This window comes from Streptomyces sp. NPDC127595 (genome assembly GCF_042671685.1).
Classification (GTDB): Bacteria; Actinomycetota; Actinomycetes; order Streptomycetales; family Streptomycetaceae; genus Streptomyces.
Genome location: NZ_JBHXWK010000012.1, coordinates 1 through 56675, shown reverse-complemented (window position 1 = coordinate 56675; position 56675 = coordinate 1). Strand labels below are relative to the sequence as shown.

The window sequence follows — 56675 nt, the reverse complement described above, 5'->3', positions numbered from 1 at the left end:
CGCTCTGCTGACCGGCGGTTCCTACCGGGCTGTGGAGGCCGGGACGGTCTCCCTGGTGGCCCGGGGAACGCTTGTTTTGCGGCCGGAGGAGAACACCGACAGCTGGGCGAGTTCCCCCTCGCCCCTGTTGAGGGCCGAGGGGCCCGCTCCGGAGAACCCCACGGAGGTGGAGACCGGAATCCTGGAGGCTGTCGGCGACGCGGGTCTGCACGCAGGGGGTCTCTACCCTTATGTGCTGCGTTTCATGGACCTGGACGCGATCGCCCGGTGTCTGGTCGACGAGGGGTATCTGTATCCCGCCATGCCCGCGGCCGCCCGGCGGCGCCACCCGTGGGGGTGGGCCGCTGCGGCCTTGTCCGTACCCCTCGCTGTGGCGATGGTGTTCACCGGCAGCGGCTGGGCGCCTGTGGTGTCCACCCTCGTCCTGGGCCTGCTCGCGTGGTTCGCTTCCGGGTTCGGTCCCGTGGTCACCTTGCCGGCCACCACCGGCAAGGGCGAGATGGCGATCCGGCAGGCGAGGGAGCGGCATGAGCGTCTGGACCCGACGCGGGAAGGGCTGCATCCCGCCGGCGTCATCGAACGGCCTCCGTACGTATTGGACGATGTGGGTCTGGCCGTTGCCCTCTTCGGTGACAAGGCGTTCAGAATGGCCGACCACTATCTGATGGGGGAGATGCGGACGACGCCCGACCTGGGCCAGAGGTACCTGGACGGTCCCGGGGACTGACGCGAGTGCGTCAACCATGCGGCGGGCCTCCGCCGGGGAAGCGTCCGATCCGACTGCTGGGCCGCTGAGGCAGTTCACCATCGCCAACTCGAACCACCCCAACCACACCGTGGAGACCGGGCCCCGCACGACTGCCTCCGCCGCGCAACGCCAACGCCCGCCACCGCGATGTCCTGGCCGCCGAGCGCAAGGAACGCGCCCGCATCCGCAGCGAGAAACGCACCCGCTGGGGCGGTCGGCCCCTCACCACGGCGGCCTGAACGCAACCCGGCAAACCTATGCGTTCACAGCACTAGCGACGACCAGTGTCACTTGAGGACTGCTGCGCATGGGTGGCCCAGTCCAGTCACATACCTCGCTCGCCACCTCACCCGGTGTAAAGCATCAACCGAGACACGACAAGCCCCACGCGTCCCACGCGTCCGACTGAGTTACAACTTTCTCTACGGGTTCAAGGCGGCTCGCTCCGCTCCCCGCGCGCGGCACGGCCCCCGGCCGGGCCTGCGCTCCTGTCTCCGCCCCGCTCCAGCCCGGCCAGCGCCCGCGCCGCGCGCACAGCAATCAGCCGCCTGACGTCACAAAAGGGAACCGTCGTGGCTGGGGCGGTCGGCTCCGCAATTTTAGGCAGCCACTTTGGCGCGAGCCTCGAAGATCATGGCCCCAACGTCGTGCTTTAACGGGCAGGTCCACAGACTGCCCGACTCGCCGGAAGCTTACGGGGCCAAGATCACTCGCCCCAAAGCAGCTCCAGCCCAAAGCCGCTCCGCCGACCTGCGAGATTTCATGCGGAAAGATCGACAGCACCGGCAATGAGCACCTTCTGTGCCAGAAACCGCATGAGCACATTCTCGGCACGGAGAGACTCGGCTTCGGGCGAGAAGGGCATCAGCAGTGAGTCAACCTGGCCTCCACCATCTTCCTTCGTGTGAACCACTCGACACCTAATCTCATAGATTCTCTCGCAAAGCAAGTCGGCCAGGTCCCCCTTTTTCCGCTTCGGGTCTACTGGCTCTAGGCCTGCGATTGCTTGCTTTTTAGCGCTGAAGTGTCCAAGGACTTCCGGATTCGCCGAGAAAAAATCCGAAATTGCATCTTCGGAAACGGAGTATCTGACCGTTGCCTTCAGCTGGCTACGCTCATCCCCGTATCCTCTTCCAGGTTGACGTGTGATTCGCAGGATGCGCGACAACTGACGTTCATCATCCGCTCTAAAGTTCGGATCACGCAACTCGTTGCGCAGCTTATCGAGAAGATCTCGCTGACTGTAGCGAGAGAAGTAGTATTCGAGTACCTGATAGTAGGCAAGGAACTCAAGCAGAGGCATTCCCACGGCTGACCGGGCGTACCGGTAGAGACTCAGCGGCTCAGCGGCGTACTGAAGCTTAGGTAGCGTAGGAGCGCTTGCGTTTTGGTGGTTCCGCCGACCGAATCTCATTGGGCCCACCGGTCGCATGCGCCGGAAGGTGAATGAAAGGCCATATTTCAGATCGAGCTCGAAGAGGATGGCATTGCCCGCACTTTCAAGAAATGCCAAAGCCTCTGGATAAGTTCTGAGCTGTCGCCCCTTAAGTTTGAGAGTGACGGGCCCAAAGCTGCAGAAAACAGAGAATCTCTTAGACGGTGAACTGATCTCTGCAGACCAGTCCTCACCCCTAGTGCCGGTTATCGTAACGGATCCTTGCGCTTTGGTGCGTAGATTCTCTTCCGGATCTGCAGTTACCCATCCAGGGATACGCTCCACTAGGCGGTGAGTTGGCCCATTGGTGGCTGCCAGGGCAACTTCGATACTGGGATTTTCCTCCAATGCATCAAAGGCTTCATACTCCCCGAGGGCGCGAATTTTCGCGAAATCCATTTCCAGGCATGTGGGTACATCTTCTTCGGAAAACAGTACAGCGCGAGAGCTCCTGCCGGACGCAATGCCGATCTGCAGTAGTGCCGATTCGTCCCACGATGTCGTCCATTCGCAGGAGATGCCTGCGGCCTGGATTTTTTTCTCCAGGGCAAGCAATGGGGAATTCGGCTTCAGGGAACCCGCAGGGTTGTTATCGACAGTCATCGTTCTTCCGGTGATTACGTGGATTCTGGGGAAGTGATGATCCCACAGTGCGTGGTGTCGTGTCCTGCATTATGTTCCACCGTCGTGACGTATCACGATTCGGTGTAGTCAACGCCTCGGAAGATTCTGGCGGACGGCTGCGGTCGACCACTTGGAGAGCTGTACAGCCATGCTGGCCGCGGGAGGTCGCCATCAGTTCACGTCCTTGGGCCGTCCCTGGGCCGTCCGAGGCCGACCAACGCTGACAGTCGGCACCCACGGGCGACCACCCCCACCCCCTTCTGGCTAGGCTCCCCGAGTTGATCTGCGACACCGGAAGGGTTATGCCGAAGCCCGGAGAACTGAGCTGACGTTCGCTGGTCCCGCACACAGGGTGTCGTCAGTCGGAACGTGCCACAGCCGTGCCACATCGTGCGGTCAACCACGGTCAACGACGGCCCTCCACGGCCGAGATGCGCCGTTCACCTGGGCTGCCGCCACAGCCGTAGTGACCTGGAAGGACATGCCGCCGGCCACGTCCGCCCTTACAACGCAGTAGTCGCCGACTCCTCGGCGGGTCATGATCTGGTTATGGACGAGTACAACTGGCCAACGCGCCGCCCCGACGTGCGGGGGCAGTCGCCGGAGGAGGTCTGGACGGCGACGCTTGCAGCTCTCCCTCTGGGAGCTGCCGTCGCAGGAGAAGTGATCGCACGTCAGCCCTTCGGCGTCTTCATCCGCGTCGATGGAGTTCCGAACGCCATGGCGCTTGCCGAGATCATTGCCATGCCCGAGGGGATGGGATTGCCCGCTCTCGGGGTACGCATCCGCGGTGAGGTCATCGACCACGTTGAGCACAACCACCAGGTGAGAGTTCGGCTGCACTGATCAGGACCGGCGCTTGAGTGGTACTCGGTAGTGTGCGGCGCATGGCCAGCGACGTTCCACCCTGCCCCGAATGCAGGCAGCCCCTGAAGTCTGGTGGCGTCGTACTCTCCAAGGGCAACGACGACGGCCGGCGGACCTGCCGATCGCTCTGGCGGTGTGCCAGTCGGCACGTCTGGTGGAACTGGGCGGATCGGCCGAACGAGCCCTTGGAGGTCTGCCCCGTGCCGGAGTTGTTCCGCTGACATCCAACGCTGACAGCAACGCCCACGGGCCGCTGCGGCATTGGGCGGCTACAGACGACACGTGCGGGCGGCTGGGCCATGCCAAGCACGAGTTGGAGCGAACTGACAAGGCGGATGACATGCCACCTTGCCCTGGTTGGCGAGCACACCTCGGTACCGTGGCTAAGGCCTGTGGGGGTGCAGCGAGGCACACGCGCGCCTGCTCGGTCGGCGCGCCCACCGTCGTGGCTGGCTGTCGTGGGCTGAGGTGCAGGCCGACCCGAGCGCACCTCTTAGTAGATGTGCCCGGTTACCCGCCTGCGGCCGGCACTTTGACGATGTGCATCCTGGGCAGCATGACGAACCCTGATGGTCCGTACGTGAAGGTCCACTTCCGGCTTGAGGTCAAAGACGACTGGCCCCCGGCGTCGGTGGAGAGCCTGTGGGCCGTCGAGCAGGGGGACGGCACTGTGCGGCTCGACAACATCCCCTGGTTCGTGCGAGGTATCGCCTGCGGGGACATCGTGGTGGTCGAGCCCGACGAGGAGGGCGTGCGATGGGTCGGCGAGGTGGTTCGTCGTTCGGAGAACTGCACGATTCGCCTCATCGTGTTGCGTGATGGCGGCTCGGGAGCCGCACGGCAGAGCGTGATCAACATGTTTCAGCAGCTCGGCGTCGACGGCGAGGGCATTGAGCAGTTCCGCATGGTTGCCCTGGACGTGCCACCCACCGCCGATCTCGCCCAGGTGCAACGGCTGCTGAACCACGGCGTTGCCAAGGAGTGGTGGCACATGGAGGAAGGGTGCATCACCACGGAGTGGCGGGCCGCTTCCGGCGACTGACGCAGCCCATGTACTCCATTGCTGGGCCGTCCCTGGGCCGTCCGAGGCTGTTCGACAGGGACCAACGACGACCAATGACGACAGCTCGGCCGCCCACTGCACCCACCCTGAGCTGCGAAATCCCAGCTCACCAAGATCCCCGACAAGACCCAGGGCAAGTAGACACATGCAGGGAGGCGAGGAGCCTCGGCGAGTGATGGCAGGTCACAGAGGCCTCGGGGCCCGGGTGGTCGGCGTGTGCGTGCGGACAGGTGACGTGCGGGACAACTCCGACCTACGCGAGTTCCTCTTCGGTGGAGTAGATCTCCGGCATCGGATGTCCCACGCCTTTGCGCCACATGTGCCGCTGGGCGTTGTCCTCCACGTCGGCCTGGAAGGGATCGCCGCCGCGAGAGTGAGCGCCGCACTCACAGCGCCAGTGCCAGAGCATCCGAGTGCTCGGGCCGCCGCTCGCGCTGCCCGACCGGGCCGCTGCCCCCTGGAGCACGCGCCCAATGATCAATGCCCCACCCACGGCCACCGCTGTCACGCCACGGACGGCCCATCTTCGGATCTTCATGCGCGGCACCGTAGCGTCGGCCGATGGCTCGTGCACCCATTTAGCCCGGTTCGCCATATGGGCTCGCCGCCTGCCACGCCCATGAACGCAGGTGAACGGCCCTATTCGAAGCGGTCCATCGGTACCGCTTCCAAGCCGATGGGGCCCCTTCTTGTTGTCACTGAGTGCGACTCGCTGTAGTGGCCCGTGTCCGGGCCGACGTCATCAAGCCGGTACCCGAGCTCCGTACTGAAGCAGGCCGCACCACTGGTGCACCAGATAGAGGGGGAAACAGCGGGGAGTCACGGTGAATGCGGCCAAGGCAGATGAGTCCCGTCCCAGGCATTCGCCCAGCTCAGCGGCTGAACTCGCCGCAAATGCCCCCAGCTTCCCAAGCTGATGGCCCACTGCCGGCCTTGACCCCATCGGCATGCCCTGATCGGCTGAGCCCATGGCCACGGACCCCAGCGAGTACGACAAGGCAATGCCGATCGTGGCAGCGCACCTCGCGAAGATCGAGCGAGCGGTTGACCGGACGCGTGCCTCACACGCCGGACAACCGTATGCGGCAGTCCACCAAGCACTTGTCGAAGCGCTGCAAGACGAGGACGCTCAGCGTGTGGTGCCCCAAGTCGTCGAGGAACTGGCGCGCCAAATCTCTGGGACAGCGACCCTGCAGTGAGGGGCGGCGGGGCGAGTGTCTAACTGCGTGACAACGCCGACGCACACCAGCGGACAAACACGGACGTCTGCGGACCGTCAGCACAGGTGAGAGGCACACAAGCCCAAGGCCGCGCCCCCACCCAAGTTGCTTCGGGACGAAGAGGTCGTGGGTTCAAATCCCGCCACCCCGACAGCTAAGCACCAGGGCAGGGCCACCTATTCGAGTAATAGGTGGCCCTGATTCCGTGGTGCGTGAGTAACTGCATGTCCATCGCTTCGGACCGGTGCCGAAGTTGGCGTCCATGGCGATCGCGCGGACTGGATCACCGGGCGGATCTACTTCCGCTGAACCTCTCCCGTGGCGGCTGTACTGGAGTGACAGAGCAGACGGCAGGTTGATCGCGTCTGCGATGGATGCCTACCTGGCGCCCGACGACATGGCCACCGGAGACCAGCCCTGTCGCGCGTGGCCGCGCCCGATCCGCTAACGTCGCGTCAGTTCTCGTAGTGGTAGCGGCACTGCGCGATCAGGACGCAGTCCTCGGTGGCCTTGTAGATCAGCCGTTGTTCGTCGCTGATGCGGCGTGACCAGTAGCCCTGGAAGCCGTGCTTGAGCGGTTCCGGTTTGCCGATCCCCTCGTTGCCGTTCCGGGCAATGTCAGCGATGAGCGTGTTGATGCGCTTCAGGATCTTGCGGTCCTGAAGCTGCCACCACAGACAGTCCTCCCAGGCGCGAGAGGAGAAGGTGATCTTCATTCGCGGCCCTTGTCAGTCGGTCGTCAGCTCGCGTACGGTCCCGCCGCCGTTTTCGAGCTCGTCGATGGACGCGAGCAGGCGCCGGGCATTCGCAGGGCTGCGCAACAGGTACGCCGTCTCCTTCAGGGACTCATAGTCCTCCAGGGAGACGATGACGACCGGTTCATGTCCGGCCCGGGTGATGACGACCTCTTCGCGGTCGTCGGTAACGGCATTGAGCACCTCGGCATACCGCGCGCGAGACTCCGAATACGTCATGGTCTTCACGAACAGCCCTCCACCTATCGACGTACAAGAAATTGTACGTCGCTGTTGGTGGTGCAGCAGGTGCCTGACCGGCGACCCCACGGACGGTGGACCGACCCCCTAACCGGAAGCGGTCCCTCATGAAGATGTGACGCAGTAAACACGGACAGGAGGGATGCCCGCCCTGAACAGGGCTTTCGGACGTGTGTTTGAGCGATTTGAGACACCTTCCCCCACTCCAACGTTCATGAGAAAGGCCTAAGATCATCGAACCTAGGTATCATATTAATCGAACCTGGGTTCCCAGGCTCGAAAGGGGGAGGGCCATGCCCGAAAACAATCTCAACTACTCCAGCACTGTCCCGCGCAACCTGGTGCACCGGGCATCAGTGGGTGAAGTGTTCCTGACAGACCACCAACCGCATCAGCAGGGCGCACTCATCGCCGCGTATCTGCCCCGTACCCACGCCTACTACAGCGACCACACGATCAGCCCGGCTCACTACGACCCGCTGCTGATCATGGAGGTGCTGCGGCAGTGCGGCATCCTGGCCGCGCACGCCTATGTGGGCGCGCCCGAGGGCGCGAGCTTTGTCTTCGACTCCGCGAGCCTGGCCGTTCTGGACATGGCCGCGCTGCGCATCGGCCCGGAATCCGCGCGCGCGGTCATCGACTTCCAGGTGGTCGAGACCAAGACCCGTGGCGGGCGTGTCACCGGAGCCGTGTACGAGGGCCTGGTCCGTATCGACGGACGGGACGCGGTCAGCTCCCGTATCGAGTGCCGCTGGATGCCGAGCCGAACCTGGCAGGCGCTGCGTGAGCGTTCCCGCAGCGGTCTTGACCTGACCCCGCGCGCCCATCTGACGGGCCTGCGTCTACCGACGTACCTGGTGGGGAGGCGGTCGGCGCAGAACGTCGTGCTGGCCGACGCCGTGATGTCCGGCAACGATGTCACCGGGCACATTGTGGTCGATCAGGGGCATCCCGGCCTGTTCGACCATCCGCTGGACCACATACCTGGCGCCCTGATGTTCGAAGCCTTCCGTCAGACCGCGCTCTACGCCGCGAGCGAGGTCCACGGGTTCGCGCCGCGTGGACTGGCGCTGGAATCGCTGCAGACCACGTTCGCACTGGTCGGGGAGTTCGAACTGCCCACCGACTGCAGGGCGACGGTGGGTGCGGCCACCAACGGCGGGGTGGATGTCGATCTCGTGCTGGCGCAAGAGGATCGCACCGTCGCCACCGCCCAGCTGCGCTGGGGGCGCACTCTCTGCCCGGCCAGCCCGTCCCAGGACGCCCAGCTGGTGTCCGCATGACCTCGCAGGAGCAGCAGGAGAGGGCCGAGCGCCACTCGGCCCTGACCGTGTGGTTCGACTTCGGGGGAGTCCTCTCTCCTCCGCTCGCGGAGCTCTTCCGCTCCTTCGAGAAGAAGACCGGCATCGGCCCTGAGCAGATGTATGCCGCGATGTCCGACGTCGGGCGGGAGCTCGGCGTATCCGCGCTGGCCCCCATCGAGTTGGGTGAGATGCCGGAGAAGGAGTGGGCCGCCCTGCTTTCCGGGGCGCTGCTCCAGCGCTGGCCCGACCTCGACCAGTCACGGGCCGAGTGGCAGGAGTTCGGGAGGCAGTGGTTCGAGGGCGTCACCGTGACCGAGCCCGTCGCGGAAGCCGCGCGGCAGCTTCGGAACGAGGGTTTCGGCGTATCCGTGCTATCGAACAACGTTCGAGAGTGGGCTCCCTATTGGAAGCGCATCATCGAACCGGCCGGTCCTTTCGACCACATCGTGGACTCCTGCGAACTCGGCGTGCGCAAGCCCCAGCCGGAGATCTTCGCCCTGGCCGAACGTACCGCTGCCGTGCCCGGCGAAGAGTGTGTTCTCGTCGACGACCTTGAGGAGAACTGCCGGGCGGCCGAGCGCGCGGGCTGGACCGCCGTGCACTTCCGCGACTCCCAGCAGGCGCTGCGTGAACTCAGCGCGATCACCGGTGTACGTCTGTGCCCGCTTCCCTGAGCGATCCGTCTCTCCAGCACTTTCCCCGTCGCGCCCCTCTGGAGTACCCATGACCACATCGACCTCAGCCCTGGCCGACATCGAGGGCATACCTCACCTCAACCCGGTGCCCGCGTTCGTGCCCGCCCCCGAACGCAGCCGCGGTGGTATACCTCAGCTCACCCTGCCCAGTGGGCACAGGGCGCTCCACCTCACCCGGTACCAGGACGTACATCGCGTACTCACCGACCCGACGTTCGGCCGTACCGCGACCAACGTCGAGGGCGGGCCCAGCTTCCTTCCGACCATCATGCCGAAGGAGCTGCTGCTCAACCTCGACGTGCCCGACCACGCCCGGATGCGGGGTTTCGTCAACGCCGACTACAGCGCCGCAGGGGTCGAGGCACTTCGCCCCGCGGTGCGGGAGATCCTGGCGGCGAAGGTCGGACAGCTCCGCAGCGCCAAGACCCCCGATCTCTACGCCCACGTCCTCGACACGCTGCCGGCGGAAGTCAACGGCCGTTTCCTCGGTATTCCGGACAGCGACATCGCCTTCTACCGACCGCTCGGCCACACCGTGCAGATCGCCTCTGACGAAGACGTCCCTGGCCTGGTCGAGGAATTCACCGCCCTCTACATCTACCTGACCGAACTCGTCACCGGCGCCCGCCCTCGTATCGAAGGTGGCCTGATCGACCGGTTCGTCGCGGCACGGGACACCGTGGAACCGCCGCTCGGCGATGCCGAGTTGGTCGGCATCCTGCTCGGATCCCTCCTCGGCGCGGACCAGAACATCCTCTCGGTCTCCGCCAAGATCCTATACGTGCTGCTGTGCCGCCCGGTGCTCTGGCAGCAGATCGCCGAGGACCCCGAAATCACCGGAGCCCTGGTGGAGGAGCTGATCCGGCTCATACCGCTGGGCAACATCTCGGCCTTTCCCCGCATCGCCACGCAGCGCGTCGAGGCGACCGATGGGGTGATCGAGGAAGGGGACATCGTCTACCCGGACGCCTTCCAGGCCAATCGGGACCCGGACGTCTTCCCCGATCCTCTGCTGATCGATCCGCACCGGAAGGGGAAGCGGCACCTGCAGTTCGGGTACGGCATGCATCACTGCATGGGAGCCGCGCTGGCCCGGATGGAGATCGTGGAGACGGTCTCCCTCCTCGCCCGGGAGTTCCCGGCTCTGACCCTCGATGCCGATCCGGCCACTCTGCCCTGGGACAGCGGTGTCGTTCTGCGGCGGCCGACCGCGCTGCCGGTGCGCTGGTAGCTCGTACACGCCGAGAGGCCCTCATCACGTCGCGCCCGCACACTCGGGGATTCCCGGTGTGCGGGCGCGGCACTTCAGCCTGCCAGCAGGTCGTGCCGGCCGGGGAGTGCGGCGTTGTCCGCGACCAGGCGGAGCAGGCCGGGGAACCGCTGCTCGATGTCCTGGCGGCGGAGCTGGGCGCCGCGGCTGTTGCCGCGGTCGACCTGCTGGACCAGACCGGCCTCACGCAGGATCCGGAAGTGGTGGGTGCGGGTCGACTTCGACACCGGCAGCCCGAAGGACGTGCAGGTGCGTTCGGTGCCCTCCGGCTCCCGGGCGAGCGTGGCGATCACCTGATAGCGCAAGGGGTCCGACAACGCCCTCAGAACGGTCTGGAAATCGATCTCCTGGAGATCGGGGTGGCCTTCGGCATCCGGCATGGCGCGGCTCCTCACCTTCCATCGCGGGTGCCGCCTCGTCGCGACACCCCTCCAAGGTACTACTTGCATCAAACCTACGATCCATGCGAGCCTGAGGTTCGATAAATTACGTACCTAAGATGAGGGACGGGTTCGCGCTCTGGACCGCTGCCTCCCGTCCCTCATCTGCGGTGCCCTTCGTCCCCCTCGACGCCCGAAGGTGTCCCGACAGATTCCGGAGTCCCCCGTGGCCTCGCAGACCACTGACCCAGCCATCCCCGCACCTACCGCGCCACCCGGGACGGACACGACGCCGAAGCAGCCCGGCGGCGGCGGTCTGACCCTGTTCGCCGTACTGCTCGCCGTATTCGTCGTGCCGACCTCGATCTCCGGAACAGCGGTCGCACTGCCCGCTATCGGCCTCGACACCGGGGCCGGGTCCGCCCCGCTGCAGTGGGTGGTCAACGGCTTCAACGTGGCCTTCGCCTGCTTCACCTTGGTATGGGGCTCGCTCGCCGACCTGATCGGGCGTATCCGCGCCTTCGCGATCGGCGCCGCGGTCTTCGCCGTCGCCTCGGTCGGCTGCGCCGTCGCGCCCAACGTGTACGTACTCGACGGGGCACGTGTCCTGGCCGGTATCGGCGGTGCGGCGATCTTCGCCTGCGGCAGCGCGATCATCTCCTCCGCCTTCGAAGGTCCGGCCCGGGCCAAGGCGTTCGCCCTGTTCGGCGCCGTCGCCGGGATCGGCGTCGCGCTCGGCCCGACGGTCTCCGGTCCCGCGGTGGACTCCCTCGGCTGGCGCTGGATCTTCGGGCTCCAGGCGATCGTTCTCGCCGTGGTCCTGGCCTGCGTGCCGGCCATCGCGAAGAAGGTGAACGAACAGCCCGCGCAAGGTGGCCGGCTGGACGTACGTGGCGCGGTCGTCTTCGTTCTCGCCATGGCCTCCCTCACGTACGCGATCGTGCAGGGGTCGGAGTGGGGCTGGGCTTCGGCCGGCACACTCGGCCTGCTCGTCGTCGCCGCGGTCCTGCTCGCGGTGTTCGGCTGGCTCTCCAAGAACACCGAGGCACCGCTGCTCGACCTGTCCGTGGTCCGCAACCGCCGCTTCCTCGCCTACACCCTGGTTCCGGTCGCGGCCTCCTTCGGCTTCGTCACCCAGCTCACCTACCTGCCCTCGTACCTCTCGGCCGTCGCCGGATACAGCGCGTCAGCCGCCGGTACGACCATGCTGCTGCTGACCGTTCCCGTCCTCGCCCTGCCCCTGGTCGGCGCCAAGCTCGTCGAACGCGGCACCTCCCCGCTCGCCGTCGTTCTCGCCTCGCTGCTCTGCCTGGTCGTCGGCGACCTGGCGCTGCTGCTGCTCGGCCCGGACACCTCCGTGTTCGCGATGGCTCCCGCGATGCTGGTCACCGGCGCGGGCATGGGCCTGTCCGCGGGACTGGTCGACGGCCAGGCTCTGGCCATGGTCGAGGAGGAGAAGGCGGGTATGGCCGCAGGTTTCCTCAACACCCTGCGCCTGGGCAGTGAGGCGATCGCGGTCGCCGTCTTCGGCTCCGCCCTCACCTCCATGGTCACCACCGACGGCAGCGCGGCCGAACATGCGGCGTCGTACGACAGCGCCTTCCACAACCTGCTGTGGGCGATGGCCGCCGTCAGTCTCGTCCTCGGCCTGCTCGTCGTCGTCCTCGCCCGTCGCGGCGCCGACTCCACGAGGTGAGCCGGCGATGACCTCCTCCCCGCCCGCACCCCAGCGCCGTACCCAGGTCGCCGTCGTCGGCGGCGGTCCGGTCGGCATGCTCGTAGCCGCCGAACTCGCCCACTACGGCGTCCAGGTCACCGTGGTGGAACAGAACTCCACCACGCTCGACGTCCCCAAGGCCGGAACCCTGCACGCCCGCACCGCGCAGTCGCTACGGCGCCGGGGCTATCTGCCCGGCCCGGACGCCACCGTGGAACTGCTCGGACAGGAGCGGTCCCAGCCGTTCCACTTCGCCGGGCTCCCCGGGCTGGACATCACCGGCCCCGCGGTGGAGGGCGAGCCGATCGTGGGCCGCGCTCAGAGCGAGCTGGAGCGGACCTTCGAGCGCATCGCCCGCCAACGCGGAGCCACCGTGCTGCGCGGATGCGCGGTCAGCGCGGTGCGGGCGCGGGAGGAGGAAGCCGACGTCGTCTTCGAGGACGGCCACGGCACGGTGACCCTGACCGCCGACTGGGTGGTCGGAACGGACGGCGCTCGCAGCCTGGTCCGTGAGCAGGCCGGCTTCACCAGCGAGGAGCACCTCCCGCAGACGCGGGCCGTACTCGGGCTCGTCGAACTGGACGCGCCCTATGAGGCTCCGGCCGGCTGGAACCTCACGGAGCGCGGCTGGACCGTCATCGGCCCCAATCCGTTCGGCCCCAGCCGGGTCGCCGCCTTCGACTTCGACGGCCCCCACACCGACCGGCGCGTCCCCCTCACCCTGGATGAACTCCGGTCCACCGTCTCGCGGATCGCCGGCCATGACATCCCCATGCGGAACGCGTACTTCCTTGATCGTTTCAGCGACTACGCCCGCCTCGTCCACAGCTACCGCGAGGGCCGTGTCCTGCTCGCCGGGGACGCCGCCCATGTCCACTTCCCCGTGGGCGGCCAGGGCCTCAACCTCGGCCTCCAGGACGCGCTCAACCTCTCCTGGAAGCTCGCCCACCACCTGAACGGCTGGCCAAGTCCGTTCCTCCTCGACAGCTACACGGCTGAACGGCGTCCGCCCGCCGCCCGCACCATCGCCAACACCCAGGCCCAGCTGTCTCTGATGCGCCCCGGCGCCACGCACGATCCGCTGCGTGCGCTCTTCACCGAGCTGCTGCAGAACCCCGCGGTCAGCCGCCAGCTCGGCGACATGATCAGCGACCAGGACGTCACCCTGCCGACGCGCCCTTCCGCCTCGTCGTGGTCCGGAACCTTCTTCCCCAACCTGCCGCTCACTGTCCGGGGGAAGCAGACCGACGTGGCGCGCCTGCTGCACACCGGCCGACTCCAGCTGGTCCTGCTCGGCTCCGAAAACGAATCCGACCTGCGCAAGGCCGCCGCCCCCTGGGAGGAGGCACTGGACATCACCAGCGCCGGCACCGAGGTGCCGCTCAAGGTGAACGCACTGCTGCTCCGCCCGGACGGCTATCTGGCCTGGGCCGACGGCGGCACGGGACCTCAGAGCGGACCCGTCGGCCTGGAGAACGCCCTCGACGAACTTCTCGGCCGCCAGGTCCCCCGTACGTAACCTCGTCCCTCCGAACCTTCCGGAGTCACCGCCATGACCGGTAGCCGTATCACCGCCCTCGGCCACTATCAGCCCTCCCGGGTCCTCACCAACGACGACCTCGCCGAGATCATCGACACCAACGACGCATGGATACGCAGCCGCGTCGGAATCCGGACCCGGCACATCGCAGCCGACGACGAGACCGTCGACTCCATGGCCGCGGAGGCGGCTCTCAAGGCCCTCGCACAGTCCGGGCTGGTTCCCGCCGACATCGATCTCGTACTGGTCGCCACCTGCACCGCCGAGCACCGGGCCCCCAATATGGCCAGCCGCACGGCGGCCCGCCTCGGCATCCCCGGTCCGGCAGCCATCGACGTCAACACGGCCTGCTCGGGGTTCAGTCACGCCCTCGCCCTCGCGGACCAGGCGATACGCGCCGGCTCCGCCACCCGGGCACTGGTGATCGCGTCGGAGAAGTTCACCTCCGTCGCCGACTGGACCGACCGCACCACCTGCATCCTCGTCGGTGACGCCGCCGCCTGTGCCGTGGTCGAAGCCTCGGAGGTCTCCGGCATCAGCCCGGTCGTCTGGGGCTCCTTCCCCGACAAGGGCGCAGCGGTACGCATCGAGGGCACCCCGCCCCGGTTCGCCCAGGAAGGCCAGTCCGTCTTCCGCTGGGCCACCACCGAACTCCCCGCTCTCACCCGCACCGTCTGTGAACGTGCGGGCATCGAGCCGGAGGAACTGGCCGCCGTCGTCCTCCACCAGGCCAATCTGCGCATCATCGAACCCCTCGCGGCCAAGCTCGGCGCGGTGAACGCCGTGGTGGCCACCGATGTCACCGACTCCGGCAACACCTCGGCCGCCAGCGTCCCGCTGGCCCTGTCCAAGCTCCTCGACCAGGGCCGGGTTCCGGCCGGAGCCCCCGTCCTCCTGTTCGGCTTCGGCGGCGGACTCGCCTACGCGGGGCAGGTCGTCCATGTCCCGGCCTGACGCTGCCCCGCAGGACGCCGCCCTGGCCGGGACGCCCTCCCCCGAAACGCCGCCCCTGCCTCAGAGTGCCCCGCCGCCTCTTCCCCACCTGGGAGAGATCTGGCAGCAGATCTTCTCCCAAATGCTTCCCGCCAGGCTGGTCCCGGCATATGAAGTACCGGAGGAGTAGGCACTCATGGTGGCCGAGATGGCACAGCGGGCGGAGGACCGCGCGGGGCCGCCTCCCACGGAGGCCCTCCTGGGAGCCATTTGTGGATTCACATCCCGCCCCCCGACACCGGTCAGAGGCCCATTCGCTTGATCGCGGATGGGCCTCTGCCGTGCTCAGGTACATGCCGCACCGTTCGGTACCGGTCCCTCCCCACGTGGGGACCGGTACCGAACGGTGCGGGCGGGATCGATCCGTGCCGGGTTGCCGTGATGGCGGCCGGCGCGGATCGAGGAGTGGGGCGGGCCCGTGGTCGGCGCGAGGGCGGTCGCGAGTTTTTCGGGCCACGCGACGAGGCGGTGTCCGCCGTCTCGTCAGTCCAAGGGAAGTTGACCGAAAACATGCAGCGTCATGAGGTGCTCTCCGAGCGCTGTGCTGGTGGCCTGTCCGGGCGGTGCGAGGTGTTTTCGTCGGTGCGTCGCGATCCTGCCAGTTGTGGCCGCCGACGAGGAGGTTCCGGTACCGGAGCGATTACGTAACCGCAGGTCAGCCATATAAGGTGAGTTTTCCGGTCCGGATGTTCAGGTGCGGGGGAAGTAAGGGGTGGTGGCCTTGAGTTCCGACTCAGGGGCACGCACGGCCTTCGCGGAGCGTCTCGCGCTGCTGTACAGGGAAGCCGGCAATCCGCCCCTCAACCGCGTGGCCGAGGCGGTCGTACGGCTTCAGCGCGTCGACGAAAAGGGGCGGCCCGTACGGGTGTCCGCGCAGCGCATCAGTGACTGGCGCCGGGCCAAGAACGTGCCGGCCCAGTTCACCGCCCTCGCGGCGGTGCTGCAGATCCTGATCCCTGAAGCGCGGCGCTCGCGGACCGCGCCGGTGTCCCCGGGACTGTACGACCTGGTCCAGTGGCAGCGGCTGTGGGAGCAGGCCGTCGCCGGCCCCGTAGGCGACCGCGCCTCGGCGACCGCGGCATCGGCGGCATCCGCGGACGAGGACGGTCAGTCCGGCCTCGACGCCCCGGCCGGCGCCGGCGTGTGCCCGTACCGGGGACTGGCTTCGTACCGTCAGGAAGACGCGCGGTGGTTCTTCGGCCGCGAGCGGAGTACGGACGCCCTCATCGCCCAGCTCGACGCGGCGGAGGACACGGGCGGCCTGGTCATGCTCGTGGGGGCCTCGGGGGCGGGCAAGTCCTCCCTGCTGAACGCCGGGCTGGTGCCCGCACTGCGGAATGGCGCGCGCGGCGACGACGGCGGCAGCCACCCGGCCAGGGTGGTTCTGCAACTCGTGCCGGGCGGCGATCCCCTCGCGGAGCTGACCGGCCGGATCCCCGAGCTCGCGCGGGTCGTCGCCGATAAGGAGGGACCCGCGGCCGCCGACCCCTCCAAGGACCTCCGTACCCGGGCCTTCGCGCACGGAGTACGCGAGGCCGTCACCGCGTGGGCCCGACGCGAGGCGGCCTGCGAGGACGGCCGGCCGGGCGCGGCCAGTGGGGACGGGCGCCCGGTCGCGGCCTGCGGAGACGGCCCGCCGGTCACGACCTCCGCCGGCTGTCGGCCGGTCACGACCGCCGACGACAGTCGACCGATCGCTGCCTCCGGCGACAGCAGACCGGTCCTCATCGTGGACCAGTTCGAGGAGGCCTTCACCCTCTGCTCGGACGAGGCGCAGCGGCGCGCCTTCGTCCAGGTCCTGCATGCCGCCTGCTCGCCCGCCGGCCCTGGTGATCCGGCCCCGGTGCTCGTGGTCCTGGGCATACGCGCCGACTTCTACGAGCAGTGCCTCAGGTATCCCGAACTGGCCGACGCGCTGCAGCACCGCCACATGGTTCTCGGGCCACTGGCCACCGCGGAGCTGCGCGAGGCGGTGACCGGCCCGGCCAAGGCCGTCGGGCTGGAACTCGAGCCGGGGCTCGCGGAGTTGATCGTCCGGGAGCTGAGCGCCGACGGTCCTCGCGGGACGCACGACGCCGGGGTGCTGCCGCTGCTCTCGCACGCCCTGCTCGCCACCTGGCAGCGCCGGAAGGCGGGGAGGCTCACGCTGGCCGGTTACCGCGCGGCGGGCGGCATTCAGGGAGCGGTGGCGGCGACCGCCGAGCGGGCCTGGTCCGGTCTCGACCCGGCGGCACGCACGGCCGCGCGGCTGCTCCTGCTGCGGCTGGTCCGGCTGGGCGAGGACACGCAGGCCACCCGGAGGCGGGGCACGCGGCGCCAACTGGCGGCGGAGTCGACGGATCCCGGCAAGACGGAGGAGTCGCTCGAAGCGCTGGTCCGGGCGCGGCTGGTGACGCTTGACGCGGAGACCGTGGAGATCACCCATGAGGCGTTGCTGCACGCCTGGCCGCGCCTGCGCGACTGGATCGACGAGGACAAGAACAGCAACCTGCTGCGTCAGCGGCTGGAGGAGGACGGCAGGGCCTGGGAGGGTTCGAGCCGCGACACCGCACTGCTCTACCGGGGCTCGCGTCTCGAACAGGCCCGTGCCTGGGCGAAGTCCGCCGGGGACACCTTCCTCACGCGGAGCGCGGTGGAGTTCCTGGCCGCATCCGTCAGGCTGCGCAAGCGCACGGTCTGGATCGGCCGCGGCGCGGTGTCGGCGCTGGTCGTCCTGGCGATGCTGGCCGTCGGTTCGGCGGTGGTCGCGTGGCAGCAGCGCAACGACGCGGTGTTCGAGCAGGTGGTCGCCGAAGCCGACCGCGTCCAGTACACGGACCCGTCGCTGTCCGCTCAACTCGACCTGGTGGCCCACCGTTTGCGCCCCGACGACGAGGGTGCCAACAACCGGCTGATCTCGATCGTCAACGCTCCGCTGGCCACACCGCTGCTCGGCCACACCGGCGCGGTCTACCTCACCTCGTTCAGTCCGAACGGGCGGATCCTCGCCACCGCCAGCTACGACAGGACCGTACGGCTGTGGGACGTATCGGATCCGGCGCGGCCCAGGCAACTGGGCAAACCCCTTACCGGCCATACGAGTTGGGTGAGCAGCGCGGTCTTCAGCCCGGACGGCGGCACCCTCGCCAGCGCCTCCGACGACGGCACGATCCGGCTGTGGAACGTGCGGGATCCCGGCCACCCGCGCCCGCTCGGAGCACCGCTGACCGGCCGCGGCGGCACGATCTACCTGCTCGCGTTCAGCCCGGACGGACAGACACTGGCCTCCGCCAACGAGGATCACGTCGTACGGCTGTGGGACATGCACGAACCGGGGCACGCGAAGGAACTCGGTGAGCTGACCGGTGCCACGGCCGCCGTACGCTCCGTCGCTTTCAGTCCCGACGGACGGACGCTGGCGGCCGGCGGCGACGATGACGCGGTCCGGCTGTGGGACGTGGCCGATCCGCGTCGGGCGAGGCGGATCGGCAAGGTGCTGACCGGGCACACGGACCTGGTGCACTCCGTTGCGTTCAGCCCCGACGGCCGCACGCTCGCCAGTGGCAGCGCGGACAACACCGTCCGGCTGTGGGACGTGGCCGACCCCCGCCACGCCGCGCAACTCGGCTCGCCCCTCACCGGCCACACCGGTCCCGTCTGGTCGGTGGCCTTTAGCCCCGACGGAACGATGATCGCCGCCGCGAGCGCGGACAGTACGGCGAGCCTGTGGAACGTCAGCGACCCGGCCTACCCCTCGCAGGTCGGCGAGCCCCTCGCGGGGAGCAGCGGCGAGATGTACGCCCTGGGCTTCAGCCCCGACGGCCGTACGCTCGCCACCGGGAGCGGTGACAGCAAGGTCCGCCTGTGGTCGATCCCGGCGTCGGACATGATCGGCCGCATCGGCGCCTTCCGCCCGGACGGTCAGGTGCTGGCCACGGCCGCACGCGACGGCCGGGTCCGGCTGTGGAACGTGGCCTCCCCCGGCCGGCCCGCGGCACTGGGCGACGCGCTCACTCCCGCCGAGACCGAGGTACGTTCCCTGGCGTTCTCCCCCGACGGCCGCACCCTCGCGGTGCTGACGGCAGGCGCCGTACAGCTGTGGGACGTCACCGACCCGGCCAGGCCCGTCGCGTACGAGCCCGTCGAGCTGCGGACACGGTTCGCGGGCCCCGACACGCTGGCCTTCAGCCCGGACGGACGCACGCTGGCAACCGCCTACGAGGACCGCACCATCCAGCTCTGGGACGCCGCCGACCCGTCCCGCCTCCTCCCGCTCGGCGAGCCGCTCGCCGGCCACAAGGGCTACGTCAACTCCCTCGTCTTCAGCCCGGACAGCAGCACCCTCGCCAGTGGCAGCGCGGACGACACGATCCGGCTCTGGAACGTGGCCGACCCCCGCCACGCCACCCAGCTGGGCGCACCGCTCACCGGACATCCGGGGCCCATCAACGCGCTCTCCTACAGCCCGGACGGCCATACGCTGGCCAGCGGCAGCGACGACGACACGGTCCGGCTCTGGAACATCACCGACCCCCTCAGGGCGACCCCGCTGGGATCGCCGCTCACCGGTCACACCGAAGCCGTCGTGTCACTGACGTTCAGCCAGGACGGCCGCACCCTGGCGAGCGGCGGCAACGACAACACGGTCCGGCTCTGGAACGTCACCGACCCGTCCGACGCCTCTCCCATCGGCCAATCGATGAGCCCCAACGCCAAGACGGGCAATTTCTTGTCGTTCAGTCCCAAAAGCCACATGCTCGGGGTATCGAGCGGCGCCGATACCGTCCGGCTGTGGAACCTCGACGTCGACGACGCAATTCACCGTATTTGCTCGACCACTCGAGGTGTTCTGACATCGGTGAAATGGCACGAGTATCTGCCGCGCCTCTCCTACGATCCCCCGTGCGACCAGTAGCGGAGCCGCACCGTCCGGTGCCCTGGGAGACCGCCGCGCCACGTGATCCCGATCACAAGTCCTCGTAAGAGCTGGCCAGTCGGCTCCCGCTGGCCAATCAGCCTTGTTAGGCTTGGGCTCGGCCCGATCGCTGGTGCATCCCCCGTCTCCAGCGGTCGGGTTCTTTCATGCCGGCTTCTTTCATGTCGGCCATGTGCCGACGATGTGCCGATCATCGGGTCGACCATCACATCAACCATCGCGTCGACCATGAATTTCGATACCGGCCGGCCCATCGCTGTTCGATACCTGTCGCCGCCGTCTCTGTCCTTGATCGAGCATGTCACCGATCAATTTCAGAACGAATCTCCGAAAGAATTCGGCCTCTGCGTGAATTTTCTTCTCATCAGGACCTCCTGAGGAAGTCATAGGCTGAGGTCCGAGTCGGAGCCGCTCTTCACCACTCCCCCGGAAAGGTGGTGACCGCTGCCGTGAGCCGGCGCATCATCATCGTCACCGCCGTGCATGGGCCCTCGGCCCACTTCTTGCCGGAGGCCTACAAGTCGCTGCGCGAACAGGTGCTCCCGGACGGCTGGGAGTGGCACTGGGTGATCCAGGAGGACGGAAGGACGGACGCCGTCGCCCCGCACGTGCCCGAGGACGAGCGCGTGACCTTCCGCCAGGGCCGCCAAGGCCGTCCCGGCGGCCCCGGCGTCGCCCGGACGCTCGCCCTCGCCCATGCCGACGGCGAGTACGTCAAGGTCCTGGACGCCGACGACCGGCTCACTCCGGGCGCGCTCGCCCGCGACCTGGCCGCCCTCGAAGGGGACCGCACCCTCGGGTGGGCGACCTCCCGGACCCTGGACGTCCTTCCCGACGGCTCCACCGTCGGCTTTCCGGGCGACCCCGGCAACGGGGCCATCGAGCGCGGTGCCGTGCTCGACTTCTGGAAGTCGAACGGGTTCCACGCGCAGGTGCACCCGGCCTCGCTCTTCGTACGGCGTGATCTGGTGCTCGCGCTCGGTGGGTGGATGGCGTTGCCGGCATCCGAGGACACCGGCCTGCTCCTCGCGCTGAACTCCGTCAGCCGGGGGTGGTTCTCGGCGGAGGTCGGACTCCTCTACCGGAAGTGGGAGGGGCAGGTGACGGGGCAGGCCTCGCATGTCGATCCCGCCGAACGGGACGCTCGTATGGGTGTGGTGGAGGCCAGGGCCAGGGCGCTGGCCTCGTTTGGCTGGCGCTTTCCGGTCTCCGGGTGAGGGGTGTTTTTTCGCCCCCTCCGCCCCAGACCCCGCTCCTCAAACGCCGGAGGGGCTGGAGATTTTCAGCCCGTCCGGCGTTTGAGGATGAGCGCGTTCAGCGCGACAGCGGGGGTCTGGGGGCGGCAGCCCCCAGGACCAAGGGACGGGTAGGGGCGGAGGGGGCGAAAAACCCCGCCCCTCAACCCAGCACCTCGGCATCCCGCCTGGAGAAGATCAAGTCGCTCTCGCCGGGCAACGGCCCTCGCCACCGCACCGGAACACGCGGCGCACCGCTCAGCGCACGCGGGTAGCTCTGCGGGGCGTAGTCGTTCTCCATCCGGTAGACGTGGAAGCCGGCGCCGGCCATCGTCTTCATCAACTCATCAGCGGAGTCGCCGAGTTGGGCCATCCGGTCGGGAGTGACCTCGACCGAGATCTCCGCGTCCGGCCGGAGCTTGTCCAGGATGGGCTCCAGACCGCGGACTACCTTTCCTTCCGCGCCCTCCACGTCGATCTTGATCACCCGGGCCCTGGCGATCTCCGAGGGATCGAGCAGCTCGGGCAGCGGACGTGCCTCGATCTCGAACGAGGATTCCGCCGGGCCGTCGTAGGGAACGATGCTGTTCGCCCCCATGTTGCGCGAGCTCGCCAGCACGAACGTCAGCGTCTGGCGGCTGTCCGAGACTCCGGCGTTGACCGCGCGAAGGTTGCCGCACTCATTGAGCCTGGCCTCCTGCAACAGCCTTTGGTGGAACACCGGCGAGGCCTCGATCGCGACCACCTGGCCCTCCTCACCGACGAGTTGCGAGGCCAGCACGCTGAACACACCGATGTTGGCCCCGACATCGATGAAACCGTCCCCCGGCTTCAGCCGGCTCCGGAGCCAGTTCGTCATGTGCGGCTCCCACACCCCGAACAGATACAGGTACCGCTGGATCAGGTCCTGGGTGTCGACGGCGAACCGGGCACCGGAGCGCGTCTCGACGACCCGGCGGCGCGGGTGCTCCCTCAGGTGGGGATTGAGGAGACGCGCGGCGAGGAGCGCCTTGCCGAACGAGCCGGGAGCCCCACGCACATACCCGCGACCGAGGGTGACCAAGGCCTCCGAAATGGGGTTGCTCATCCGCTCGCCTCTCCGCGGGTCCGGCGGAAACCGTAGCTCGTGACTCCTGCCGGGTACGGCTGGAGCCCGGCACCCCGGTCACTACTCAGTGATGACGATGGCCTGGGACGGACACCAGTCGGCCGCCTCCCGGACCTGTGGATCGTCGCCGCTGTCCTCCCGTCCCGGCAGCACGGAGCCGTATCCGGGGTCCACCAGGGCGAAGACGGAGGGGACGCGGTGGGCGCAGTCGCCGGAGCCGTAGCAGACGTCGCGGTCGACGGAGACCTTCATTCGCACTCCAGTTGCCAGTGGGCGCCGTCCCCGGGAGCGGGCCGACGAGCCGGTCGGAAGACAGCAGACTTCCGGCTTCCCCCCTTGACTGCCCGCCGGGCAATTGGCTGAATCGGCCGGGCAGTCAACTCGATCGACGACGCCCCGAGGTCTACTTGCCCTGGTCAAAGGGGAGTTGCAGCATCCGGATCGCGTTCCCCCGCAACAGCTTGTACGTCACGTCCGCGGAGAGCCCGGCCACATGGTCCGCCGCCACCTCCTTCGTGTGCGGCCAGGTCGAGTCGACGTGCGGATAGTCCGTCTCGAAGGTCGCGTTGTCCACGCCCACGGTCTCGATCGACGCGATGCCGTGCTTGTCGCGGAAGAAGCAGCAGAAGATCTGCCGGTAGTAGTACGTCGAGGGAGGCTCCGGGATCAGATCCTTCACGCCGCCCCATGCCCGGTGTTCCTCCCACACGTCGTCGGCGCGCTCCAGGGCGTACGGGATCCAGCCCATCTGGCCCTCGCTGTACGCGAGTTTGAGGCGGGGGAACTTCACCAGGACCCCGGAGAAGAGGAAGTCCATCATCGACGCCATGGCGTTGTTGAAGCTCAGCGAGGCCTGGACGGCCGGCGGTGCGTCCGGCGAGGCGGCCGGCATCTGCGACGACGAGCCGATGTGCATGTTGACCACGGTCCCGGTCTCCTCGCACACCGCGAAGAAGGGGTCCCAGTAGCCGGAGTGGATCGACGGCAGCCCCAGGTACGTCGGGATCTCGCTGAAGGTCACCGCCCGCACCCCACGGGCCGCGTTGCGCCTGATCTCCGCGACGGCGAGGTCGATGTCCCACAGCGGGATGAGGCACAGCGGGATCAGCCGCCCTCCGCTGTCGCCGCACCACTCCTCGACCATCCAGTCGTTGTAGGCGCGGACGCAGGCGAGCGCGACCTCCTTGTCCTTGGCCTCCGCGAAGGTCTGCCCGCAGAACCGCGGGAAGGTGGGGAAGCAGAGCGAGGCCTCCACGTGGTTGAGGTCCATGTCCTCCAGACGCGCCTTCGGGTCCCAGCAGCCGCGCCGCATCTGCTCGCGCGTGATGCCGTCGAGAGTCATCTCGTCCCGCGAGAAGCCCACGGCCGCGATGATGCGCTTGTACGGGAAGACCTCGCCCTCGTACCTCCACCAGTCGGTGATCTGGCCCTTCGGATCCGTGGTGAACCGGTACTTCCCGCCGATGTACCGGAGGTCACCGATACCGGCGGTGAAGGGCTGCGGCCCCAGGTCGCGGTACTTGCCCGGGAGCCATGTCCCGAAGAGGTGCGCGGGCTCGATCACGTGGTCGTCCACGCTGATGACCCTTGGCAGATCGCTGGTGCCACTGCCCCTGGGCAGATCGCTGGTGCCACTACCGGTGCTGACCACGCCTTACCCCCTGCTGCCTGCCGATTTCCCCAACCCGTATCTGACGGTCCATCAGATTCACCGATTCAGGCTAGGCGACCACTCCCCCGACAGCAAGAGCGAGCACCCCTTCCATCCCTTGCGATCTCCACCGCCCATTGAATAGACGCGACGACTAGTCTAATCTCCATGATTAGACGCAACGCTTAGTCTCGTCTAGATCTGTAGTCCCGCGTCCCGCCGTTCCACCTGCAACCGCACTCACGAGAGGCCACTTCAGTGGGGAACTCGACCGTCCGCGCCGATCCGACCGGCGCGCCAACAAAGGCCCGGGGCAGCCGCCTCGCCGTGGTCAGCGTGGCTTTCGCCTTCTGGATCACCATGGCGGGGACGACAGCGCCCACGCCGCTCTATCCCCTGTACGGCGAGGCGTTCGGCTTCACGCCGTTCACCGTCACCGTGGTCTTCGCCGTCTACGCCCTCGGTGTTGTGGTCGGACTGCTGGCCTTCGGGCGGCTGTCGGACCAGGTGGGCCGCCGTCCCGTACTGATCGCCGCGACCCTGCTGTCCGTGCTCGCCGCCGTCATCTTCCTGCTCACCCAGAACGTCGCCGGGATGCTCGTCGCGCGGGTCGTCTCCGGCCTCTCCGCCGCGCTCGTCACCGGCGCCGCCACCGCCTCACTGACCGAACGGCTCGGGCAGAACAGCCGCATCAAGCCGGCCACCCTCGCACTGTTCGCCAACATGGGCGGCCTCGCGTGCGGCACCTTGCTGGCGGGCATCCTGGCGGACCTCGCGCCGTCTCCACTCCGTACGCCCTGGGTGGTCATGCTGGTCCTCGCCGCCATCGGCACGGTCGGGGTCCTGGTGAACGGCGAGAGCTCCAACCACCGGTCCGGCTTCTCCTTCCAGTTCCAGCCCCTGCACGTGCCCAGCGAGATCCGGTCGGACTTCCTGCGCTCAGCCATGGCGGCAGGCGCCGGCTTCGCCGTGCTCGGCGTGCTGACCGCCGTGACGGGCCTGTTCCTGGGAACCGTGCTGAACCAGTCCAGCCATACGCTGACCGGCCTCGTGGTCTTCGTCGCCTTCGCGTGCACCGCCCTCGGTCAGCTCCTGGTACGCGTCCTCAAGCCCGGCACCGCGTTGCCCGTGGCGTGCATCGGACTGATCGGCGCTGCCGCCCTGATCGCGCTGGCCATGGCCACCAGCACCCTGGCCCCCCTGCTCATCGGTGCCGCGGTGAACGGGCTGGCGACGGGAATCGCCGTCGGGCACGGCATCGGCAGCATCACCACCCGCAGCGCCCCGCAGCACCGCGGTGCGACGGTGTCCACCTTCTTCGCCATCCTGTACTCGATGCTCGCCGTGCCCGCCATCGGCGTCGGCGTCCTGATCCGCGAGACCAGCCTGCGCCCGGCGGGCGAGACATTCAGTGCCGTAGTGGCCGCGCTCGCTTTCTGCGTACTGCTCAGCCTGATCCGCACCACCCGGAAGACCGCCTGATCCTGTCCGCACGTACCGCTTGCCGGTGGTCTCGGCTGTGCCAGAATCACGGAAACGTACGAGTCGAAGGGTTGAAGGAACCATCAGCGCCACGCGGAAGACACCATCGCCCTGCGAACAGACTCCCGTCGTCAGCCGAACCGGTCCCCGACGCAGCGAGAGTGTCCGGCTCGCGGTGCTCCATGCCGCGGACGACCTCCTGGTCGAGAGGGGGTTCGCCGCCCTGACCATTGAGGGCATCGCCCAGCGCGCGGGAGTGGCCAAGCAGACGATCTACCGCTGGTGGAAATCGAAGGTCGGCATCCTTCTCGACACGCTCACCGACGACGCTCGCGAGGCTTTGGAGTGGCGTCCGGGAGAGGGCAGCCCCGAGGACGAACTCAAGAACCATCTGCAGCGTGTGGCCGACTTCTTCGAGGAGCCGGCCGGCCAGGTGATGCAGGCGCTCCTCGGTCATGCCCAGCTGGACAAGGAAACCGCCGCTTCACTGCGCGGCGGTTTCCTGCTGGAACAGCGCGAGCGCGATATCGCCGGTCTGCGCACGCTCCTCGCGCGCACCCACGGCCTCAGTGTCGACAACCGGACCGCCGATCACCTCGTGGATCTGCTGCTCGGCCCGCTCTACTACCGGGTGCTGGTCTTCGGCAAGCCGATCGACAAGGAGCTCGTGGACACCACGTCCCGGCTCGTGATCACGTTGGCAAGAGAGTCCGTTCTCTGAATTCACCCGCCTCCGGCGAACCTTCCTGCCGAGGGCTGACGGTGTATGTGTGACCGTTTACACGTGTGGCCCCGGGCAGTCACGCCGGGGGCCACACGTATACAACCGTCAGTGCAGGCTTATGCACCCGTTCCGAATCCCTGCGATGACGGCCTCGGTGCGTGAAGCGGCGCCCAGCTTGATGAAAATTGAATGCAGATGAACCTTGACAGTCCGCTCAGAAATCCCGAGGACCCGTCCCACCATCCTGTTGGAATAACCTTCTTTGATTCCATTCAGGACTTGACGCTCTCGCGGCGTGAGAGTGGAGACGGGACGCTCCGCTTCCCGGCCGGAGTCCTCATTGTCGAGGCCCAGCACGGGAACTACCTCTTCGGAAGCCGTACGGGATAAACGAAACTCCCCAAGAGACATGTGCTTCCCCCTAATCATGCAACGAAAATTGTTCACCAAGGGCATGCGCGCGAGCTCCATTGCTCCCACTGCCGCTTCGCCAACGATTACACCCTGTGGAATCATTGTATAGGCTGAAATCAAACGAGTCGATTAAAAGTGGGTTACGTCACGCGCAATAGTTGCGCTTTGAATCTCCTGCGGGGATCCAGAATGAATTCGCCACCATGATTTACATCGTGAAAGAGTTTCGAGAAATCGAGGGGGGGCAATACTAAAGCACTTTCCGATTGCCAAGCGGAATCCACTTCCCCCATTTGGTAAATTGACCAAATTTCCTCTTGACATCTCTGACGCTTCTCAGGAGGAGTGGAAATTGACTGTAATTGGTATCGGCGACCCGGACCATGGGGACAGGACCGATGAAATGTCCGCTCTGTCCGCGGTCCATGTGGATGTACGTCTGCTGCCGGCTCTGGACGCTCTGCTACAGGAAGGCAGCGTCACGGGTGCGGCCGAGCGGCTGGCGGTCTCCGCACCCGCAATGAGCCGTGCGCTGTCCAAGATCCGGCATGCTCTCGGAGATCCCGTACTGGTCCGAGCCGGCCGCGGTCTGGTGCCCACCCCCAGGGCACTGGAGCTTCGGCCCAAGGTCCGTGCGCTGATGCGCGCGGCCGAGGACATCCTCACGCCGCGCTGTCGGGAGGACGTCGCACAGATCAGCCGGATGCTCACCATTGTCGCGGACGAGGCCTTCGCCGCGGTGCTCGCTCCGGCTCTGCTGTGCCGGGCGAGCGTGGACGTGCCTCTCGCCCGCTTCACGTTCACCGTCGAGAGCACTCACGGCAGCGCGCCGCTGCGGGAAGGCACGGTGGACATCGAGGTCGGCATCATCGACGAGGCCTCCCCGGAACTGTGCATCGAGCCGCTTTTCACCGACAGGTTCGTGGGGGTGGCCCGGACCGGTCATCCGCTGCGCGAACGCGCCGTGACCGCGCAGGCGTTCGCCGCAGCACGGCACGTCAGCGTGTCGCGCAAGGGCCGTATGACCGGACCGATCGACGTCGCCCTGCACGAACTCGGACTGCGCCGGGAGGTCGTCGCCTCCGTGCCCAACTACGGCGAAGCGCTCCTGATGCTCCCCTCGACCGACTTCGTCACCGCGATGCCCCGTTCCCTCGCCGCCAGCGCGCAGAAATCCCTGGGCATCGAGGTGTTCGACCTTCCGGTCAGGACGGACCCCATCAGCATCTGTCAGGCCTGGCATCCAAGGCACGAGACCGAACCCATGCACGTGTGGCTCAGACAGGCCATACGGTCCGCGTTCACGCGGCCCTCGTCTCCCGTATGACGCCCTCCGGCCGGTGTGTCACGGCGCCTCCCGCGGGCGCCAGCCCCTCGAACAGTACGTCGATCGCCGAGGGCGAGAGTGAACTCCGCTCTTCTGGAGGGCAGTTGGGACCGACGACGGCCCCGAGAAGTAGCCTGGCGGCGAGCCGGGGCGCGATGTCGTCCCGTACGTCGTCCTCGTCGATCGCCTGCTCCAGCAGTTCCACCAGCCGCCAGTACACCAGCTCACGGCATACGGCATCGCGGTCGTCCTCGTCTGTCACGCTGCCCGTTCCCCACAGGAGGGCATGTCCGGGCGGATCGGCCTCCGCCACCGCGACCAGCCCGCGCAGCAGCCCGGCGAGCCTGTGGACGCTCCGCTCGCCAGACGCCGCGCCGGCGCCCAGCAGGGAGAGCAGGGCTGCCCGCATCGGCCCGGTGGCGGCATGGAGCAACTGTGACTTGCTCTTCACGTGGTGGTATACGGAGGCCTTGGCCATACCGAGATGATCGGCGATGTCGCTCATGCTCGTGGCGTCGTAGCCCCGTTCGCAGAACAAGGCCGTCGCGGCCGCGAGGACGTCCTCACGACCGCGACGGAGACGGGACGAGGACCGTGGCGTCCTCAGTGGCGGGCTCATTGCGGGGCCCGTCCCCGGCACATTTCGAGCACGGCCTCCGCGACCCCGCTCCCGCCCTCCCCGAGGTTGTCCGCGTACCGGCCACGAATCGACTGCTCACGCCCGGAGTCCACGCGCGAGCCGCCCTCGCCGGTGCGCAGTCGCTGGATCTCCCGGGACGCCTCCAACCGCTCCCGAAGCATGCCGAGGAGTGACTGGTCCAAGGCGTCGATCTGTTCCCTCAGCCGACTGATGTCCGCGCGCGTGGGCGCTACGGAGGCGTCGGCTCCGGTGGTGGACTCGGTCTGCATGGGCTTGCTCCGTTCGTACGGGAGAACCTCTGACAGGGACAGCGGGAGCCGCGCGGCGGCGGCCGAGACGTACGACCCCATCGATCTCAGCCCCGGCAGGCGCAGTTGGAGGAGGCCGACGGCGCGAACGGTCCCGGGACGAGCCGTACTGCCCGGGCAGTCGACGAAGAGGACGGAGCCGTCCGTGCCGTGCGGTACGACGTGCAGGGACACGTCTCGCAGGAAGGGGTGGCCGCTCAACTCGTCCAGTGTTTCGCCGAACAGCTCCGGTCGGCCGTCGAAGCGCCCGATCAGCGACGTGCGGTCGGCGCCAAGCGACGTGCGGCCGGCGCCGTCGGCATCCGGGGCACTCGCTCTGCCGTGCCGCGCACAGAGCAGGAACCGTGTGGCGGCACCTGAGGTGTCCTGTATCCCGGTGACGGAGGCTTCCAGGCCGTAGGGCGCGGCGGCGAACTCTCCGGCCACCGCGGCGTCGCACTCTCCGTCCCTGACTCTGCGGGCTCCCTCGGCGTTGGACGGAGCCGGAGTCCAACGCGCGTGTGGTGCATGGGTCTTGAGCCACCCGATGACCTGTCTCCCCGCGTGCGGATGACCGCTCACCGTACGGACACGCGAGAGCGGCGTCCCCGGGCGTACCAGCAGGGCGAACTCGACACGGAGCACGACCTCCCTCAGCACCTTCGGTGACGGTGCTGCCACCAGCGCGCGCAATGTGTCCGGGACCATTCCGGCCACCGTGTTGTGCACGGGCAGCATGGCGGCATCGGCGAGTCCCCCACTCACATACGCCAGTGCCTCCGCCGCCGTGGCAGCCGGCAACAGCCGGGATCCCTCGGCCTCCGGGACCGATCTCAGGGCCTGCTCGGTGAAGGTTCCCTTCGGCCCCAAATAGGCCAATCTCCGCTCCATGCTCTGGAGTTGGGCCATGTTCGGCGACTCCTTCGTGTCCTGTGCCCGCGGAGGCATATCAGGCAGACGGCAGAGCCGCGTCCACCGTGCTCGCCACGGCGCTCTTGGCCCTCCGCAGCTCCTTCTCCTCCAGGAGACCGGGGGCGAAGGCCGCCGCGTCGATGGTGACACCGGCGGCGGGCCGCCCCGCCTGCACCACTTCCACCGTCGTCCGGACCGTGAGCCGGCTGGGCTCCGACACGTCCGACTCGTCCACCTTCAGCCGCAGTGTGGCGCTCACCGGGAAGAGGAAGTTCGAGAACGTGGTGTTCATCGAGTTGAGGACGATGTAGTAGCGCTGCTGGGGCCAGCGGGCGGTGAAGTAGCGCTCGATCACCGCGAGGAACATCTGCCGGGCGGCCTCGATCGCCACCATGCCCTGGACATGCACCCGATCCTGCACGTCGACCAGGAGTTCGTTGTGGTCGTGCAGCCGCAGCTGGGCTTCGTACGTGGTGTCATCGACCTGCGTGAGTCCCGCGACCAGGACGTTGTCCTCCCGGGCCTTGTGCAGCTCCTGACGGCGGGCGGGCTGTCCGGTGGTGTGCACCAGGACGATGCGGTCGTCCAGCTGCCGGCGGGTGATGGCGTCACGGAGGTAGGAGATCTCGAACTCGCCGAGGCCCTGACCCGTGACCACATGTACCGGGCCCTGGAGGGCATCCAGGTCGCCCGCGTCCAGTGAGCGGGTCAGGCCCGAGAAGGTCTCGGCGCCGACGGCCTCGGCGAAGTCCCGGAACCGGTCGCCGACGACGAGTCGGGAGGTGGCTGCAGTGCTCATGGACATCCTCCTGGCTGGGGGCCGCGGCCATGCGGAGTCGCGGCTGGTCCGTTCAGCGTGGTGTGCCCGAAGTGCCGTCGGTAGTCGCCAGTTGGAAGTAGAGCCCTGCGCCTAGTCCCAGGGGCCTAGCCCCGGTGGTCCCTGGGTTTCCGGCTCCGGCCCGATGGCCCGATGGCCCGATGGCCCGACGGCTCGGCGGCCCCCGCGCCCCCACGGCTCTGCGGCTCTGCGGCTCTGCGGCTCTGCGGCTCTGCGGCTCTGCGGCTCTGCGGGCGGTGGGGCGGCGGTTCTTCGGGGCGGTGGGGCGGTGGGGCGGCGGCTCTTCGGGTGGCGGTTGGGCGGCCTGGCGGGGCGGGGAAATCCGGGGGTTAGAGCCGAGGTACTAGCCGTATCGGCCGACTGCCGTCACTTCCCTCCACCACGAATGCTGGGGCGGGGACGTCGGCTCCCGGCCACTGGCATGCGCTCACAGGCGTGTACTCAGGCGCCGGCGGCCCCACTCACCCGGTTGAAGGAGCCTCATCCACATGACAGTTCTTGATCCGCCAGATGTCGGCGAGGACGTGACGGCCATGCTGCCTTCCTCGGAACCCCTGAGCCTCATCGGCGACGTGTCCGGAACCGAGTTCATGGACACCGCTGTCCTGCTCGACCTGTACCGGCAACTGGTCCGGGGCCGCCGCTACAACGTGCAGGCGACCGCACTGACCAAGCAGGGCAGGCTGGCGGTCTATCCGTCCACCACGGGGCAGGAAGCCTGCGAGGTGGGCGCCGTGCTGGCTCTCGACCGGCAGGACTGGATCTTCCCGACCTACCGGGACACATTGGCCCTGCTGGTACGGGGTGTCGACCCCGTCGAGGTGCTGACGCTTCTGCGGGGTGACTGGCACAGCGGTTACGACCCTCGCGCGCACCGCGTCGCACCTCTGAGCACCCCTTTGGCGACGCAGACCCTGCACGCGGTGGGGCTGGCTCACGCCGCCGCCTTGCGCGGGGACGACCTGGTCGTGCTCGCGATGATCGGCGACGGAGGCACCAGCGAGGGCGACTTCCACGAGGCGATGAACTTCGCCGCCGTCTACCGGGCCCCCGTCGTCTTCCTGGTGCAGAACAACGGCTACGCGATCTCCGTCCCGCTCAGCAAGCAGTCCGCCGCTCCCACGCTCGCCCACAAGGCGATCGGTTACGGCATGCCGGGTGTGCTGGTCGACGGAAACGACGCGGCGGCCGTCCATCACGAGGTGCGGAAGGCTACGGAGCACGCCCGCGGTGGCGGCGGACCGACCCTCATCGAGGCGGTGACGTACCGGATCGACGCACACACCAACGCCGATGACGCCACCCGCTACCGCGACGCGGCCGAGGTCGAGTTCTGGCGTCGGCGGGACCCGGTCGAGCGCATGGAACGGCACCTTCGGGACCGAGGGATCCTGGACGACGCCGAAGTGGACCGGATCCGGCAGGAGGCGGAGGACATGGCGCGGGATCTGCGCGGTCAACTCTCCACGGACCCGTCCCCCGAGGCGCTGGACCTGTTCGAGCACGTCTACGCCCGGCGCACCCCCCAGCTCGACGAACAACGCTCCCTGCTGGCCGAAGAGCTGCGGGCTGCGCGGAGCGTGGACAACAACAACGGCACCGAGGAGGCCCGCCAGTGACCGCCATCGTGGACATCGCCGCCACGCCGCCCGTCGACACCGCCCCGGCCACCGAGCAGATGACCATGTCCAGGGCGCTCAACCGGGCACTCCACGACGCCTTGGCCGCCGACGACCGCGTTCATCTGACGGGCGAGGACATCGGCACTCTGGGCGGTGTGTTCCGGGTCACCGACGGCCTGGCCGCGACGTTCGGCGACAGCCGGGTCTCCGACACACCGCTCGCCGAGGCGGGCATCCTGGGAACCGCCGTCGGGATGGCCATGTACGGTCTGCGTCCCGTCGTGGAGATGCAGTTCGACGCCTTCGCGTATCCCGCCTTCGAGCAACTGGTCAGTCACGTCGCCAAGATGCGCAACCGCACCCGTGGCGCTCTGCCGATGCCGCTGACCATCCGCATCCCCTATGGCGGCGGCATCGGCGGCGTGGAACATCACAGTGACGCCTCGGAGGCGTACTACACGCACACGCCGGGTCTCCACGTGATCGCGCCGGCGACTGTCACCGACGCGTACGGCCTGCTGCGCGCGGCCATCGCCTCGGACGATCCCGTCATCTTCCTGGAGCCCAAGCGGCTGTACTGGTCCAAGGGCGAGGTGGACCGCTCGGCGGATCCGCCCGTCCTGGGCGAGGCGGCCGTACGCCGGGCCGGATCGTCGGCCACCCTCATCACCTACGGTCCCTCACTGCCGGTGTGCCTGGACGCCGCGGAGGCCGCGCGTGCCGAGGGGTGGGACCTGGAGGTGGTGGATCTGCGCAGTCTGGTGCCCTTCGACGACGAAACGGTGTGCGCCAGTGTCAGGCGCACCGGTCGCGCCGTCGTCGTGCACGAAGCCCAGGGGTTCGCCGGGTTCGGCGCCGAGATCGCCGCCCGCGTCTCCGAACGCTGCTTCCACTATTTGGAGGCTCCGGTGCTACGGGTCACCGGATTCGACATCCCGTACCCGCCCCCGATGCTGGAGCGCTACCACCTGCCCGATGTCGACCGCATTCTGGACGCCGTCGCACGCCTGCAGTGGCGTGACAGCGCCCAGGGGGAGGACGTATGACCCGCGGGGAGCGGGAGTTCGCGCTGCCTGACCTCGGCGAAGGCCTCACGGACGCGGAGATCGTGCGGTGGCTGGTCGGGGTCGGGGACTCCGTGTCCGTCGACCAGCCCGTGGTGGAGGTCGAGACGGCGAAGGCAGTGGTGGAGGTGCCGTGCCCGTTCGCCGGTGTCGTCACCCGTCTGTGGGGTCGGGAGGGCGAAAGCCTGGATGTCGGGAGGCCGCTGCTGTCGATCGGCGAGAAGCGGACAGCGGCCACCGGGGGTGCGCCGCCTGCCGATGCCGCGGCACCCGCCAGAGGCGCGGCATCGGAGGACTCGGGAAACGTGCTGGTCGGTTACGGCACATCCGCGCCCTCGGCCCGTCGGCGGCGGGTGCTCGTCCCCTCTCCCCGGGCAGCGACTGCCGCGCCGGTGGGGCCGAAGACTCCCTCCGCCGGACCGGTCCGCGTGATCTCTCCGCTGGTGCGGAGACTCGCCAGAGAGCACGATGTAGATCTGCGCTCGGTGCACGGAAGCGGACCGGGAGGGCTCATCGTCCGCAAGGACATCGAGCGGCACGACCGGTCGCCCCAGACGTCACCCGCGGCGCGACCGCAGCCTTCGCCCGCTCCGTCCGGGGGGCCGGCCGCAAACCCGGTACAGGAAGCCGTACGCATCCCCTTGCGTGGGATCCGGCGCACCGTCGCGGACAAACTGGCACGGAGCCGACGGGAAATCCCCGATGCGACGACGTGGGTCGACGTGGACGCCACCCGGCTCCTGGACACGAAACAGCAGCTGGCGGCTTCGGACGGTACCAGGATCTCGCTCTTCGCCCTCCTCGCCCGGATCTGCGTCGCGGGCCTCGCCCGGTACCCGGAGCTCAACTCGACCGTGGACACCGACAACAGGGAGATCGTCCAACTCCCCTCGGTCCACCTGGGATTCGCCGCGCAGACGGAACGGGGTCTGGTCGTACCCGTGGTCAGGGAGGCGCAGCGGATGCGGCTTCCGGAGCTGTCCGCAGAGATCACCCGCCTCACCACCAGCGCGCGTGAGGGCACGCTGACTCCCGCGGACCTGTCCGGAGGCACCTTCACACTGAACAACTACGGGGTCTTCGGCGTCGACGGGTCCACCCCGATCATCAACCATCCGGAAGCGGGGATGCTCGGCGTGGGGCGCATCCTGCCCCGCCCATGGGTCGTCGACGGCGAGCTCGCGATCCGTCAGGTGTGCCAGCTGTCGTTCACCTTCGACCATCGTGTGTGCGACGGCGGGGCGGCCGGCGGGTTCCTGCGGCACGTCGCGGATCTGATCGAGCGGCCGGTGTCCCTGCTCCGGGTGCTGTGAGAACCAGGGGCTTTGGGCGCTGGCCGTCCGGTCCCGCTCGTGAAGTTCACGGGCGGGGCCGGACGTTTTCCCTCAGCGCCGCCCTCATGGCGTCGACCGTTGCGCCGTCGCGCCGGGTGGTCATCAACTCGACCTGGGCAACGGCTTGGTGGAGCAGCATGGACAGACCACTGACGATGGTGCCGCCGTGCGCGGCCACCATGGCGGCGCAGCGCGTCGGCCAGGTGGCGTACACCACGTCGAACAGGGCACGGCAGCGCAGCGCGGTGGCGTAGTCGTCCGCAGCGCCGGGCGGCAGAGTGCTGAGCACCAACTCTTCCTCAGCCAGGGCAGGTTGGGCGGGCGAGAGAGTTCGTACGGTGATGTCGACGCCGAGCCGTTCGGCCGCCGCCTCGGTCCGGCCGGCCCGCGACCGGTCCCGTACGAGTAACGTCGCCCTTGCCAGGCCGAGTTCACGCAGTGCGGCCAGCGCGGAGCCCGCGGTGGCACCGCCGCCCAGAACAGTGGCCGAAGCGGGGGCCGTGACTCCGGCCTCACGGAGCGCGGTGGCAATGCCGTGAACGTCGGTGTTGTCGGCGTGGCGCAGGCCGTCGCGCAGGACCAGCGTGTTGGCTCCGCCCACGGCCCGGGCCACGTCGGTCGCCGTGTCCGCCAGGGTGAGCGCCACCCGCTTGAGCGGCATGGTGAGCGAGAGTCCCACCCAGGACTGGTCCAACTGGTCGAGGAAGAAGGGAAGTTCGGCCTCGGTGCGCTCGATCGCGGTGTAGGACCAGTCGAGGCCCAGCGCGCGGTACGCGGCTCGGTGCAGTGCGGGGGAGAGGGAGTGGGCGACGGGCTTGCCGAGGACCGCCGCGTGGCGTGTCACGGCCGCCCCTTCTTCTCGTGGCCCGGCACCGGCATCAGACAGCCTTCCGGTACGCGGCGAGGAGGACGGCCGGGTCGGGTCCCTCCAGGACGGTCGGTTTGGCGAGGCCGTCCAGGACGATGAAGCGGAGCAGGTTGCCGCGGGACTTCTTGTCGACCTTCATGTTCTCCAGGAGCTTGGGCCACTGGTCGTAGCGGTAGCTCAGCGGGAGACCGACGGACTGAAGGATCGTGCGGTGCCGGTCGGCGGTCGCATCATCCAGCCGGCCCGCGAGACGGCCCAGTTCGGCGGCGAAGTGCATCCCCACGGAAACAGCCTCGCCGTGCCGCCACTTGTAGCGCTCGTTCTTCTCGATCGCGTGCGCCAGGGTGTGCCCGTAGTTGAGGATCTCGCGCAGCCCGGACTCCTTCAGGTCGCCGGAGACGACCTCCGCCTTGACCCTGATGGACCGCTCGATCAGCTCGGCCGTGTGCGGGCCGGCCGGCGTGCGGGCCGCCTCGGGGTCCTCCTCGATGAGCTCCAGGATCACCGGGTCGGCGATGAATCCGGCCTTGATGACCTCCGCGAGCCCGGACACGAAGTCGTTGACCGGCAGCGAGTCCAGCGCGGCCAGGTCGCACAGCACACCGGCCGGCGGATGGAAGGCGCCGACGAGGTTCTTGCCCTCGGCGGTGTTGATGCCGGTCTTGCCGCCGACCGCCGCGTCCACCATGGCCAGCACCGTGGTCGGGACCACGATCCAGCGCACCCCGCGCAGCCAGGTCGCCGCCACGAACCCGGCCAGGTCGGTGGTGGCGCCGCCGCCGACACCCACGATGACGTCACTGCGGGTGAAGCCGGACTGCCCCAGCGCCTTCCAGCAGTACGCGGCGACCTCGGCGGTCTTGGCCTCCTCGGCGTTGGGCACCTGGATGGCGACGGCCTCGTAGCCCTGCTCGGCCAGATCGGCACGGAGAACCTCACCGGTGCCGGCGAGCGACTCGGGGTGGATGACCGCGACCCGCCGGGCCCTGTCTCCGATCAACCCGCCGAGCTCACCGAGGAGTTGACGGCCCACCAGGACCTCGTAGGGCTCGGTGCCCGCGGTTCCGCCGACCTGGATACGGGTCACTGCCTCGCTCATGCTTCCTTCAACTCCACTGCGTCGAGGACCGCTTGGGTGACCTCTTCGGGGGTGCGGTCGTCGGTTGCCACGACTGCCAGGGCTACTTCGGTGTACAGGTCTTGGCGCGCGTCCATCAGCTCGCGCCACTGCCGGCGCGGGTTGACGGCCAGCAGCGGCCTCGCCGTGTTGAGGCCGGTGCGCCTGACCGCTTCCTCGACGTCCATCGACAGGTAGACGACCTGGTGCCCGGCGAGCAGCGCGCGTGTCTCCTCGTCCAGGATCGCGCCGCCGCCGAGCGCCAGCACACCGTCGTGCTCGGCCAGCGCCCGCTTCACGGCCTGCTTCTCGATCGCGCGGAAGACCGGCTCACCCTCGTCGACGAAGATGTCGGCGATGGTGCGGCGCTGCTCGCTCACGATGTCGTCGTCGGTGTCCCGGTAGACACAGCCGAGCCGCTCGGCGACCAGCGCACCGACCGTGGACTTGCCCACGCCCATCGGGCCGACGAGGACGATCCGCGGACCCGTCACCGCACGACCAGGTTCTCGAGGTAGGACCGCACATTGCGGCGCGTCTCGGGGACGCTGTCCCCGCCGAACTTCTCCGCCACCGCGTCCGCCACCACCAGCGCCACCATCGCCTCCGCGACGATCCCGGCAGCCGGAACCGCGCACACGTCCGAGCGCTGGTGGTGCGCCCTGGCCGCCTCGCCGGTCGCCACATCGATGGTCGCCAGCGCACGCGGCACCGTCGCGATCGGCTTCATCGCCGCCCGGACACGCAGCAGCTCACCCGTGGTCAGACCGCCCTCGGTGCCGCCGGAGCGCCCCGACGTGCGCCGGATGCCGTCCCCGGTGCGGACGATCTCGTCGTGCGCCTGCGAGCCCGGCACCCGGGCCAGCTCGAAACCGTCACCGACCTCGACACCCTTGATCGCCTGGATCCCCATCAGCGCGGCCGCCAGCCGGGCATCCAGCCGCCGGTCCCAGTGCACATGCGAGCCCAGACCCACCGGCACCCCGTACGCCAGCACCTCGACCACGCCACCGAGCGTGTCGCCGTCCTTGTGCGCCTGGTCGATCTCCGCGACCATCGCCTTCGAGGCGTCACCGTCCAGGCAGCGCACCGGATCGGCGTCGAGCCGCTCCACATCCGAGGGCTGGGGGTAGACGCCGTACGGGGCCTTCGCCGCCGCCAGTTCGACGACGTGCGAGACGATCTCGATCCCCGCCGTCTCCTTCAGGTACGAACGGGCCACCGCACCCAGCGCCACCCGCGCCGCGGTCTCCCGCGCGCTCGCCCGCTCCAGGATCGGCCTGGCCTCGTCGAACCCGTACTTCTGCATGCCCGCGAGGTCGGCGTGACCGGGCCGGGGCCGGGTCAGCGGGGCGTTGCGGGCCACCTCCGCGAGGACCTCCGGATCGATGGGGTCGGCCGCCATGACCTGCTCCCACTTGGGCCACTCGGTGTTGCCGACCATGACGGCCACCGGCGAACCGAGAGTGAGCCCATGACGTACACCGCCCAGAAAGGTGACCTCGTCGCGCTCGAACTTCATCCGGGCACCGCGCCCATAACCGAGCCGCCGCCGGGCCAGATGGTCCGCCACCATCTCCGTGGTGATCGGCACGCCGGCGGGAAGTCCCTCCAGCGTCGCGACAAGTGCGGGACCGTGGGATTCCCCCGCGGTCAGCCAGCGCAACCTGCTCAACGGTGCTCCTTCGTCAATGTGCCGGATTCCAGGGGAAGTTCGTATCCCGGAAACAGGCGCCGCATCTCGGCATGGAACCCAGGAAAGGTCTTCGCCACGCAGTCCGGGTCATCCAGGGAGATCGTTCCCGGCACCACGAGCCCGAGCACAGAGAAGGCCATCGCGATCCGATGGTCCCGGTGGCAGGCGATCCGCGCGGCACGCGGAACCCCGGGGCGAATGGTGATCCAGTCCCTGCCTTCCGCGGTCTCGATACCGCAGGCACGCAGGTTGGCCGCGACGGCGGCGATACGGTCGGACTCCTTGAGCCGCGCGTGTCCGATGCCGCGGATGGTGAGGGGAGCGTCGGCGAGCGGTGCCAGGGCGGCGAGCGTCATGAACGTGTCCGAGATCTCGCCCATGTCCACGGTGAATCCGCCGCGCAGCCGCCCGGTCCCGGCCACCGTCGTCCCTGCACGGTCGACCTGGACTCGCGCACCCGCTCTCGCCAGCACCTCCACGAACCGCACGTCGCCCTGGAGGCTTCCCTCGGTCAAGCCGGGCACCGTGACGGTCTGTCCGGTAGCGGCAGCGGCGGCGAAGACATAGGAGGCCGTGGAGGCATCGGGCTCGACGACCGGATGGGCGGCGGTGTATCCGCCGGGCTCGACCTCGAAGGAACCGTCCTGGCACTCGGTGACGTGCGCGCCGAAGCGCCGCATCAGGGCCACGGTCATGTCGACGTACGGACGGCTGACCAAGCCCCGGAACCGGACCGTCAGTCCACGGCGCATCAGGGGGGCCGCCATCAGCAGACCGCTGAGGTACTGGCTGCTCATCGAGGAGTCCACGGTGATCTCCCCGCCGTCTAGACCCCTCGTGCGGATCACCAGGGGCAACGCACCGCCCGGGGCCGCCTCGATGTCCGCGCCGAGACGCAGGAGCGCGTCGAACAGCGGCCGTTGCGGACGGGCCCGCAACTGCTGAGAGCCGTCGAAGACGAAGGAACCCGTCCCGGTGGCCGCGAACGGCGGGAGGAAACGCGCGGCGGTACCCGCGTCCGCGCACCACACCCGCGCCTGCCCCTGCGGACCGCGTCCTGTTCCAGTCACATCCCAGTACTCGTCCAGCGGGCTGGACTCCACCCGGACGCCCAGCTCCGTGAGGGCTTTCCGGAAGGCCACGGTGTCTTCGCTGACCAATGGCGCCTGTACACGGCTGGTGCCCGCCGCTGCGGCGGCCAGCAGCAGGACCCTGTTCGTCAGGCTCTTCGAGCCCGGTATCCGAGCGGTCAGCCCGGCCCGGCCGCTTTCGGCGGCGTTCACGACTGTGTTGTCTGTGGTGGTCGGCTTGGTGCTCACCCTGAGTCAGGGCTCCTCTCCCCGCCCGGGCATCGCGCCCTAGGCGTCGAAGTCGACGACGATGTGCCGCCCGACCGGCTCCGCCTGGCAGGTCAGCACGAACCCGGACTCGGTCTCGCTCTCCTCCAGCGCGAAGTTCCGCCGCATTCGCGCCTCCCCCTCCACGACGCGGGCGCGGCATGTACCGCACACCCCGCCCCGGCACGAGAACGGGAGGTCGGGCAGGGCGCCCTGCGCGGCGTCCAGAATGGTCGCGCCGCGCGGCACGGAGACGTCCGTACGCCGGCCGTCGAGAATGACCGTAGCGGCGGACACCGGCGACGTTCCCGCCCGCGGAGGAGCGGCGGACGGCGGGTTCGCCGCGTCCGCATCGGCGTAGAACAGCTCCTGATGAATGCGGTTCGCGGAAATGGCCAGGTCCTCGATCAGGAACGTACGGACGCGCCGCACCAGTTGCTGCGGGCCGCAGAGCCACCAGTGGTCCACAGCGGCCGGTTCCGTCTGGATCGCGAGCAGCTCCCTCAGCCGCCTCTCGTCCATCCGGCCGCTCAGCAGCTCCGCCGGACGGCCCTCCCGGGACAGCAGATGGGTCAGTGAGAACCGAGTGCCGTGACGGTCCTTCACATCGGCCAGTTCGTCCGTGAACATTGCGCTGCCGCTGCTGCGGTTGCCGTAGAACAGCGTCACGCTGGAGTGCGGTTGGCGCAGCGCCGTGGCCGCCAGGGACAGCATGGGAGTGATGCCCGAACCGGCCGCCACCATGACGTGCGTGGCCGGACGGGTGAGGTCGGCGGTGAACCCACCGCTCGGCGGCTGCACCTCGATCCGGTCTCCCGGCTGCAGTTCGTCCACGAGCCACCCGGACACCAGACCGCCTTCGACCTTGCGCACACCGATCCGCAGGGGTGTGCCCTCCGGCGTGCAGATCGAGTAACTCCGCCGCTCCTCCTGTCCGTTGACGGTGTGCCGCAGGGTCAGGGCCTGTCCTGCCCGGAATGTGAAGAGTCCGGCGAGGCGGTCAGGGACCTCGAACGAGATCACGACGGCGCCCGGGCACGAGCGGTCGATTCCGGTCACCGACAGCGGGTGAAACGCCCGGCGTTCACGGCGGCCGGGCAGCGGAGCGGCCGGGGGTTCCGCGGGGGCCGACGCCACAGGCGTGACCATCAGATCTCCTTGAAGTGCTCGAAGGGCTCACGGCACGACCCGCAGCGCCACAGGGACTTGCACGCGGTGGCGCCGAACCTCGATATCTCCGCCGTGTCGGTGCTGTCGCAGCGCGTGCACGGCGGGCTGTACCGCGCCGTGGGGAGGGACAGCCAGACCGTTCCCGTCCTTCCCGCGGGGACGGGGCCCGGCGGGGAGATGCCGTGCTCGCGCAGCTTCCTGCGTCCCGAGTCCGTGATCCACTGCGAGGACCACGGCGGATCCAGCAGCGTGCGGACCTCGACGTCGGTGAACCCCTCCGCGCGGATACGCCGTGCCAGGTCGTTTCTCATGGTCTCGATCGCGGGGCACCCCGTGTAGGTGGGCGTGATGTCCACTCGTACCCGCCCCGACGGCAGCACCGCCACCTCGCGGAGGACACCGAGTTCCGCCAGGGTCAGCATGGGGAGTTCGGGGTCGGTGACGCTCTCAGCCACCCGGCGGCACGCCTCCGTAGCGGTCCGCCACCGGGTCTGCGACTGCGTCTGTGCCTGCCCTTGAGTCTGCGTCTGCCCGAGACTGTCCACGCTCACCAGACAGCTCCAGGGTAGGCACGTGCCACGCTCTGCATCTCGGTGAGCAGGGCCGGCAACGCCTCGCTGTGGCTGCCGTCGCGCCCGCCCGCGCGGGTGACGGGCGGCGGGTTCGCAGAGTCGTACAACTCGATGCCCGCGGCGGCGAGCACCGCGTCGAGCGCCTGCTCGACATCCGCCCGGACGTCCGCGGCCGGTACGGCGCAGCCCGCCACGGCCAACCGGCGTTCCACGTCGTGCGTGACGAACAACTCCGGAAGCAGGGGCCGCAGTCGCTGCCAGGCCCGCTGGGTACGGGCCCGCGAGTGTGCCGTGCCGTCGCCGAGTCGCACGGCCCAGTGCGCCGCGAAATCCCGGTGGTAGGCGATTTCCCGCACGCCTCTGACCGCGACCGCGGCCAGCGTGGGGTCCGTGGACGAGGCGAGGCTCGACAGAAGCGCCCCTCTCCAGGTGGAGAACACCAGCAGCCTCAGCACGCAGTCCGCGAAGTCCTCGTGCGCGTCCTCGACGAACAGCACATTGCGGAAGGCGTCCGGGTCGCGCAGGAATGCCAAGGAGTCCTCGTCCCGGCCGGCCCGCTCGACATGGCCCGCCCTGCCGAGCAGGAGTCGTGCCTGCCCCAGCAGATCGAGCCCGAAGTTCGCGAGCGCCACCTCGACTTCGAGCTCCGGGGCCCGGGTGCACCACTCGATGAGCCGCTGGGTGAAGACCAGAGCGTCGTCGCCGAGCATCAGGCAGTAGGAGAACAGGTCCTGTGCGTCGACCCCCCGCGGGATGTCCGCCTCCAGTTCGGGAGCGGAGGTGTCGAAGCCGGTGCCGAAGGTCCCGTCCGCTTCCAGTTCCGCGATGTCGGTGTCCTGCGACAAATGATCATTCATCGTGATTCTCGCGTTCTGCCGCGCCGTGTACCGGCGTCCGCTGGGGCCGTTCCGTTCCCAAGGCGCCTCAGATGTGGGGTACGTCATCGGGGATCACATAGAAGGTCGGATTCCGGTACGCCTTGTCCTGGCTGGGCGTGAAGAAGGGGTCCTTCTCGTCCGGACTGCTGGCGGCCAGTGCGTCGGTGGGGACCACCCAGATGCTCACTCCTTCGTTGCGCCGGGTATAGAGATCCCGGGCACTGCGCAGCGCCATCTGCTTGTCCGCGGCACGCAGCGAGCCGACATGGGTATGACTCAGCCCCCGCCTCGGGCGGACGAAAACCTCGAAAAGCGGCCAGGAATTCACGGATCCCGCGCTGTCGGTCCGGTCGGTGGTGTCGCTCATCGCGTCCCGCCTTCCGACGGCGCCGGGTGCGCCGGGTGCGCCGTCGGCCCGTTGTGCTCGTTGCGTTCCTTGTGCTCCTTCTTCCGCTGCTTCGCCGCGTGTGCGGCCGCTGCCTCGCGCACCCAGACGCCGTCGTCATGCGCGGCTTTCCTGCGGGCGATACGTTCCGCGTTGCAGGGGCCGTCGCCCTGCACCACCCGTTCGAAATGGGCCCAGTCAGGCGCTCCGAACGCGTAGCCGCCCTGTTCCTCGTCCCAGCGGATCTCGGGGTCGGGAAGAGTGACCCCAAGGGCCTGGGCCTGGGGAACGGCCATGTCCACGAAGCGCTGCCGCAGCTGGTCGTTGGTGTGCCGCTTGATGCGCCATGCCATGGACCGGGCGGTATTGCGCGAGCGTGCGTCGGGCGGCCCGAACATCATCAGCGCCGGCCACCACCAGCGGTTCGTCGCCTCCTGTACGGCCTCGCGCTGCTGTTCGGTGCCGTGCATCATCGTCGCGAGGAGCTCGTACCCCTGGCGCTGGTGGAAGGACTCCTCCTTGCAGATCCTCACCATCGCCCGGCCGTAGGGGCCGTAGGACGTGCGGCACAGGGGGACCTGGTTGCAGATGGCGGCGCCGTCGACCAGCCAGCCGATCACTCCGACGTCGGCGTAGTCCGTCGTCTCGTAGTTGAACACCGAGGAGTATTTCTGGCTGCCGTCGATGAGGCGTTGGGTCAGGTCCTCCCGGTCGGCACCGAGCGTCTCGGCCGCGGAGTACAGATACAGGCCGTGCCCGGCCTCGTCCTGGACCTTGGCCAGCAGGATCGCCTTGCGGCGCAGGCTGGGGGCGCCGGCCAGCCACGTCGCCTCCGGCTGCATACCGATGATCTCGGAGTGGGCGTGCTGGGCGATCTGCCGGATCAGGGTCGCGCGATAGGGCTCGGGCATCCAGTCCCGAGGCTCGATGCGTCCGTCCTCGGCGATCGTCCGGTCGAAGTGCCTTTGGAGCGGCCCGGCCTCCTCGGCCACGGACACGGTCATCTCTCTTCACCTGCCTCTCTTGCTGTCCCGGCCTCAGCGGACCCGGAATTCGTGCAGAGTGACGTGCTCGGGTTCGGCGGGGCGCGCGTTGTCGGCGGCGTCCGGCTCGGTGAGGGCCTGCGCCGGGTGAAGGCCGGCGAGGCAGCGTTGCGCCAGCTTCTGGTACTGAGCGGTTCCGTTGCCCTTCCAGGCGATCTCGTCCGCTGTGAGCTCGCGCAGCACCTTGGCGGGGCTTCCCGCCACAAGGTGCCGCTCCGGTACGTGGAAGCCGGACTTGACGAAGCTGCTCGCGCCGACGAACGCCTGTGGTCCGACGACCACGCCGTCCATAAGTACGGCCTTCATGCCGATGAGGCTGTCGCGGCCAACCCTGCAGCCGTGCAGCACACTGCCGTGCCCCACATGGCCGTCCTCCTCGACGACCGTGTCGGCTCCGGGGAAGCAGTGCAGGACACAGCAGTCCTGCACATTGGAGCCCGCTCGCAGTTCGACACTGCCGAAGTCGCCCCGAAGGCTCGCGAGGGGACCGACATAGCACCCGGGCCCGACGACGACCGAGCCGATCAGTACGGCGTCGGGGTGGACGAAGGCCGTGGGGTGGACGACGGGGACGTTTCCTTCGAAGGCGTAGATCCTTGCCATGGTCCTTCTCACCATTCGTCGGCTGTCAGACAGAAGCCGGGGCCGAGGGCGACCGCAGCTCCCCGAGGGCGTCGTGCCCGTGGATCCAGGCGAGGTCCTCGGGCAGGCCGGTCAACCGGATGTTGCGCGCCTCCGCTTCGGGCCCGTCGGGCAGCTGGAAGCAGGCGGCGTTCTTGCGCGAGCCGGTCTGCAGCAGACGGGTGCGCGGCCGCCGCAGCTGCTCGTAGGTACGCAGGGCCCCCTCGACCCCGTCGGCGTCCGCGCCGCCGAGGACGTGCGCGAGGACCACGGCGTCCTCCAGTGCCTGGTTCGCGCCCTGCCCGTGGTGCGGCAGCATCGCGTGGGCGGCGTCGCCGAGCAGTGTCACCGGGCCCGAACTCCAAGTCCGCTGCGGTTCACGGTCGTACAGGGCCCAGCGTCCGGGGCGCTCGCAGGCGCCGAGGATCTCGGTGACGAACGGATGCCAGCCGTCGAAGGCGGCCAGCAGCTCGGCGGTCTCGCCCTCCGTCGACCACGACTCGATGGTCCATTCGCGGTCGGGGACGACGGCCAGGAAGTTCAGGGCGCTGCCGCCGGCCACCGGATAGGCGATGAAGTGCCTGCCGGGACCCAGCCACAACCACAGCACCGACTCCACGAGTTGGGGAACGTGGCCCAGTCGTTCCATCGGAACCAGGGCGCGGTACCCACTGGATCCCGAGAACACGGCGTCCTCGGGTCCGAAGACGCTGTGACGCACCACGGAATGGATACCGTCGGCTCCGATCACCGCGTCGGCTTCCACCTCGGTGCCGTCCTCGAAGCGGATCGTGGCTCCCTTTCCGGTCTTCTCCACACCGGTGCAGCGCGCTCCGAGACGGATGTGCTCCGCACCGAGCTCGGTGATCAGAGCCTGCTGAACCGCCGCTCGTTCCACGGTCCAGAAAGGTGCCTTGAACCGTTCCTCGTACGCTCCGGCCAGCGGATGCGACACCATGGACCGGCCCGTACGCCAGTGCCGGAAGTCGGCTCGCCGGGGCGCGACGGCCGATCCTCGCAGGCGCTCGGCGACTCCCACCTCCCGAAGCGCCCGGTGGCCGTTGGCGCCGACGGCGATACCGGCGCCCTGGTGGGCCACCTCCCGCGCCTGTTCGTGGACGACCACCTCGATTCCCTGCCGCCGCAGTCCGATGGCGGCGGCCAGGCCGCCTACGCCGCCGCCCACGACAGCCACGTACGGGCGCCTGCCGGCCATGGTGTCTCCTCTCCTGATTCCCTGATCCTGTTCACTGACGGTGGGTTCTGCCGGTCACTTCGACGATGTGATCGCGGTGAAAGCGCCTCGATGGAAGACCAGCGGATCGTCATCGCGGCCGGTGGCGCCCAGCACCCTCCCGACGACGAGTACGTGGTCACCGAGTGTCTGGGTCAGATGCAGCTCGCACTCCAGGGTGCCGGGGCCTTCCGGCAGAACCAGGCATCCGGTGTGCGGTCCGACTGCCCAGTCCGCGGCCTGCTCCACCGGAGGGCGTTCGGCGGCAGGTGCGGTGAGCACACCCACCAACGAGCGCGCCTGGTTTCCCAAGAACGAGACGGCCCACTGACCGGTTGTCCGCACCCGCTTCAGAAAGGTGGAGTCGTCGCGCAGACACATGGACACGAGGGGCGGGTCGAGGGAGACCGAGGTGAACGAGTTCACCGCGATGGCATCGTGGCGTGGCCCGGCCGGGCCCTCGAAGCGGGTCGATACCGCGCACACACCTGTCACGAACTGCCCGAGAATGCGCCTCAGTTGGGTGTTGTCCAGAACATCGGGGGCAGCGTGCGGTGCGGTAGGGCCGGCCGCAGAGGTGCCCGTGGTCACCGTGCGCCCTCGGCAGGGACCACGGCCACGGGGCTCTGCGTGCCACCACCGATGACGGTGGTGTCCTTGGGGTTGATGAGGTCGGGGACCGTCCAGCCGTTCTCGTCGTACTCGGACAGGCACCTGTCGACGAGCTGCTTGTACTCCTCGAACTTCCCCGAATGCTGCTGGGCATGGAGCGCTTCGTAGCGGATCTGCTCGTGGTTGCCCGCGTAGTTCATTTCGTACAGCTCCCACCGGGCGCCGAACTCCGTCCCGACGGCGTCCCACGCCAGCTTCATGAGCTTCGTGCGGTCGATCGCCTCAACGCCCAGGCCGCGAACATACTTGTCCAGGTAGGGCCGGACCTCGGGGTTCGACCAGTCGAGAGCGTGGGAGTTGTTGTAGATCAGTGCGCTGCCCAGATCCCGCAGGAAGACCTCGCGGACCTTGGGGAAGATGGAGGAGGACAGCACGCGGAAGGCCATCGCCGTCTCACCGTTCGGAGTGACGGTTCCGTCCGGCCACTTGGTCGGGTTCTCGGCCATGGAGTCCACCAGGGCCCAGAACATATTGCGATACGCGAGGACCTCACCGAGCCGGCTCTGCACCCCGCGGAACTCCGAAGTGCCCGTCGTCTCCAGCCCCTTGGCCAGCAGGCCGGTCAGGAAGTCCATCTTCACGGCGAAGCGGACACAGGCATGGAACATGGCACGGTAGAAGAATCCCGAGCCATAGAAGAAGTTGTTCGCCTTGTCCACGTCGTAGCAGAAGACGTTCTCCCAGGGAATGAGGACCTGGTCGAAGACGAGAATTCCGTCGTTCTCGTCCAGACGGCTGCTCAGCGGCTGGTCGAAGGGGCTGCTGACGGTGGCCGCGGAGAACTCGTACGACGGCCGGGAGATGATCTTCAGGCCGGGGCTGTTGGTCGGCACGATGAAGTACGCCGAGAAGTCCTTGGCGCCGTCCGGGATACGGCCGTAGCTGCCGATGAAGATGTGCTGGGTGAGCGCCGCGCCGGTGCCCACCACCTTGGCACCGGAGACGACGAGGCCGGCGTCCGTCTCCCGGTCCACCGTCAGCATCACGTCCCGCAGCTCGGTGAGGCCGCGGTTACGGTCGATCGGCGGATTGACGATGCCGTGGCCGATGAACAGGACGTTCTCCTGGGCCTTGCGGTACCAGGCGGACGCGTTGTCCTCGAACGGCGCGTAGTGCTCCTTGTTGGAGCCCAGCGTCGACAGGAAGGCGGCCTTGAAGTCCGGGGTGCGCCCCATCCAGCCGTACGTCATGCGCGCCCACTCCTCAATGGCCCGCGCGGACGCCCTCAAGTCACCCGACGTGTAGGGCGCCTTGAAGTAGGGGTGGGTGAACCCTCCGTTGCCGGTGTCGGTCGGGACCACCAGCTTGCTGTTGCGCTCGGGGTCGTGCAGCGCGTCGTACAACCGGGCGACCATACGGGCGTTGTTGCGGAAGGCGGGGTGGGTCGTGACGTCCGCCACCCGCTCGCCGTAGATCCTCACTTCCCGGCCGTCATCGAGGCTCTGCAGGTATTCGTCCCCTGTCTGCGGGCGGGTCACGGTCCCGGGCGGGGTGGCGGTGCTGCTCATGTAGGGATCACCTTTCGAGGCCGGTCGTCTGGCAGAAGCAGGGCGCCGGCTTCGAGTGCCGTTGCTTGCGCCTGGCGAAATCCTTCCGGAGGCAGACCGTCCCCGACAGTCGGCCGCTGGGGCTAGTACCCGGGTATTAGATCCGCCCTGCTAGCCCCAACGACCCACTGCACACGCCCTGTTCACCCATGCCAAGCTGCGCGCACGGCCAACCGCAACCCCGTGCCGGCCCTCGGAACAGAAGGTGTTGAGGTTCTCTCCGTGGAGAATTCGCATAACGAATCGTGGCGGACACTGCCCGCAGCACAGCAGCCCGACTGGCCCGATCCCGCCGCGCTGCAATCGACCGTGTCGACCCTGTCCTCCGCGCCACCGCTGGTGTTCGCGAGCGAGTGCGACACCCTGCTCGACCGTCTCGGCGAGGTGGCCCGTGGCAAGGCCTTCCTGCTGCAGGGCGGCGACTGCGCCGAGACCCTCGACTCGGTGAGCGCAGAATCCGTCCGCAACAAGCTGGAAGTCCTGCTCCAGATGGCCGCCGTACTCACCTACGCGGCCGCCGTTCCCGTGGTCAAGGTCGGCCGCCTCGCCGGCCAGTACGCCAAACCCCGTTCACAGAACACCGAGACCCGCGACGGTGTCACCCTGCCCTCGTACCGGGGCGATGCCGTCAACGGACTGGAGTTCACCGCCGAGTCCCGCGTCCCCGACCCGGCACGCCTCCAGCGCATCTACCATGCGTCCGCCGCGACGCTCAATCTGCTCCGCGCCTTCACCGCCGGAGGGCACGCGGACCTCGACCGCGTCCACGAGTGGAACCGTGATTTCGTGGCCCTCTCCCCCGCGGGCCGCCGCTACGAGCGGCTGGCGGACGAGATCGACGCGGCACTCGGCTTCATCCGCGCCTGCGGCATGAACGCCTCGACCCTGCGCACCACCGAGGTGTTCGCCAGCCACGAGGCGCTGTTGCTCGACTACGAGTCCGCCCTGGTACGCACGGATCCCGACACGGGGAAGCGGTACGCACTGTCCGGGCACATGGTCTGGATCGGTGAACGCACCCGCCAGCTCGACGGCGCCCACGTCGCGTTCGCGGCCCAGGTGAGCAACCCCGTCGGCGTGAAACTGGGACCCGACGCCGACGCCGACGCCGTACGGACCCTGATCGACCGGCTCGATCCGCACCGCACGCCCGGTCGTCTGACGTTCATCGCGCGGATGGGGCGCGGCCGGGTACGCGACCGGCTGCCCGGCCTGGTCGAGGCCGTGCGTGCGACCGGTGCCGAGGTGGTGTGGACCTGCGACCCCATGCACGGCAACACCTTCACCGCCCCGAGCGGCCACAAGACCCGGCGCTTCGACGACATCCTCGACGAGATCACCGGCTTCTTCGAGGTGCACAGGGCACTGGGCACCCACCCGGGTGGCGTGCATGTGGAACTGACGGGTGAGGACGTCACCGAATGCGTGGGGGGAGGCAGCGAAGTCCGCTCCGACAACCTGCACCTGCGGTACGAGACCGCGTGCGACCCTCGCCTCAACCGGGACCAGTCGATGGACCTGGCCTTCCGGGTCGCCGAGTGGTACAGCGCCGAGAAGCGCCGTCTCACCCGGCCCCGCCCCGAACCTGTCTCCATACGTCCCCCGGCCGTGCCCGCGTACGCGGACTACGCGGCGTCCCTCACCTGAGCACCGGCCGGCCAGTACGGAGGACAGACACCTTGCGGCACTTCGAAAGCTTCCCCGTGGGCAGCACCTACGAGTTGGGGTCCACCCGGCTCTCCAGCGAGGACATCATCGGCTACGCCCGCTCCTGGGACCCCATGCCCTTCCATCTCGATCCGGTGGCGGCACGGAGCTCGCCCTTCGGCGGCCTCGTGGCCAGTGGCTGGCACACCGGGGCGGTGATCATGGGCCAGTTCGTGCGCGCGCTGCTCGCGGACTCCGCTTGTGAGGGCTCGTACGGAATGGACGAAGTCCGCTTCCTGAGTCCCGTACGCCCCGGTGACGAACTACGCGGGCGCGCCACCGTGGAAGACGCCTCCCCGCACCCCCGGCGTCCGGAGACAGGCACGGTGCGCTTCGTCGTCGAAGCCGTCAACCAGCGGGGCGAGGCGGTGTACCGGATGCGTACGCGGCTGCTGTTCGGCCGCGGGCAAAGAGGCGACGTACCCGCGGACCGGCCCGAGGCCACCGTCGCACACCCCTGAGGCCGGGCCCCACGCCCGGCCGTCCGAGAGGTCCCGTTCCTCCCCGGCACTCCCCCGTCGGGGAGGAACGGGACTCCCTACCCCTTTGACCATACGCACCGTTGCGTCTAGTCTCTTTGTGTCGATCTTCCAGGAGGTCACGGTCACACGACGCGACGAGGAGGCCACGTCATCGAGGAACAGCACGGCAGACCGCAGACGGCCATCGCGCCTCCGACGCGGCGCACAAAGACCGGGCCACAGCGCAGCGAGGCCGCGCGCGCCGCCGTTCTGCGGGCCACCGACGACCTGCTGGTCGATGTCGGCTTCCACACCATGACGGTCAGCGCGATCGCCCAGCACGCGGGAGTCGCCAAGCAGACCATCTACCGTTGGTGGCGTTCCAAGGTGAGCATCCTCATCGACGTCCTGGAGGAGGACCTTCCGGACGAAGCACCCTGGCCGGCTCGGCCGAAGCCGCCCGAGGCCGCCCTGGAACACCATGTGCTCCACTTGAGCGCCGTCTTCACGCGGTCCTCCACCGGACACGTGCTGTTCGTCCTGATCGGTCACGCCCTGCAGGACCCCGCGACCGCCGTCGTACTGCGTGATCAGGTACTGAGCCATCGGCGCCGGTACGACCTCGACCGACTCCACGCCGCCCTCGCCGACGGTCCTCCGCGCGCCCTGAACGGGCACAAGGCCGGCCAGCTTCTCGACCTGACGGTGGGTCCCGCCTTCTACCGGGCCTTCATGACCGGACAGCCGATGGATCCGGGGTTCGTCAAGCGCCTGACCGCCGCCGCTGTGGGTGCCTGTCACGGCTCCACGCCGCCCCGGCCCTCTCCCTCCGACTGAAAGGCTGTCACCTCTCATGTTCCGCCCACGCCGTACCCGCTACACCGCCACGGTGGAGTCGGTCTCCCTGATCGCCCCGCGCATGGCCCGCATCACCCTGGGAGGGTCCGGCATGTCGGGCTTCCAGTGCGACGAACCCACTCAGTGGGTGAAGCTGTTCGTGACCGATCCGCTGGACGGGCAGACGGTGGGCCGGGCCTACACCGTCCGTCACTACTCCGCCCAGGAACAGCGGATCGACGTCGACGTGGTCCTGCACGGGAAAGGGCCGGCCGCGCGCTGGGCAGAAGCCGCGGTACCCGGCCAGGAAGTCTCCTTCGGAGGGGCCAGGGGGTCCTTCCGCCTCGACGCCGACGCCGGTTTCCACCTCCTGGCGGGCGACGAGAGCGCCCAGCCCGCGGTCCTCACCATCGCCGAGAGCCTGCCGCCCGGCACTCGCGGCGCCGTATACCTGGAAGTGGAGGGACCACAGGCCGAAGTCCCGGTGAACCTGCGGGCCGACCTCGACATCGTGTGGGTCCACCGGGCCGCGAGCATGCCGAAGGGCGAAGCTCTGCGTGACGCGGTCCTCAAGGCATCTGTTCCGCAGGGGCGACTGGCGCCCTGGGCGGCGGGGGAGTCCGGTGCCGTCAGGGAGATCCGCCGCCACTTCACGGACGGCCTCGGCCTGGACCGCCGCCAGGTATACGCGAAGGGCTACTGGAAGCTGGACGAGGCCGACCACCGCGATCCGCTGGCCTCGGACTGACCGGGCGTGTGCGGGGCACTCACGTGTCCCGGCAGCGGGCAAGCTCCCAGGTCCGTCCGTTCGCCTCCCGTTCGGCCACGGCGTTTCTTTCCGATCATCCGAATCGTTGGTCCGGTCGTGTCCGCCCCTCCACTGCCCTGGCAGCATCCGGAGGGCATGCGAACGGAGAGCTCAGTGCGATTGACCGACATCCAGCGTTGCGAGATCCGGCCCGGATGTCTCGTGGAGTGGACGCTGCACCCCAAGACCGTCGAGGCGGCGGCCGAACTGCCGGAGGACGGCAGACCGCCCGCGTACGTGCAGGAGTCCCATGTCCGGACGGCGCGAACAGTGCGGGAGGACGGGTTGTTCGTGCCCACCTGGCTGGGCACCGCCTTCGACATCCCGGGGAAGGTCGACCTCGATGTGCTCCAACGCGCCTTGCGGGACTGGACACTTCGGCACGAGACGCTGCGCAGCGGGTTCCGCTGGGTCGGCGACGACATGCGCCGGTTCACGCTGGACGCCGAGGCCGTCGTACTGCACCGCGAGGACGTCGGCGACTTCGCCGAAGCGGCCACGCTGACCCGGTATCTGCAGGACCGTTTCGACGTCGCCGCCGACGCGCTCAGCTGGCCGAACTTCATCTACACCGCGGTCGTACGGGAGGACGGCGCGAGCGTTTACATGGCGTTCGACCACAGCAACGTCGACGCGTACTCGCTCCACCGCATCGCCTCCGAGATCCATGAGCTCTACGAAGCCGGCCTCGAAGGACGCGCGTTGGCCGCGGCGCCGGTCGCCAGTTACGTCGACTTCTGTGCGATCGAGCGTGCGCAGGCCGACCAGATCGACGACACGCACGCGATCGTCGCCCGCTGGCGGGAGTTCATCGCCCAGTGCGACGGGAAACTGCCCGGCTTCCCCGTCGACCTCGGCCTCGACCCCGAAGGGCCATTGCCGGCGCAGAAGTTCATGCACGAGATGCTGGTGGACGACACGGACGCGGCCGCCTTCGAGGCGTACTGCCGGCCGTACGGCGGAAGCCTGGTCGGCATTCTCGCGGCCACCGCCCTCATCGTCCGCGAGATCGGCGGGCAGGAGGTGTACCGCACCGTCGTGCCGTTCCACACCCGCGCGAAGTCCAAGTGGTCGGACTCGATGGGCTGGTACGTGGGCGGCGCGCCGATCGAGATTCCGGTGGCCCGCGCCACGGACTTCGACAGCGCGCTGGAGATGGTCCGCGCCGCACTGCGGGAGAGCCGGCCGCTGTCGCGGATGCCCATCGCCCGCGTACTGCGCCTGCTGGGCTCCGACTTCCGGCCCACCTCCCCCGACCTGTACTCGATCGTCTCGCTCGTCGACTCGCGCGCCACCCCGGGCTCGGAGCGGTGGCAGGAACTGAAGGCGTACGGGCTGATCCGCATCTCGTACGGCGACCAGGTGTGCGCCTGGCTCACCAGGGTCCACGAGGGCCTCCAGTTCGCCTGCCGCTACCCGGCCACCGACATCGCGTACAAGAACATGCGGCTCTACGCCGAGGGGCTGCGGGAGTACATCCTCTCGGTCGCCGGCAGCCGGGAGAAGGAGTTGGCCGCCCGCGCCCGGGTCTGAGGTACGGGGGCGGCCGACACCGGGCCGCGCCTCGCTCGTACGTCCGTCACAGACCTGCCGCGTCCGCCACGGCGCCCAGGTCGACGAACTTGAAGCCCGTCGCCGTGCGCGTGCCGCCCTCCCCGTCCGGCACCTCCGGGGTCTCGGCACCGTCCTGCACGACGAGCAGGCCGCGCGGATAACGCTTGCCCAGTGGGGCGTTGAGGATCGCCGCGCCGTCGCATTCCTCCACGCTGTCAAGCGTCTGCGAGGCCGCGCCGACACGGAAGCCTCCCTCGTACGCGTTGCCCTTGCGGACGTCACGGTCGTACAGGGCGAAGGTGTTGTCGCCCTGGCTTGAGGCGAGGAGGTGGCCTTCGCCGCCCCGCTCCTGGAGCAGGGTCAGACCCTCGACGTCGGCGGACAGATGCGTGCCGCCGTAGCCGGGGTCCGTGCCGGGCACGCACTCCTCGGTGGCCTCGTCGTAGACGCCGGGGACGCCGAACTCCTTTGTCCTGTCTACCAGTACGGGCTTGCCGGTGAGGTCGGCGCGCAGCCGCCAGATGCCGATGTCCTCCTGGCCTGCGTAGAGCGTGCCGGTGACCGGGTCGACGACCATGCCCTCGACCTGCGGGAGTTCGCCGGGCTCGGCGCAGGGGCTCCACGAAGTGCCGTCGGGCAGCCGGAAGGTGGAGGGCAGGTCGAGGGTGCGCACCTTGCGGTAGCCGACCTTGCCGCCCGCCGCCGGGACCAGTTCGAGCAGCGCGAGCCGGGTCAGCTCCCGCTGGCTGACCAGCGCGTACGTCCGCCCGGTGGCCTTGTTCGTCCAGGTGGCGAGGCCGTACGTGGTCCGCTGGTCGTTGATCTCGCTCTGGTCGGCGGAGAACACGGGCGCGGCCGCCGGGTCGGTGATGTCGCTCAGCGGGCCGCCACGGCGGGACGGGTCGATGCGGTAGATCCGGAGGCGGTCGTTGCCGCGGTCGCTCACCACCGCCACGTCGGCCCGGCCGGCGGAGGTGCGCAGCCCGGAGACGAGGTCGACGTTGTTGAAGCGGCCCGGGGCGTCGTCCTCGGCGGGCGGCTTCGGGGCGGCCAGGGACTGCACCAGGCGGGCGTCCAGGTCGTAGACCTTCAGGCCGCCCTCCTTGGCGGTGGCGACGACGAGACTGCGCCCGGGGTCGGCGGTGTTCCGCCAGATCGCCGGGTCGTCCGCGTCGGAGTTGCCGCCCGCCTCGTCGTCGTACAGAGCGGCCGACTCGCTGGTGGCCGTCACCACCGGCAGCCCGGCGGTGCCCGCCCCCGCGGGGGATGCCGCGACGAGGGAGAGGGAGACCAGCGCGGTGCCCAGGGCGAGGGCGGCGGCTCTCTGCGGGATGCGATGCGATCTCACAGGGATCAGACCTCTTACGGGGATCAGACCTCTTACGGGGCTCACGGACGCTTCCTTACTGTCGGCGAAGTCGGTCGCTACGAGTGTCGAGGACATGCCGATGGCGCGTGGGGAAGCTTGCGCCAAGAGAGCCGCCAACTGCCCATGCTGTCATGGGGAGTTCGGTGGTGCGTCAGCGGAAGTTCGCCTGAACTTGTGGCGCATCGGGCGACCGCCACGTACGCCCCTCGTCGGCAGGCCCGGTGGAACCACCCGTACAGGTGAGGCAGTCTTCTCTCCCGTGGTGAACCTTCCGTCTCAGAGCGCATCGAACGCAGCGGGCGCATCGCGCCCATCGGGCTCAGGCTCGTCGGGCGCGGCAGGCTCGCCGGGCGCGTCAACCGACCCCACCGCGCACATGATCGTGTCCGGGGACGACGCCCTGGCGCACCGGCTGGCCGCCGAGCTGCGCGGGGTGTACGGGGAGCAGGTGACCCTGGTCGTGCCGCCCGCCCATCGCAGCGTGCGTCCGCCGGTGGTGGGGCGGACGCGGGCCACCGCGCTGTTCGACCGGGTGTCCGCGGCGGTGAACCGGGCCGCCGGGAACGGCGATGCGGCGAACAACCGGACGGCCGAACCCCCGGGCACCGAGCGCGTGTTGGAGGCCGCCGAGCTCACCGAGTCGGTGCTCTCCGACGCGGGCGTGGAGCGGGCCGCCGCGTTGGCGCTGGTGTATGACGACGACGAGACGAACATCCGGGCCGCGCTCACCGCCCGACGGCTCAACCCGCGTATCCGGCTGGTCCTGCGCCTCTACAACCGGCGCCTCGGCCAGCACATCGAGGCCCTCCTCGACCAGGCCTCGGCACTGGCCGCCGCCGGCGAGGGCGGGGACACCGGCGGGTTCGACGCGTCCACCACCGTCCTGTCCGACGCCGACACCGCCGCGCCTGCACTGGCCGCGACCGCCGTGGCCGGCACCAGCAAGGTCGTCCAGACGGACGGGCTGATGCTGCGCGCCGTGGAACGCCCGCCGCCCGCTCCCGGAGAGGTCGCCGATCCCGGGCTGTGCACCCTGGCGCTGCTGTCCGCCACCGCCAGCGACCCCGCGGGCGCCGACGGATCCGAGAGCAGTGGCGCGCAGGGGCCGCGGCTGCTGCCCGACGAGAGTGCGATCGCCGCCGCCACCGGGCGCGGCACCGTCGTACTGGAGACCGTCTCCTACTCCGGGCCCTCCTCGTCCCCGGGGCGCAGCGTCGTGCCCTTCGGCTCGCTGATGTCGCGGCGGCTGCGGTGGTCGTTCGCGGGCCTGGTGGCCTGTGTGATCGGCCTCGCGGTCGCGTCGGTGTTCGTCACCGGTGAGCATCCGCTGCGTGCCACGTATCTGACGCTGCTCGATCTCTTCGGCATCAACGACCCCGCGATCGGGCGGCCGATGGGGGAACAGGTACTTCAACTCCTCTCCGGGCTCGTCGGGTTGCTGCTTCTTCCGGTACTCCTCGCCGCCGTCCTTGAGGCGCTCGGCACCTTCCGCAGCGGGTCCGCGCTGCGGAGGCCGCCGCGCGGTCTTTCCGGGCACGTGGTGCTGCTCGGGGTCGGCAAGATCGGCACGCGCGTGCTGGCGCGCCTGCGTGAGCTGCACATTCCGGTCGTCTGCGTCGAGGCCGACCCCGAGGCGCGGGGGCTGGCGCTGGCCCGGCGGCTGCGGGTGCCTGTGGTGCTCGGCGATGTGACGCAGGAAGGAGTCCTGGAGGCCGCCAAGATCCATCGGGCGCACGCGCTGCTCGCGTTGACCAGCGCGGACACGACGAATCTGGAGGCCGCGCTGTACGCCCGGACCGTGCAGCCCGATCTGCGGGTGGTGCTCCGGCTGTACGACGACGACTTCGCGACCGCCGTGTACCGGACCCTGCGGGCCGCTCATCCGGGTGCGCTCACCCGGAGCCGGAGTGTGTCCCATCTGGCGGCGCCCGCGTTCGCCGGGGCGATGATGGGGCGGCAGATTCTCGGGGCGATTCCGGTGGAGCGGCGGGTGTTGCTGTTCGCGGCGCTGGATGTGGGCGGGCATGCGCAGTTGGAGGGTCGGACGGTGGGGGAGGCGTTTCGGGCGGGGGCGTGGCGGGTGCTGGCGCTGGACACGGACCCGCGGCCTGCGTCGTCGCCGCGGTCCTCCTCGTCGCCGAGGGCCCCTCGGTCTTCTTCTGGACTGGTGTGGGACCTTCCCCCCACGTACGTGCTGCGGGCTGAGGATCGGGTGGTGTTGGCGGCGACTCGGCGGGGGTTGGCGGAGTTGCTGGGGCGGCGGGCTCGGGAGCGGGCGGGGGCGTGAGGGGGGGGTGGGGGTGGTTTTTTCGCCCCCTCCGCCCCTACCCGTCCCTTGCGTCTGGGGCTCCGCCCCAGACCCCGCTCCTCAAACCCCGGAGGGCAGAAGTGTCTT

51 protein-coding genes and 1 pseudogene (1 of these 52 running past the window's edge) are annotated in these 56675 nt (G+C 68.8%); 25 read left to right on the top strand and 27 right to left on the bottom strand.

Translation table 11 applies throughout. From position 1 onward, the window contains the following. Window positions 1–727: the 3' portion of a TIGR04222 domain-containing membrane protein gene (locus ACFVKT_RS31780; RefSeq protein ID WP_385737972.1), read on the top strand. Its footprint begins 176 nt before the window's first position; only the last 727 of its 903 coding nucleotides appear in the window; the start codon falls outside the window, past its left edge; the stop codon is at window positions 725–727. 58 nt (window positions 728–785) lie between these two features. Further along, a pseudogene (locus tag ACFVKT_RS31775) lies at window positions 786–987 on the top strand (IS630 family transposase); the annotation flags it as partial. Between the two features lie 521 nt (window positions 988–1508). On the opposite strand, the gene ACFVKT_RS31770 reads toward ACFVKT_RS31775, so the two are convergent. Further along, entirely contained in the window at window positions 1509–2786 is a 1278-nt protein-coding gene (locus ACFVKT_RS31770) for a hypothetical protein (protein ID WP_385737970.1), read from the bottom strand. 570 nt (window positions 2787–3356) lie between these two features. Between ACFVKT_RS31770 and ACFVKT_RS31765 the strand changes: the two genes are divergently transcribed. Continuing rightward, complete coding sequence (locus tag ACFVKT_RS31765; protein ID WP_385737968.1) at window positions 3357–3653, top strand: hypothetical protein; 297 nt, start codon at window positions 3357–3359, stop codon at window positions 3651–3653. A gap of 577 nt (window positions 3654–4230) precedes the next feature. After that, window positions 4231–4716 carry a DUF4265 domain-containing protein gene (locus ACFVKT_RS31760; RefSeq protein WP_385738282.1) on the top strand — a complete coding sequence of 162 codons (486 nt, stop codon included), beginning with the start codon at window positions 4231–4233 and terminating at the stop codon, window positions 4714–4716. A gap of 274 nt (window positions 4717–4990) precedes the next feature. Here ACFVKT_RS31760 and ACFVKT_RS31755 read toward each other — a convergent pair whose 3' ends face one another. Further along, entirely contained in the window at window positions 4991–5275 is a 285-nt protein-coding gene (locus ACFVKT_RS31755) for a hypothetical protein (RefSeq protein WP_385737966.1), read from the bottom strand. A gap of 430 nt (window positions 5276–5705) precedes the next feature. On the opposite strand from ACFVKT_RS31755, the gene ACFVKT_RS31750 reads away from it, so the two are divergent. Continuing rightward, complete coding sequence (locus ACFVKT_RS31750) at window positions 5706–5936, top strand: hypothetical protein (protein ID WP_385737965.1); 231 nt, start codon at window positions 5706–5708, stop codon at window positions 5934–5936. Between the two features lie 476 nt (window positions 5937–6412). Here ACFVKT_RS31750 and ACFVKT_RS31745 read toward each other — a convergent pair whose 3' ends face one another. Further along, window positions 6413–6673, bottom strand: a complete 261-nt coding sequence (locus ACFVKT_RS31745) for a Txe/YoeB family addiction module toxin (RefSeq protein WP_385737963.1) — start codon at window positions 6671–6673, stop codon at window positions 6413–6415. A 12-nt stretch (window positions 6674–6685) separates the two neighbouring features. Next, window positions 6686–6940, bottom strand: a complete 255-nt coding sequence (locus ACFVKT_RS31740) for a type II toxin-antitoxin system prevent-host-death family antitoxin (protein ID WP_164312550.1) — start codon at window positions 6938–6940, stop codon at window positions 6686–6688. A gap of 305 nt (window positions 6941–7245) precedes the next feature. Between ACFVKT_RS31740 and ACFVKT_RS31735 the strand changes: the two genes are divergently transcribed. From ACFVKT_RS31735 to ACFVKT_RS31725, 3 genes are read left to right on the top strand one after another with little or no spacing between them, the layout of a single operon-like run. Next, window positions 7246–8235 carry a ScbA/BarX family gamma-butyrolactone biosynthesis protein gene (locus tag ACFVKT_RS31735; RefSeq protein ID WP_385737961.1) on the top strand — a complete coding sequence of 330 codons (990 nt, stop codon included), beginning with the start codon at window positions 7246–7248 and terminating at the stop codon, window positions 8233–8235. Continuing rightward, on the top strand, window positions 8232–8930 hold the full coding sequence (locus tag ACFVKT_RS31730; protein WP_385737959.1) for an HAD family hydrolase: 699 nt from the start codon (window positions 8232–8234) through the stop codon (window positions 8928–8930). Before ACFVKT_RS31735 ends, ACFVKT_RS31730 begins: the two co-directional genes overlap by 4 nt. A gap of 49 nt (window positions 8931–8979) precedes the next feature. Next, window positions 8980–10182 (top strand): cytochrome P450, encoded by a 1203-nt coding sequence (locus tag ACFVKT_RS31725; RefSeq protein ID WP_385737957.1) that lies wholly within the window; start codon window positions 8980–8982, stop codon window positions 10180–10182. Window positions 10183–10256: 74 nt separating this feature from the next. Here ACFVKT_RS31725 and ACFVKT_RS31720 read toward each other — a convergent pair whose 3' ends face one another. Next, window positions 10257–10601, bottom strand: a complete 345-nt coding sequence (locus ACFVKT_RS31720) for an ArsR/SmtB family transcription factor (protein ID WP_385737955.1) — start codon at window positions 10599–10601, stop codon at window positions 10257–10259. 226 nt (window positions 10602–10827) lie between these two features. Here ACFVKT_RS31720 and ACFVKT_RS31715 point away from each other — a divergent pair, with 226 nt between their 5' ends. From ACFVKT_RS31715 to ACFVKT_RS31695, 5 genes are all read left to right on the top strand, one after another. After that, on the top strand, window positions 10828–12297 hold the full coding sequence (locus tag ACFVKT_RS31715) for an MFS transporter (protein WP_385737954.1): 1470 nt from the start codon (window positions 10828–10830) through the stop codon (window positions 12295–12297). Window positions 12298–12304: 7 nt separating this feature from the next. Continuing rightward, a complete protein-coding gene (locus ACFVKT_RS31710) occupies window positions 12305–13837 on the top strand; it encodes an FAD-dependent monooxygenase (protein WP_385737953.1) in 1533 nt (510 codons plus the stop codon). A 33-nt stretch (window positions 13838–13870) separates the two neighbouring features. After that, a complete protein-coding gene (locus ACFVKT_RS31705; protein WP_385737952.1) occupies window positions 13871–14812 on the top strand; it encodes a beta-ketoacyl-ACP synthase III in 942 nt (313 codons plus the stop codon). 751 nt (window positions 14813–15563) lie between these two features. Further along, complete coding sequence (locus ACFVKT_RS31700; RefSeq protein WP_385737950.1) at window positions 15564–19745, top strand: hypothetical protein; 4182 nt, start codon at window positions 15564–15566, stop codon at window positions 19743–19745. A gap of 470 nt (window positions 19746–20215) precedes the next feature. After that, window positions 20216–20983: a glycosyltransferase family 2 protein gene (locus ACFVKT_RS31695; RefSeq protein WP_385737948.1), complete on the top strand. Its 768-nt coding sequence runs from the start codon at window positions 20216–20218 to the stop codon at window positions 20981–20983. Window positions 20984–21164: 181 nt separating this feature from the next. On the opposite strand, the gene ACFVKT_RS31690 is transcribed toward ACFVKT_RS31695, so the two are convergent. From ACFVKT_RS31690 to ACFVKT_RS31680, 3 genes are all read right to left on the bottom strand, one after another. Beyond that, the gene (locus tag ACFVKT_RS31690) at window positions 21165–22088 is read right to left on the bottom strand and encodes an FkbM family methyltransferase (protein ID WP_385737946.1); all 924 of its coding nucleotides are present in this window, start codon (window positions 22086–22088) and stop codon (window positions 21165–21167) included. A gap of 81 nt (window positions 22089–22169) precedes the next feature. After that, window positions 22170–22361 carry a ferredoxin gene (locus ACFVKT_RS31685; RefSeq protein ID WP_384381319.1) on the bottom strand — a complete coding sequence of 64 codons (192 nt, stop codon included), beginning with the start codon at window positions 22359–22361 and terminating at the stop codon, window positions 22170–22172. A gap of 151 nt (window positions 22362–22512) precedes the next feature. Further along, entirely contained in the window at window positions 22513–23760 is a 1248-nt protein-coding gene (locus ACFVKT_RS31680) for an amidohydrolase family protein (RefSeq protein WP_385737944.1), read from the bottom strand. A 258-nt stretch (window positions 23761–24018) separates the two neighbouring features. On the opposite strand from ACFVKT_RS31680, the gene ACFVKT_RS31675 reads away from it, so the two are divergent. Together ACFVKT_RS31675 and ACFVKT_RS31670 are read left to right on the top strand one after the other, a co-directional pair. Further along, window positions 24019–25242: an MFS transporter gene (locus tag ACFVKT_RS31675; RefSeq protein ID WP_385737942.1), complete on the top strand. Its 1224-nt coding sequence runs from the start codon at window positions 24019–24021 to the stop codon at window positions 25240–25242. Window positions 25243–25417: 175 nt separating this feature from the next. After that, entirely contained in the window at window positions 25418–25963 is a 546-nt protein-coding gene (locus tag ACFVKT_RS31670) for a TetR/AcrR family transcriptional regulator (RefSeq protein ID WP_385737940.1), read from the top strand. Between the two features lie 108 nt (window positions 25964–26071). On the opposite strand, the gene ACFVKT_RS31665 is transcribed toward ACFVKT_RS31670, so the two are convergent. Next, a complete protein-coding gene (locus tag ACFVKT_RS31665; protein WP_385738281.1) occupies window positions 26072–26377 on the bottom strand; it encodes a response regulator transcription factor in 306 nt (101 codons plus the stop codon). A gap of 406 nt (window positions 26378–26783) precedes the next feature. Between ACFVKT_RS31665 and ACFVKT_RS31660 the strand changes: the two genes are divergently transcribed. Further along, window positions 26784–27707, top strand: coding sequence for a LysR family transcriptional regulator (locus tag ACFVKT_RS31660; RefSeq protein WP_385737938.1), 924 nt, complete (start codon window positions 26784–26786; stop codon window positions 27705–27707). Here ACFVKT_RS31660 and ACFVKT_RS31655 read toward each other — a convergent pair. Genes ACFVKT_RS31655 through ACFVKT_RS31645 form a run of 3 tightly spaced genes read right to left on the bottom strand, consistent with a single transcriptional unit; the run spans window position 27682 to window position 30345 of the window. Beyond that, window positions 27682–28326, bottom strand: coding sequence for a TetR/AcrR family transcriptional regulator (locus tag ACFVKT_RS31655; protein WP_385737936.1), 645 nt, complete (start codon window positions 28324–28326; stop codon window positions 27682–27684). The two genes, ACFVKT_RS31660 and ACFVKT_RS31655, sit on opposite strands and share 26 nt — an antisense overlap. Further along, window positions 28323–29543, bottom strand: a complete 1221-nt coding sequence (locus ACFVKT_RS31650) for a chorismate mutase (RefSeq protein ID WP_385737934.1) — start codon at window positions 29541–29543, stop codon at window positions 28323–28325. The genes ACFVKT_RS31655 and ACFVKT_RS31650 overlap by 4 nt, the downstream gene beginning before the upstream one ends. 40 nt (window positions 29544–29583) lie before the next feature. Then, window positions 29584–30345: an AfsA-related hotdog domain-containing protein gene (locus tag ACFVKT_RS31645; RefSeq protein WP_385737932.1), complete on the bottom strand. Its 762-nt coding sequence runs from the start codon at window positions 30343–30345 to the stop codon at window positions 29584–29586. Window positions 30346–30872: 527 nt separating this feature from the next. Between ACFVKT_RS31645 and pdhA the strand changes: the two genes are divergently transcribed. The 3 genes from pdhA to ACFVKT_RS31630 are packed head-to-tail and all read left to right on the top strand — an operon-like array spanning window position 30873 to window position 34383. Continuing rightward, window positions 30873–32003, top strand: a complete 1131-nt coding sequence (gene pdhA, locus ACFVKT_RS31640) for a pyruvate dehydrogenase (acetyl-transferring) E1 component subunit alpha (RefSeq protein WP_385737930.1) — start codon at window positions 30873–30875, stop codon at window positions 32001–32003. A gap of 59 nt (window positions 32004–32062) precedes the next feature. Then, complete coding sequence (locus tag ACFVKT_RS31635; RefSeq protein ID WP_385738279.1) at window positions 32063–33052, top strand: alpha-ketoacid dehydrogenase subunit beta; 990 nt, start codon at window positions 32063–32065, stop codon at window positions 33050–33052. After that, entirely contained in the window at window positions 33049–34383 is a 1335-nt protein-coding gene (locus tag ACFVKT_RS31630) for a dihydrolipoamide acetyltransferase family protein (RefSeq protein WP_385737928.1), read from the top strand. Before ACFVKT_RS31635 ends, ACFVKT_RS31630 begins: the two co-directional genes overlap by 4 nt. A gap of 46 nt (window positions 34384–34429) precedes the next feature. Here ACFVKT_RS31630 and ACFVKT_RS31625 read toward each other — a convergent pair whose 3' ends face one another. From ACFVKT_RS31625 to ACFVKT_RS31560, 14 genes are all read right to left on the bottom strand, one after another. Beyond that, window positions 34430–35248 (bottom strand): shikimate dehydrogenase, encoded by an 819-nt coding sequence (locus ACFVKT_RS31625; RefSeq protein WP_385737926.1) that lies wholly within the window; start codon window positions 35246–35248, stop codon window positions 34430–34432. 34 nt (window positions 35249–35282) lie between these two features. Continuing rightward, window positions 35283–36371 carry a 3-dehydroquinate synthase gene (aroB, locus tag ACFVKT_RS31620; RefSeq protein WP_385737924.1) on the bottom strand — a complete coding sequence of 363 codons (1089 nt, stop codon included), beginning with the start codon at window positions 36369–36371 and terminating at the stop codon, window positions 35283–35285. Beyond that, window positions 36368–36850, bottom strand: a complete 483-nt coding sequence (locus tag ACFVKT_RS31615) for a shikimate kinase (RefSeq protein WP_385738277.1) — start codon at window positions 36848–36850, stop codon at window positions 36368–36370. Before ACFVKT_RS31615 ends, aroB begins: the two co-directional genes overlap by 4 nt. A 29-nt stretch (window positions 36851–36879) precedes the next feature. Further along, window positions 36880–38064: a chorismate synthase gene (gene aroC, locus ACFVKT_RS31610; RefSeq protein WP_385737922.1), complete on the bottom strand. Its 1185-nt coding sequence runs from the start codon at window positions 38062–38064 to the stop codon at window positions 36880–36882. After that, a complete protein-coding gene (aroA, locus tag ACFVKT_RS31605) occupies window positions 38061–39338 on the bottom strand; it encodes a 3-phosphoshikimate 1-carboxyvinyltransferase (RefSeq protein WP_385738275.1) in 1278 nt (425 codons plus the stop codon). Before aroA ends, aroC begins: the two co-directional genes overlap by 4 nt. 105 nt (window positions 39339–39443) lie before the next feature. After that, window positions 39444–40571 carry a 2Fe-2S iron-sulfur cluster-binding protein gene (locus ACFVKT_RS31600; RefSeq protein ID WP_385737920.1) on the bottom strand — a complete coding sequence of 376 codons (1128 nt, stop codon included), beginning with the start codon at window positions 40569–40571 and terminating at the stop codon, window positions 39444–39446. After that, window positions 40571–41047 (bottom strand): 1,2-phenylacetyl-CoA epoxidase subunit PaaD, encoded by a 477-nt coding sequence (gene paaD, locus ACFVKT_RS31595; RefSeq protein WP_385737918.1) that lies wholly within the window; start codon window positions 41045–41047, stop codon window positions 40571–40573. Before paaD ends, ACFVKT_RS31600 begins: the two co-directional genes overlap by 1 nt. Before the next feature lie 92 nt (window positions 41048–41139). After that, window positions 41140–42021, bottom strand: coding sequence for a 1,2-phenylacetyl-CoA epoxidase subunit PaaC (gene paaC / locus ACFVKT_RS31590; protein WP_385737916.1), 882 nt, complete (start codon window positions 42019–42021; stop codon window positions 41140–41142). A gap of 67 nt (window positions 42022–42088) precedes the next feature. After that, window positions 42089–42409, bottom strand: coding sequence for a 1,2-phenylacetyl-CoA epoxidase subunit PaaB (gene paaB / locus ACFVKT_RS31585; RefSeq protein WP_385737914.1), 321 nt, complete (start codon window positions 42407–42409; stop codon window positions 42089–42091). Then, window positions 42406–43431: a 1,2-phenylacetyl-CoA epoxidase subunit PaaA gene (paaA, locus tag ACFVKT_RS31580; protein ID WP_385737912.1), complete on the bottom strand. Its 1026-nt coding sequence runs from the start codon at window positions 43429–43431 to the stop codon at window positions 42406–42408. The genes paaB and paaA overlap by 4 nt, the downstream gene beginning before the upstream one ends. Window positions 43432–43464: 33 nt before the next feature. Then, on the bottom strand, window positions 43465–44073 hold the full coding sequence (locus ACFVKT_RS31575; RefSeq protein ID WP_385737910.1) for a gamma carbonic anhydrase family protein: 609 nt from the start codon (window positions 44071–44073) through the stop codon (window positions 43465–43467). A gap of 25 nt (window positions 44074–44098) precedes the next feature. Next, window positions 44099–45307, bottom strand: a complete 1209-nt coding sequence (locus ACFVKT_RS31570; RefSeq protein ID WP_385737909.1) for an FAD-dependent monooxygenase — start codon at window positions 45305–45307, stop codon at window positions 44099–44101. A 54-nt stretch (window positions 45308–45361) separates the two neighbouring features. Next, window positions 45362–45916, bottom strand: a complete 555-nt coding sequence (locus ACFVKT_RS31565; RefSeq protein ID WP_385737907.1) for a flavin reductase family protein — start codon at window positions 45914–45916, stop codon at window positions 45362–45364. Further along, entirely contained in the window at window positions 45913–47505 is a 1593-nt protein-coding gene (locus ACFVKT_RS31560) for a 4-hydroxyphenylacetate 3-hydroxylase family protein (protein ID WP_385737905.1), read from the bottom strand. The genes ACFVKT_RS31565 and ACFVKT_RS31560 overlap by 4 nt, the downstream gene beginning before the upstream one ends. A 261-nt stretch (window positions 47506–47766) precedes the next feature. Between ACFVKT_RS31560 and ACFVKT_RS31555 the strand changes: the two genes are divergently transcribed. From ACFVKT_RS31555 to ACFVKT_RS31535, 5 genes are all read left to right on the top strand, one after another. Further along, entirely contained in the window at window positions 47767–49191 is a 1425-nt protein-coding gene (locus tag ACFVKT_RS31555; RefSeq protein WP_385737903.1) for a class II 3-deoxy-7-phosphoheptulonate synthase, read from the top strand. A gap of 32 nt (window positions 49192–49223) precedes the next feature. Further along, window positions 49224–49712 (top strand): MaoC family dehydratase, encoded by a 489-nt coding sequence (locus ACFVKT_RS31550; RefSeq protein WP_385737901.1) that lies wholly within the window; start codon window positions 49224–49226, stop codon window positions 49710–49712. A 315-nt stretch (window positions 49713–50027) separates the two neighbouring features. After that, window positions 50028–50549, top strand: a complete 522-nt coding sequence (locus ACFVKT_RS31545; protein WP_385737899.1) for a TetR/AcrR family transcriptional regulator — start codon at window positions 50028–50030, stop codon at window positions 50547–50549. A 16-nt stretch (window positions 50550–50565) separates the two neighbouring features. Next, entirely contained in the window at window positions 50566–51297 is a 732-nt protein-coding gene (locus ACFVKT_RS31540) for a siderophore-interacting protein (RefSeq protein ID WP_385737897.1), read from the top strand. A gap of 174 nt (window positions 51298–51471) precedes the next feature. Beyond that, entirely contained in the window at window positions 51472–52890 is a 1419-nt protein-coding gene (locus ACFVKT_RS31535) for a condensation domain-containing protein (RefSeq protein ID WP_385737895.1), read from the top strand. 46 nt (window positions 52891–52936) lie between these two features. On the opposite strand, the gene ACFVKT_RS31530 is transcribed toward ACFVKT_RS31535, so the two are convergent. After that, the gene (locus ACFVKT_RS31530) at window positions 52937–54259 is read right to left on the bottom strand and encodes a phytase (protein WP_385737893.1); all 1323 of its coding nucleotides are present in this window, start codon (window positions 54257–54259) and stop codon (window positions 52937–52939) included. Between the two features lie 397 nt (window positions 54260–54656). On the opposite strand from ACFVKT_RS31530, the gene ACFVKT_RS31525 reads away from it, so the two are divergent. After that, window positions 54657–56567: an NAD-binding protein gene (locus tag ACFVKT_RS31525; protein WP_385737891.1), complete on the top strand. Its 1911-nt coding sequence runs from the start codon at window positions 54657–54659 to the stop codon at window positions 56565–56567. Window positions 56568–56675 lie beyond the last annotated feature (108 nt).

What these genes read in the sequence shown, in the direction of transcription:
- ACFVKT_RS31710 (WP_385737953.1), top strand. Translation starts at nt 12,305, where the DNA reads ATGACCTCCTCCCCGCCCGCACCCCAGCGCCGTACCCAGGTCGCCGTC.
- ACFVKT_RS31570 (WP_385737909.1), bottom strand. Translation starts at nt 45,307, where the DNA reads ATGGCCGGCAGGCGCCCGTACGTGGCTGTCGTGGGCGGCGGCGTAGGC.
- aroB (WP_385737924.1), bottom strand. Translation starts at nt 36,371, where the DNA reads ATGAGCGAGGCAGTGACCCGTATCCAGGTCGGCGGAACCGCGGGCACC.
- ACFVKT_RS31770 (WP_385737970.1), bottom strand. Translation starts at nt 2,786, where the DNA reads ATGACTGTCGATAACAACCCTGCGGGTTCCCTGAAGCCGAATTCCCCA.
- ACFVKT_RS31540 (WP_385737897.1), top strand. Translation starts at nt 50,566, where the DNA reads ATGTTCCGCCCACGCCGTACCCGCTACACCGCCACGGTGGAGTCGGTC.
- ACFVKT_RS31755 (WP_385737966.1), bottom strand. Translation starts at nt 5,275, where the DNA reads ATGAAGATCCGAAGATGGGCCGTCCGTGGCGTGACAGCGGTGGCCGTG.
- paaA (WP_385737912.1), bottom strand. Translation starts at nt 43,431, where the DNA reads ATGACCGTGTCCGTGGCCGAGGAGGCCGGGCCGCTCCAAAGGCACTTC.
- ACFVKT_RS31735 (WP_385737961.1), top strand. Translation starts at nt 7,246, where the DNA reads ATGCCCGAAAACAATCTCAACTACTCCAGCACTGTCCCGCGCAACCTG.
- ACFVKT_RS31560 (WP_385737905.1), bottom strand. Translation starts at nt 47,505, where the DNA reads ATGAGCAGCACCGCCACCCCGCCCGGGACCGTGACCCGCCCGCAGACA.
- ACFVKT_RS31600 (WP_385737920.1), bottom strand. Translation starts at nt 40,571, where the DNA reads ATGGTCACGCCTGTGGCGTCGGCCCCCGCGGAACCCCCGGCCGCTCCG.
- ACFVKT_RS31650 (WP_385737934.1), bottom strand. Translation starts at nt 29,543, where the DNA reads ATGGCCCAACTCCAGAGCATGGAGCGGAGATTGGCCTATTTGGGGCCG.
- ACFVKT_RS31665 (WP_385738281.1), bottom strand. Translation starts at nt 26,377, where the DNA reads ATGTCTCTTGGGGAGTTTCGTTTATCCCGTACGGCTTCCGAAGAGGTA.
- ACFVKT_RS31750 (WP_385737965.1), top strand. Translation starts at nt 5,706, where the DNA reads ATGGCCACGGACCCCAGCGAGTACGACAAGGCAATGCCGATCGTGGCA.
- ACFVKT_RS31635 (WP_385738279.1), top strand. Translation starts at nt 32,063, where the DNA reads ATGACCATGTCCAGGGCGCTCAACCGGGCACTCCACGACGCCTTGGCC.
- ACFVKT_RS31655 (WP_385737936.1), bottom strand. Translation starts at nt 28,326, where the DNA reads ATGAGCCCGCCACTGAGGACGCCACGGTCCTCGTCCCGTCTCCGTCGC.
- pdhA (WP_385737930.1), top strand. Translation starts at nt 30,873, where the DNA reads ATGACAGTTCTTGATCCGCCAGATGTCGGCGAGGACGTGACGGCCATG.
- ACFVKT_RS31725 (WP_385737957.1), top strand. Translation starts at nt 8,980, where the DNA reads ATGACCACATCGACCTCAGCCCTGGCCGACATCGAGGGCATACCTCAC.
- paaB (WP_385737914.1), bottom strand. Translation starts at nt 42,409, where the DNA reads ATGAGCGACACCACCGACCGGACCGACAGCGCGGGATCCGTGAATTCC.
- ACFVKT_RS31720 (WP_385737955.1), bottom strand. Translation starts at nt 10,601, where the DNA reads ATGCCGGATGCCGAAGGCCACCCCGATCTCCAGGAGATCGATTTCCAG.
- paaC (WP_385737916.1), bottom strand. Translation starts at nt 42,021, where the DNA reads ATGAATGATCATTTGTCGCAGGACACCGACATCGCGGAACTGGAAGCG.
- ACFVKT_RS31525 (WP_385737891.1), top strand. Translation starts at nt 54,657, where the DNA reads ATGATCGTGTCCGGGGACGACGCCCTGGCGCACCGGCTGGCCGCCGAG.
- ACFVKT_RS31765 (WP_385737968.1), top strand. Translation starts at nt 3,357, where the DNA reads ATGGACGAGTACAACTGGCCAACGCGCCGCCCCGACGTGCGGGGGCAG.
- ACFVKT_RS31690 (WP_385737946.1), bottom strand. Translation starts at nt 22,088, where the DNA reads ATGAGCAACCCCATTTCGGAGGCCTTGGTCACCCTCGGTCGCGGGTAT.
- ACFVKT_RS31545 (WP_385737899.1), top strand. Translation starts at nt 50,028, where the DNA reads ATGACGGTCAGCGCGATCGCCCAGCACGCGGGAGTCGCCAAGCAGACC.
- ACFVKT_RS31660 (WP_385737938.1), top strand. Translation starts at nt 26,784, where the DNA reads ATGTCCGCTCTGTCCGCGGTCCATGTGGATGTACGTCTGCTGCCGGCT.
- ACFVKT_RS31645 (WP_385737932.1), bottom strand. Translation starts at nt 30,345, where the DNA reads ATGAGCACTGCAGCCACCTCCCGACTCGTCGTCGGCGACCGGTTCCGG.
- ACFVKT_RS31745 (WP_385737963.1), bottom strand. Translation starts at nt 6,673, where the DNA reads ATGAAGATCACCTTCTCCTCTCGCGCCTGGGAGGACTGTCTGTGGTGG.
- ACFVKT_RS31575 (WP_385737910.1), bottom strand. Translation starts at nt 44,073, where the DNA reads ATGGCAAGGATCTACGCCTTCGAAGGAAACGTCCCCGTCGTCCACCCC.
- ACFVKT_RS31685 (WP_384381319.1), bottom strand. Translation starts at nt 22,361, where the DNA reads ATGAAGGTCTCCGTCGACCGCGACGTCTGCTACGGCTCCGGCGACTGC.
- ACFVKT_RS31615 (WP_385738277.1), bottom strand. Translation starts at nt 36,850, where the DNA reads ATGGGCGTGGGCAAGTCCACGGTCGGTGCGCTGGTCGCCGAGCGGCTC.
- ACFVKT_RS31730 (WP_385737959.1), top strand. Translation starts at nt 8,232, where the DNA reads ATGACCTCGCAGGAGCAGCAGGAGAGGGCCGAGCGCCACTCGGCCCTG.
- ACFVKT_RS31630 (WP_385737928.1), top strand. Translation starts at nt 33,049, where the DNA reads ATGACCCGCGGGGAGCGGGAGTTCGCGCTGCCTGACCTCGGCGAAGGC.
- ACFVKT_RS31705 (WP_385737952.1), top strand. Translation starts at nt 13,871, where the DNA reads ATGACCGGTAGCCGTATCACCGCCCTCGGCCACTATCAGCCCTCCCGG.
- ACFVKT_RS31760 (WP_385738282.1), top strand. Translation starts at nt 4,231, where the DNA reads ATGACGAACCCTGATGGTCCGTACGTGAAGGTCCACTTCCGGCTTGAG.